This is a genomic window from Agrococcus jejuensis, from assembly GCF_007679035.1.
Classification (GTDB): Bacteria; Actinomycetota; Actinomycetes; order Actinomycetales; family Microbacteriaceae; genus Agrococcus; species Agrococcus jejuensis_A.
This window is the reverse complement of sequence record NZ_VEFR01000003.1, coordinates 1-56,708: the sequence shown is the minus strand read 5'-3', so window position 1 is coordinate 56,708 and position 56,708 is coordinate 1. Positions and strand designations below refer to the sequence as shown.

Sequence of the window (56,708 nt, the reverse complement as noted above, 5' to 3'; positions counted from 1 at the left end):
ATGAGCGCAGCTCCGACCGTACCTGAGCACGCGTGCCTCGCCCGCGTCGCACCCGGCTGCGCTCGATCGATCCCTCGACGAGCAGGTAGAGCGCGGGCAGCACGACGAGCGTCAGCAGCGTCGACGAGATGAGGCCGCCGATCACGACGATCGCGAGCGGCTGCGAGATGAACCCGCCGTGCCCCGTGATGCCGAGCGCCATCGGCACGAGCGCGAACACGGTCGCCGCCGCCGTCATGAGCACGGGCCGCATCCTGCGCTCCGCACCCTCGGCGAGCGCATCCCGCACGCTCATCCCTCGATCGCGGTACTGGTTCACGAGGTCGACGAGCACGATGGCATTCGTCACGACGATGCCGACGAGCATGAGCACGCCCACCATGGATGCGACGCCGAGCGGGAGGCCGGTGACGACCTGCAGCAGGATGGCACCCGTCGCGGCGAACGGGATCGACACGAGCAGCAGCAGCGGCTGCAGCAGGCTCTTGAACGTGGCGACCATGACGACGTACACGAGCAGGATGGCGATGAGGGCCGCGATGCCCAGCTGCGTGAACGCCTCGGCGATGTCGGCGGATGCGCCGCCGACGGTCGCGGCTGCCCCGTCCGAGAGGTCGACCCCGTCGACCGCCTGCTGCACGGCGGCGCCGACGGCGCGCACGTCGTCGGTCGACGGCGTGACGGTGACGGTGGCGGTGCGGTCGCCGTCGAGCGTCGCGATGCTCACGGGGCCGAGCGAGTCCTCGACGTCGGCGAGGTCGTCGAGCGGCACGACGCCGAGCGCGGTCGGCACGGGCACCTGGCGCAGCTCGTCGATCGTCGACACGTCGCCCGTCGGCGCGAGGTAGATGCGCACGACCGAGCCGTCGAGCTGGATGTCGCCGACCGGTTGCGGCTGCATCGCCTGCGCGACGAGGCCGGCGACGGCCACCTCGCTGAGGCCCGCGTTCGCGGCCGCCGCGCGGTCGATCGTCACCTGCACGATCGGCTGCGCCGCCTCGAGGCTGTCGCTCGTCGCGGCGACGCCGTCGAGGTCGGCGACGGCGTCGTGCACGGCCTCGGTCGCGGTCACGAGCTCGTCCTCCGTGGGCGCGGTGACGTCGACCGTCACGTCGCTGCCGCCGAAGCCGCCGCCGGCCTCGGCGACGCTCGTCTCGCCGGGCTGCTCGGCGAGCACGTCGCGCATCCGCTCGATGAGCGCCGGCATGTCCGCGCCGTCCTCGGCGGTGATCGAGTACGACACCTCGCTCGTGCCGCCGCCGCCGAAGCCGAAGCCCGCGAAGGCGCCGGCACCCTGCGACACCGTGGCCTGCACGATCTCGACGCCCTCGACGTCCTCGAGCGCCGCGCTCGTCGCCGTCGCGGCGTCGAGGCGCGTCTCGAGCGAGGCGCCGGGCTCGAGCGTCTGCGTGGCGCGCACGCTCGTCTGGCCCGTGTCGCCGAGGAAGTTCACGGCCATGAGCGGCGTCAGCGCGACGCTGCCGCCGAGCACGACGAACGCGCCGACGAGCACGAGCACGGGATGCGCGAGCGTCCAGCCGAGGATGGGGCGGAAGCCGCGGCGCAGCCGGCCGGGGGCCTCCTCGTGGTCGGCGGATGCGGGCGCGGGCGCAGCGGATGCGCTGCCGGTCGCGTCCGGCGCGGTCGCGACCGCCGCCGGGGCGGCGGTCGTCGCCGGCCTGCGCAGCACCCGCTGCACGAGCGAGCGATGCGGTGCGGCGTGGTGCGGCACGGACGCCGTGGGCGCCGCCTCGGCCTCCTCGGCATCCGCATCCCTCGCGGCGCGTGCGTCCGCTCCGACGCCCGCGAGCGCAGCGGGCGAGCCCTTGGGCGCACGCAGCACCCAGAACGCGAGCACGGGCACGATCGTGAGCGCGACGAGCAGCGACGCGAGCAGCGCGATCGTGACCGTGAGCGAGAACGGACGGAACAGCTCGCCGGTGACGTTCGTCACGAAGGCGAGCGGCAGGAACACGATGACGGTCGTGACGGTCGACGCGGTGATGGCGCCCGCCACCTCGCGCACGCCGTCGAGGATCGCCCGCAGGCGCGTCGGGGCGAACGCCAGATGTCGCTTGATGTTCTCGATGACGACGATCGAGTCGTCGACGACACGGCCGATCGCGATCGTGAGCGCGCCGAGCGTGAGGATGTTCATCGTGTAGCCGGTGGCCCACAGGCCGATGAAGGTGATGAGCACGCTCGCGGGGATCGAGATCGCCGTCACGAGCGTCGCGCGCACCGACAGCAGGAACACGAGGATGACGAGCACGGCGAACGCGAGGCCCAGCAGGCCCTCGGTCGCGAGCGCGTCGATCGACTGCTCGATGAACGGCGCCTGGTCGAAGACGACCGTCATCTCGACGCCGCCCAGGTCGCGCTCGAGGTCGGGCAGCAGCGCCTGCACGAGGTTCGACACCTCGACGGTGTTGGCCGACTGCAGCTTCGTGACCGAGATCGAGATCGACTGCTCGCCGTTCACGATCGACACCGACGACGCCGGGTCGGCGTCGAGCGTGACGGCCGCGACGTCGGCGATCGTGAGGCCGGGTGCGACGGGGACGGCGGCGAGCTGGTCGACCGACGCGAGCGTGCTGCCGATCTGCACGCTGAGGGTCTGGTCGTCCTCCGTCACGGTGCCGCCGGGCAGCAGCACGCCGTTCTGGTCGATCGCGTCGCCGATCGCCTGCCGCGTGAGGCCGGCGGACGCGAGCGCGGCGTCGTCGGGCGCGATCGTGATGCGCTGCCCCTCCGCGCCCGCGAGCTCGGCGCCGCGCACGCCCTCGACGCGCTCGAGCGCCGGGATCACGACCTGCTCGATGCGGTCGACGAGCGCCGCCTCGTCATCGCCGCGCGGCACGGCGATCTGCAGGATGGGCAGGTCGGCGATCGACCCGGTGAGCACCGTGGGCGTGATGCCCTCGGGCAGCTGGCTGGCGATGCGGTTCACGGCCTGCTGCACGCGCTGCTCGGTCGTCGGCAGGTTCGTGCCGTAGGTGAAGGAGGCGACGACCGTCGACGATCCCGTCGTCGACGTGCCCGTCGTGGTCTCGAGCCCCGGCACGATCTGCAGCGCATCCTCGATGGGCCCCGTCACGTCGGCATCGACGATCTCGGCGCTCACGCCCGGGTACTGCGACGACACGACGACCTGCGGCAGCGTGATGTCGGGCACGAGCTCCGTGCGGAGGCTCGAGAGGGCGACGCCGCCGAAGATGGCGACGCAGATCGTGACGAGCGCGACCAGCGCGCGGTTGGCGAGGCTGGCGACCGAGAGCAGATGCACGCCTCCATGATCCTCGCCTCGCGCCGCATACGGCGTCCTCCCCAGGTACCGTGCTGCCACCTCCCACGGGAGGAGTGCTCAGGCTGCCGCCAGCCGCAGACGCAAGGATGAGCCTCTCTGAGCCAAGGGGCAAGATGACGAACGACGAGGGACAATTCCCGACCGCAAGCAACGTCGGGGCCGATGCACCGATCGAAGGCCATGAGGAAGTGGACGACCTCGCGGGGAGTGGAACTCCTCGCTCAGAGCTCGAGGTCTGGCTCACCGAGGACGAATCACGACTCGGTGATGTTTATCGTCTGCACGTCATCGCGGGCCTGGCACCCGCCGACGTCGCCACCCATCTCAATATCGAGACGTTCACGTTCGTCTACCAGTACAAGACCAAGATCGACGCGATCTTGGACGGCGTCATTCCTTCGTCCGAAACGCTCCGGAGAATCGTCGCATCGACCCTGCGCGCGATCTTGAAGCGCAACGCTGCGCAGTTCAGCTCGGGAGGAGTCGAGATGCTCTCCCAGACGCTCGAACGGACGGAGCAGGCGCTCCGTCGCGACAGCACGGATGCTCGCGTGCAGGTTTCCGCTCAGGTAGAGCGCGAAGCCGAGGAACGGGCTTGGCAAAACCAATCCAATCTCAGCGGATCTACGTGTTCTCGTATGGCTGGTATCTCGAGAATCCCGTCGGCGAGGACGGCGGGAACACTCTCGTGAAGGTCGGGCGCGCGATCAACGTCAAGAGTCGACTGCTGCAGCACCTTCAGGGTTCTCGCGCCCACATTCCAGAGCCAATCTCAGTGGTCCGCATCTTCGAGTGCGAGCAGGACGACTTGGTCCGAGTCGAGGCTATGTTCCACCGACTGCTAGCCACCGCTGGCCACATGAATCCGCGAAGGGCCGCTGGCTCGCGAAGTGAGGTGGGCGTGGAATGGTTCCAAACCAACGAAGCCTTCCTCGACGCCATCGCGCAGGCGCTTGGCTTGCGCACCGCCTACATCGGCGATGCCGTCTGATCCTTGCATCGCTCGCGATCCCGAGAGGAGCCATCATGGCCGTCATCCCCGCGGATGCGATCCGCGTCGCCGAGTCGCGCACCCTGCGCTTCGTCGGCGCCGAGCACGGCTCGGGCATCTCGTTCTTCCTCGTGACGAACGACCCGGGCCAGGGGCCTAGCCTGCACCGGCATCCCTACACCGAGACCTGGACGGTGCTGGAGGGCGAGGCGACGATCCGCCTCGGCGACGACGCGATCGTGGCCCGCACCGGCGACACCGCCGTCGTGCAGCCGGACACGTGGCACGGCTTCACGAACACCGGCGACGGCGTGCTGCGCATCATGTGCGTGCACGCGTCGCCCGAGATCGTGCAGGAGTGGCAGGACCCCGCCGACGCCTGACGCGCACTGAGATGTGCACGAATCCGAGCACTCGCGGCGCTGAGCGTCGCGAAAGGCCGGATTCGCGCACATTCCGCCACGACGACAGGGCGAGATGTGCACGTGAGCGGAGGGGCAGGGCACCAGACGGGTCTGTCGGCCCGCTCACGTGTACATCTCCTCACCCGATCAGCGGCTCGCCTGTACCAGGTGGGCTCGGGCACGGAGTGGCCGAGCGCCTCGGTTCGTCCCGTCAGGCGCCGTGCACGACGGCGTGGATGCGCTCGGGCACCGTCTCGTCGGTGAGGGAGGTCGTGTCGCCCAGCGGCCGGCCGTCGAACACGTCGACGAGCAGGCGGCGCATGATCTTGCCCGATCGGGTGCGCGGCAGGTCGGGCACGACGACGACGTGCCGCGGCTTCGCGACGGGGCCGATCGCGTCGGCCACGTGGTCGCGCAGGGATGCGGCGAGCTCGTCGACGTGCGGATCGCGGCCGCCGACGCCGGGCTCGTGCCCGCGCGACGCCGTCACGAACGCGCAGATCGCGTGGCCGGTGAGCGCATCCTCCACGCCCACGACCGCGGCCTCGCCGACGGCGGGATGCGCGACGAGCGCCGACTCGATCTCGATGGTCGACAGGCGATGGCCGGACACGTTGATGACGTCGTCGACGCGGCCGAGCACCCAGATGTCGCCGTCGGCATCCCACGCGGCGCCGTCGCCCGAGAAGAACGCGCCCTGCTGCCAGAAGCGCGCCCAGTAGGCATCGCGGTAGCGCTCGGGGTCGCCCCACACCGTGCGGGCGAGGCCCGGGCCGGGGCGGTCGACCACGAGGTAGCCGCCCTTCCCGTACGGCACGGTCTCGCCGTGCTCGTCGACGATGCGCGCGGCGACGCCCGGCATCGCGCGCGTCGCCGAGCCGGGCTTGAGCGTGGATGCGCCCGGCAGCGGCGCGAGGATCGCGGCGCCCGTCTCGGACTGCCACCACGTGTCGACGATCGGCGCCGTGCCGGCCCCGACGTGCTCGCGGAACCACATCCACGCCTCGGGGTTGATGGCCTCGCCGACCGAGCCGAGCAGACGGATGGTCGACAGGTCCCACTCCCCCGCATGCGGCCCCTCGCCGAAGCCGTCGGGGAACCACGTCATGAGCGATCGCACGAGCGTCGGCGCCGTGTAGTACGTCGTGACGCCGTAGCGCTCGACGATCTCGAGGTGACGGCCCTTGTGGCCGGCGTCGGGCGTGCCCTCGTAGAGCACCTGCGTCGCGCCGTTCGACAGCGGACCGTAGATCGCGTACGTGTGCGCCGTGACCCATGCGAGGTCGGCGGTGCACCAGTGCACGTCGGTGGGCTTGTGGTCGAACGCGGCCCAGTGCGTCCACGACGCCTGCGTCAGGTAGCCGCCGGTCGTATGCACGAGGCCCTTGGGGCGGCCGGTCGTGCCCGACGTGTAGATGATGAAGAGCGGATGCTCGGCGTCGAACGCCTGCGGCTCGTGGGTGTCCGCGGCGGCGCCGAGCGCCTCGTGCCACCACACGTCGCGCCCCTCGGTCCACGGGGTGTCGGGGGTCAGATCGCCTGTGCGCCGCACGACGAGCACGTGCTCGAGGGATGCGACGCCCTCGGCGGCGCGATCCATGCGCTCCTTCACGCCCACGGCCTGCCCGCGGCGGTGCTGGCCGTCGCTCGTCACGAGCACCTTCGCGCCGGTGTCCTCGAGGCGGAACCGCACGGCGTCGGCGCTGAATCCGCCGAACACGAGCGAGTGCACGGCGCCGATGCGGGCGATCGCGAGCGTGACGACGAGCGTCTCGACGAGCGGCGGCAGCACCACGACGACGCGGTCGCCCGGCTCGACGCCGAGCGCCGTCAGCGCGTTCGCCGCGCGGGCGACCTCGCGCTGCAGCTCGCCGTACGTCACGGTGCGACGGTCGCCCGGCTCGCCCTCGAAGTACGTCGCGACGCGGTCGCCGTGCCCGGCATCCACGTGCCGGTCGACGCACTGCACGGATGCGTTGAGCGTGCCGCCGGCGAACCACGTCGCGGCCGGCACCGTGAGCTCGGGGGTGCCGTCGGCGTTCGTCGCGCCGGTCGGCTCGGCGGGCTGCCACGTGCGCACCGTGTCCCACGGGCGCACCCAGTCGAGGCGCTCGGCCGCGGCGGCCCAGAACGCGTCGGGGTCGGCGGCGGCCGCATCCCACACGTCCGGCCCGACGTTCGCCTCGGCCGCGATCGCGGCGGGCGGCGGGAACGCGCGCGTCTCGAGCCGCAGGGCGTCGAGCGCGCTCACGACCAGCGCCTCGCGGCCCAGCGCTGCACGAGCGCGAGCACCGAGTCGGTGAGCTTGCCGGCGACGGCGAGCAGGATGATCGCGAGCAGGATGTGGTCGAGGCGACCGTTCGACTGCCCGCGCGAGAGCAGGAATCCGAGGCCCATCGACGCGCCGAGCAGCTCGGCGGCGACGAGGAAGAGCCACGCCTGCACGAGCGCGAGCCGCAGGCCCGTGAAGACCGCCGGCAGCACCGACGGCAGCTGCACCGAGAGGAAGGTGCCGAGCGTGCGGCGACCGAACGCGCGCGCGACCTCGACGAGGCCCCGATCGACGTGGTGCAGCGCGAGCGAGACGGTGGTGAAGACGGGGAAGAACGCGCCGATCGCCACGAGGATGACCTTCGACTGCTCGCCGATCTGGAACCAGACGATGAGCAGCGGCACCCATGCGAGGCTCGGCACGGCGCGCACGATGCCGAGGAACGGCCCGAGCAGCGACTCGAACAGCCGCGAGAGGCCCACGAGGCCGCCGGCGACGAGACCCAGGGCGGCGCCCGCGGCGAAGCCGAGCAGCACGCGCTGCAGCGAGATCGCGGCGAAGCGGCCGAGCTCGCCGCGCTCGGCGAGGTCGACGCCCGCCTGCCAGACGGCGAGGGGGCTCGCGAAGCGGTACGGCGGCACGATCGCCGCGCCGGGGATCGTGAGCGCCCACCAGATGCCGAGCAGCACGAGCGGGATGAGGGCACCGAGCGCGACGCGCACGGCGGGGTTCGCGAGCGCGCCGCGACGCGGTCGACGCCGCCCGCGGGGGCGGGCGGCGTCGAGCTCCGCGGCGTCGGCGGCGGCCGACGTCGGGCGGAGGGTCGCGGACTCGGTCATCCGGCGTCGACCGCCTGCTCCGCGAACTGCGGTGCGAGGATCGTGTCGAGCGCCGCGTCGATCGCATCCTGCGAGGCGACGTCGCCGATCTCGACCTGGATCGCGCCGATCGGGCCGAGCACCGACAGCAGCTCGTCGCCGGGCACGCCCGACACGTCGAGCCCCTCGCGCTCGTCGATGACCACCTGGGCGACCGACAGGTCGATCGCGGCGGCGTCGGCGAGCAGCTGCGCCATCTCGTCGGGGTTCGCGAGCGCCCACTCGCGCGCCTGCTCGTAGAGGTCGGCGACGGTCTGCACGAGCTCGGGGTCCGACTCGATGATCTCCTCGGACGCGTTGAGCACCGAGTAGGAGTTGAGCGACAGGTCGGTGGCGAGGATCGTCGCTCCCGCGGCCTCGGCCGTGGCGGTGATGGGGTCGAGACCGGCCCACGCATCCACCGAGCCACCCTGCAACGCCGCCCAGCCGTCGGCGTGCGCGAGGTTCTCGACCGTGACGTCGTCGATCGACAGGCCCGCCTGCTCGAGCGACTGCACGAGGAAGAAGTACGGGTCGGTGCCGAGCGCGGCGGCGACCGTGCGGCCCTGCAGCTGCTCGACCGAGGTGATGTCGGAGCCCTCGGGCGTCACGATCGATGCCCACTCGGGCTGCGCGACCACGGTCACGATCTGCTGCGGGGCGCCGTTCGCGCGTGCGAGCAGCGCGGCCGAGCCGGCCGTCGACCCGAAGTCGATCGCGCCCGAGCGCAGCGCCTCGTTGGCGGCCGACGAGCCGAGCGACTGCACCCAGTTCACGTCGTAGCCGGCGTCCTCGAGCCATCCCTGGTCGCGGATGACGATCGACAGCGGGTTGTACGTCGCCCAGTCGATGTCGACGGTGGTGGTCGTGCCGCCGTCCGCCGAGCCGGACTCGGCGGGAGCGTCCTCGCCGGCGACGCAGCCCGTGAGGGCGAGCAGGGCTGCGGTGGCGCCTGCCGCGAGGGCGGCGAGGCGGGAGGTGGTGGTGCGCGCCATGGGGATCTCTCGGTGCTGGGTCGGGAGGGAGGACGAAGGGAGGACGGGTCTAGTGCGCGTGCCGGTCGATGCCGAGGCCCGCGAGCAGCTCGGCCCGCAGCTCGGCGAGCTCGGCGGAGCCGCGATCGCGAGGGCGTGCGCCGGGCACGGTCACGATCTGCTGGATGCGCGCACCCGCCCGATCCGGCTCGGTGCCGAGCAGCACGACGCGGTCGGCGACCTGCAGCGCCTCCTCGACATCGTGGGTCACGAGCAGCACCGTGGTCGGCGCCGTGTCGAGCACGCCGAGCAGGAGGTCCTGCATGCGCATGCGGGTGAGGGCGTCGAGCGCGCCGAACGGCTCGTCGAGCAGCAGCACGCCGGGGTCGCGAGCGAGCGCACGAGCGAGGGAGGTGCGCTGCGCCATGCCGCCCGAGATGGCACGCGGACGGTGGCCGGCGAAGTCGTCGAGGCCGACGAGCTCGAGCAGCGCCGCGACGCGGGCGCGGCCCGCGTCCTTCGCGATGCCGGACGGGAGGCCGTAGGCGACGTTGTCGGCCACGGTGCGCCACGGCAGCAGCCGCGGCTCCTGGAAGCCGATCGCGACGCGGTCGTCGATGCCGGCGACGACGTGGTCGTCGATCGTGACGGTGCCCGCCGTGGCGGCGTCGAGGCCGCCGACGATGCGCAGCAGCGTCGACTTGCCCGAGCCGGAGGCGCCGAGGATGGCGACGATCTCGCCGGGGGCGACCTCGAGGTCGACGCCCTCGAGCACGGGGCGGTCGCCGAACGCGCGGCCGAGGCCGGTGACGCGCACGGTCGCGGGAGTGGAGCGTCCGAGCGACAGGCCTGCGAGGCGGTCGCCGAGCTCGACTGCGGCCACGATGGGCTCCTCCCGACCCTGCCGACGCTACGGAGGGCGGCGGATCGTCGCATGCCGAGCCGTCACGCGTCGTAACAGTGCGGCTGCGTGACGTCGGCCGCCCGCGCGCGGCTCCTCCCGACGCTCGTCGAGGCCGGCCACCAGCTGGTCGAGGAGCGCAGGCGCGCAGCGCCTCCGCGTCACGAGACCTCGCGACGTGCCCGCTCGACGTGATCACGCGCGTGGCTGGGCGGGAGCAGCGGTCGCGCGGTCTCGTGACGCGTGCTCGCCTGGCGGCTCGCGCGCTCCTCGACCAGCTGGTGGCGGGGCTCAGCGGCCCTTCGCGTACGCCCGCATCGCGTCCCGCACATACGCCGCCGACTCGGCTCCGCCGTACGTCGTCGCGAAGCGCTCGTCGGCCGCGTACGTCTCGGCGAGGCCGACGAACGCCTCGACCTCGGGCTCGCGCTGCCAGCTCGCGGCGATCCACCGCCAGTGCCGCGCCGCGAGCGCCTGCACCGCGTCGGCGGTCGGCGGCTCGCCCGCCTCGCGCGCCGCGGCGTAGCCGGCGACGAGGTCGACGTGCTCCTGCTGGAACGCCGCGCGACCCTCGTCGCCGAGCGAGCCCCACCAGTCCTGTCCCGAGCGCCACGCCTCGGCACCCCACCGCTCGGTGACCTCCTGCTCGTACCGCGTGTGGTCGAACCCGTCGAAGGCCCGCTGCGCGTCCATGGCGCCTCCTTCTCTCGTCGTCGTGACCGTGTGCTCCACGGCGTGGATCTGCCGGTCGATGCGGTCGCGCTCCTGGCGCAGCCATCGCAGGTGGTGCTCCAGGGCGTCCGCATCCGAGCCGCCCGCGAGCGACTCCCGGATGGCGGGGATGCCGACGCCGAGCTGCCGCAGCAGCAGGATGCGCTGCAGCCGAGCCAGCGAGCGGGCGTCGTAGTAGCGGTACCCATTCGTGCCGATGCGGCTCGCCTCGAGCAGCCCGACGTCGCCGTAGTGGCGCAGGGTGCGCGAGGTCACGCCGGCGAGGCGTGCGAGCTGCTGGATCGACCACTCCATGCCGACCACGGTAGGAGTTGACGCTGCGTCAACGTCAAGCGATCGCGGGCAGGCTCGCGCAGATCCGCGGCGCGGATCGAGGGTCGAGGCGTCAGGCCGTGGGCGTCGCAGCGCCGAGCTGCGCGTCGACCCACGACACGAGCTCGCGCAGACCGGCGTCGAGCGGCACCGCGGCCGCCCACCCGAGCACCGACTCGGTGCGCGACGTGTCGGCCCAGGCATGCCGCACGTCGCCATGACGGAAGTCGCCGGAGACCTGCGGGGCCGGCGAGCCGTACGCGGCGGCGATGACGCCCGCGACGTGCTCGACGGTCGCGTACTCCCCCGAGCCGACGTCGAGCGTCTCGACGCCCGGGGTCGACGCGGCGAGCGCAGCGCGCATCGCGGCGACGACGTCGGACACGTGCACGAAGTCGCGGCGCACGAGGCCGTCCTCGTAGAGCGGGATCGCGCGACCCTCGCGTGCCATGCGGCAGAAGAGCGGCAGGATGCCCGTGTAGGAGTTCGTGAGCGACTGGCCCACGCCGTACACGTTCTGCAGGCGCAGCACGGTGAGGGGCACGTCGTGCGCGACGCACCAGGCGGCGAGCAGGTGCTCCTGCGCGAGCTTCGTGGCGCCGTAGACGCTCACGGGGTCGGGGTGCACGACGTCGGCCCGCATGGCCACGGGCTCGGCGCCCGGGAAGTCCCACTGGCCTGCGGAGAGCTGCTCGACGCCGCGCTGACCCGGGTAGCGCAGCTCGCCGGCGAACGACCAGGCGCCCTCGCCGTACACGGCGCGCGACGAGGCGAGCACGATCCGGTCCGGGCGAGCGGATGCGGCGTCGAGCGCCTCGGTGAGCCGCGTCGTGCCGACGACGTTGGCGAGCGCGTGCCGCGACGGCTCGGCGAGCGACTGCCCGGTGCCGGTCTCGGCGGCGAGGTGCACGACGTCGAGGCGACCGGCATCGCGCAGCGCGCCGACGACCTCCGCCCATGCCGACGCGTCGGCGACGTCGCCCACGACGAGCTCGACGCCCGCGGGCAGCTCGGGGGCGGTCGCGTGCACCTGCGGCAGCAGGGAGTCGAGCACGACCACGCGGTCGTACTGCCCGAGCGTCTGTCGCAGCAGCTCGGTGCCGATGAATCCGGCACCGCCCGTCACCAGGCACGTTCGCTGCACCGCAGCCACCCTCTCTCGTCTCGGCTCGCGCCGACGGCGCCAGTCGCCGTCCGTCAGGATACTGGGGCGCGGACGCGGTCGACCCGCACGCCGCGCCGCTCGCGCTATCGGGTCGCGCCGTCGAGCACGAGCACGATGTCGCCGGGGATCACGACGCCGTTGGCCGTCGTGACGAACGAGTCCTGCTCGGGGTTGAGCTGCACGAGCACCTGGCCGCCCTCGTCGTTCTCGTCGGCGGTGAGCCGCAGCGTGTACGTCTCGCCGGCCTCGAGCACGAGGTCGCCGGTGTCGAAGGGCGTCACGCCGACCTCGAGGGTGTTGACGGGCGCCGTGCCCGTGTACACGGCGGTGCCGTCGGAGGCGAGCAGCTCGACGTGCAGCGCCGAGACGTTGACCCACACCACCTCGCCCGCGTCGAAGCCGATCTCCATCCGCGTCACCGCGATGTCGTCGGCGAAGACCATCTCCTGCTCCACGACGTTGCCGGGCAGCAGCAGGTCCGTCGTGTCGGGCACGGGCTCGACCGTCGGCGACGCCGAGGAGTAGGCGACGGCACGGGCCGGCACGACGTAGGTCGCGACGATGAGCGCGAGGAACGACGCGAGCACGCCGAGGCGCACGAGCACGACCGACCGCGGGATGCGCTCGACGTTCGGCATGCCCGCCAGGAACGCGCGGCGCGGGTAGTTGAGCACGAGCGTCGCGACGAAGCACGTGATGGCGAAGGCGACGAGGAACGGCACGCGCTCCCAGGTCACGTCTCCCGGCCACATGTCCTGCACGGAGTACCAGCGCTGCGGATCGGCGCGCGGCACGAGCTGGCCGAACAGCAGGTACTCGATGATGCCGCCGTACGTCAGCCAGCCGAGCAGCGTGTACGCCGCGATCAGCGCCAGGCCCGTGAAGGTCTCGAGCAGGGTGTTGAGCACGAGGAACCGCGGGTTGAGGAAGATGATGAGCACGCTGAACGGCGCCGCGAGCATCATCCAGTACGGGTTGATCGGCACGAGCACGCAGAAGCCGAGGAACGCGACGAGCGGGATGTAGATCGCGAACGCGATGCGCTCGCGGTCGTCGGCGACGCGCTTGGCGTACGCGAAGATCACGAGGCCCACCATGAGGCCGACGAACAGCGACGCCGTGATGCCCGAGTGCCAGTCGAAGCCCACGTAGAGCAGCCGATCGAGCATGTCGTCGGTGAAGCGTCCCGTCGAGATCTCGTAGGCGAGGTCGCCGCGGTACAGCAGCTTGCAGGCCACGAGCCCCAGCATGCCGACCACGAGCTGGCCGGCTGCGGGGATGACGCGCTTCTCGCGCAGCAGGATCAGCGGGATGAACACGAACACCGCGAAGAGCTTCAGGGTGTTGGCGGCGAGGAACCACAGCAGGAACGAGCGGGTGCGCCCGCGCATGTAGGCGTGGATCCCCAGCAGCATGAAGGCGACGGAGATGACGTCGTACTGCACGACCACGAGCACGGGCACGAACGCGGCCATCGAGCTCACGAGGAAGAAGCCCACCCAGCGCGACCGCTGCCGCGTGAGACCTGCGGTGCGCGCGATGTCGACGACCGCCTTCGCCGCGACCGCGAGGAAGAACACCATCATCGCCTTCGCCCACAGCAGGGCGGGCACCGACTCCATGTAGTCGAGGCCCGTGAGCTGGACGATGATCCACGTCGGCAGGTTCCAGATGGCGAAGACGAGGTACACCGGCACGTCGTAGACGGCGGGGTGACCCGACAGCGTCTGGTCGATGGCGATCTGGTAGAAGTCCTGCACGCGTCCCGCGAAGATCGCGTCGAGCAGGTTCAGCGAGTGGTCGAACGTCGCCCGCACGTCGGCGTAGAGGAACGTGACGAACGAGAAGACGACGATCGCGCCGAGCAGCAGCCAGTCGACGAGGCCGGGCTGCTCGGTGCGCTGGAACCAGCGACCCGCGCGGCTGCCGCCGACGGCATCCATGCCACGACCGACCGCCGACCCGACGCGCTCCTGCGCTCGGTCGAGCGCGAGCCCGACGCGGCCGGGCTGGCGTCCGCGCTCGGCCGCGGGGACGGGCGCGGTCGTGGTCGCCGAGCCTGCGGATGCGACACCGGGCGTCGCTGCTGCCGCGCCGCCCGCGCCCGCGGTCGCGGCGACGCTCGTCGGCTCGACGTCGCGGGGACCGGCGGTCGACCCGTCGCCCTGGGGGTGCTCACGGTCGGCCGTGTGATCCGTCGTCATCGGTCGATGCCCTTCTTGGAGTCTGCACAGCATCCTGCCGGATGCAGCACGCTGTCTCAGACCACGCGGGGTCGCGGTCGGCGCTACCGCAGGGCGCCGTCGAGCACGAGCACGACGTCGCCGAGCACCTCGACGCCGTTCGACGTCGTCGTGAAGGTGTCCTGCTCGGGGTTGAGCTGCACGAGCAGCTGGCCGCCCGCGTCGCTCTGCCCCGCGGTGAGGCGCAGCGTGTACGTCTCCCCCGCCTCGAGCACGAGGTCGCCGGTGTCGAAGGCCGTGACGCCGACGCCGAGCGTGTTGACGGGCGCCGAGCCCGCGGAGACGGCTGCGCCGTCGGGTCCGAGCAGCTCCACGTTCACCGCTGCGGTGTTCAGCCACGAGACCTGCGCGTCGAAGCCGACCTCGAGCTGCGTCACGGCGAGGTCGTCGTCGAAGACGATCTCCTGCTCGACGACGTTGCCGGCGACGAGCAGGTCGGTGGGGTTGGGGACGGGCGTGCTCGTTGCCGACGAGTACGCGACCGGTCGCGCCGGCACGAGGTACATCGCGAACAGCAGCCCCATGAAGGCGGCGATGGCGGCGAGGCGCACGAGCACGACCGTGCGCGGCACGCGCTCGACGTTCGGCATCCCGAGCACGAACGCGCGACGCGGGTAGTTGACGACGAGCGTCACGATGAGGCAGGCCACGAGGAAGCCGACGATGAAGGGCACGAGCCCGGCGAGCCCCACGCCCGTGAGCAGCTCCTGCAGGGTCGACCACCGCGGCGACGCGGCCGGCGGCACCACCTGGCCGAGCAGGAGGTCGTCGAAGATGCCCGCGTTGTACATCGAGAAGCCGACGAGTCCGTACGTGATGAGCAGCACGAGCCCGACGGCCGTCTCGACGAGCGTGTTGAACACGAGGAAGCGCGGGTTGAGGAAGATGATGAGCACCGCGAACGGGGCGACGAGCGTGATCCAGTACGGGTTGAGCGGCACGAGCACGCAGAAGCCGAGGAACGCGACGAGCGGGATGTAGATCGCGAACGCGATCAGCTCGCGATCGCTCGTGATGCGCTTGAGGTACGCGAAGGCGACGAGGCACACCATGAGCACGACGAACGCGGGCACGGTGACGCCCGAGTGCCAGTCGAAGCCCGAGATCGTGAGCCGATCGAGCATGTCGGTCGTGAAGCCGCCGGTCGAGATCGCGTAGGCCAGGTCGCCGCGGTAGAGCAGCTTGCACGCGAGCAGGCCGAGCATGCCGACGACGAGCTGACCCGCCGCGTGCGCGAGGCGCTTCTCGCGCAGCAGGATCAGCGGGATGAACACGAACACCGCGAAGAGCTTCATGGTGTTGGCGGCGAGGAACCACAGCAGGAACGAGCGGGTGCGGCCGCGCATGTAGGCGTGGATGCCCAGCAGCATGAGCGCGACCGACACGATGTCGTACTGCACGATCACGAGCACGGGCACGAACGCGGCCATCGAGCTCACGAGGAAGAAGCCGACCCAGCGCGACCGCTGCCGCGTGAGGCCCGCGGTGCGCGCGATGTCGATGACCTTCTTCGCCGCGAGGGCGAGGAAGAACACCATCATCGCCTTGAGCCACAGCTGGCCGGGCACCGAGCTCAGGTAGTCGAAGCCCGTGACCTGGTGGATGAGGTAGGTCGGGAGGTTCCAGATGCCGAAGACGAGGTAGACGGGCACGTCGTAGACGGCGGGATGGCCGAACGTGTTGTTGTCGATCGCGATCTGGTAGAAGTCCTGCAGACGTCCCGTGAACAGGGCGTCGAGGAAGTTCATCGAGTGCTCGTACGTCGCGCGCACGTCGCCGTAGAGGAAGGTGACGAACGCGAGGATCGCGAGGGCGCCGAGCAGCAGCCAGTCGACGACGCCGGGCTGCTCGGTGCGCTGGAACCAGCGCCCGACGACGCTGCGGCGCAGGGCGTCGGAGCCGCGGCCCAGCGTCCCGCCGACGCGCGCCTGAGCGCGGTCGAGCGCGAGGCCGACGCGGCCGGGCTGCCAGCCGTCGACGGTCGTGCTGGCGGAGGCGGAGGCGGTGGCGGCCGCAGCGGCCGTCGCCGGCACGACGGACTCGGTCGCGGGGTCGTGCGACGGCTCGGGCGCGACCGCGGTGTCCTCGACGCCGTCGGCGCCGCTCGTCGCGTGCTCGCGGCCAGCCGCGTCGTCCCTCGTCATCCCTCGATGCCCTTCCCGGTGGTCTGCGCAGCATCCTGCCCCGTCGACGCGACCTGCCTGCGGAGGCCGGGCCGCTCGATGAGCATCTTGCGAGCGATGAAGTTGTAGACGAGCACGATGGCCGTCGCGATGAGCTTGCCCACCTCCGGCCACACGCCGAGCAGCTCGACGGACAGGAAGAGGATGAGCTGGTTGAGGCCGAGCGCCACGATGTTGAGCCCGACGTAGATCGCGAACTCCTTGGCCACCGAGCGGCCCGGCTGCGCCACGAACACGAACTTGAGCGTGAGCACGTAGTTGAGGACGAGCGACAGCGAGAACGAGATCGTGCTCGCGACGACGTACGGCACGCCCAGCACGGTGTGCAGCAGCAGGAACAGGCCGTAGTCGACCGTGAACGAGATGCCGCCGACGATGAGGAACTTGCCGAACTGGATGGCGAGCCTGCGCATGCGCACGCTGCGCGCGTCGGGCACGTCGGCAGCCGCGGCCGCCGCCCCGGCTGCCTCGGGCATCAGGCCGGCTCGGGGCGCGGGTGCTCGGCCTCGCCCGTCGACGCGTCGGGCAGGCGACCGGTGCGTCCGCCGCGCAGGTTGACCCACTCGCCGACGACGACGCGCGGCTTGCGCGTGATGCGGCCGTTGATGCTGAGGATGTACTCGCCCAGCACGCCGATGAAGAACAGCTGGACGGCGCCCAGCAGGAAGATGCCGACCGTGACCGATGCCTCGCCCGCCGAGTAGCGCTCCCAGTCGACGAGCTTGTTGATGAGCACGAACACGGCGACGCCGAGGCACACGACGCCGACGATGCCGGCGAAGAACGTCGCGAAGCGCATCATGAGCTTCGTCGAGGCCGTGAGGCCCTGCATCGCGAAGTCGTAGTTCTTCAGGAAGTTGAAGTTCGACTTGCCTCGGGCGCTCTTCGCCTGGTCGTACTGCACGATCGCGATGTCGAGCCCGTACTCGGCGACGATGGCCTTGAAGAACGGCTGCACGTCGTCGATGTCCTTGAGCGTCTCGACGAACTCGCGGTCGTAGAGGCCGTAGCCCGTGAAGCGCGCGATCTGCGTCGTGTCCGACAGGTGGTGGATCGTCGTGTAGTAGACGCGGCGCAGGATGGTCATGAACCAGCCCTCGTCGCTGGAGCGGCGCTGGCCGACGACGACCTTGTCGCCCTGCTCCCAGCGCTCGACGAACTCGGGGAGGTTCTCGGGCGGGTCCTGCAGGTCGCCGAACAGCATGAAGGTGGCGTCGCCGCTGCCGTAGGTGAGCGCCGAGAAGATGTTGCGGTGGAAGCCGAAGTTCTTGGCGTTGAAGACGCCCTTGACGTGGCTGTCCTGCTTCGCGAGGCGTCGGATGGTGCCGCGCGTGCCGTCGGTCGAGAAGTCGTCGACGAAGATGATCTCGTAGTCGTACGCGGGCAGGCGATCGCGGAACACCGCGGTCACGCGGTCGACCATCTCCTCGACGCTACGTTCCTCGTTGTAGCTGGGGATGACGACGCTGATCGTCTTCCTGGTCAAGGGCGCTCCTCGTTCACGTCCTGCAGATGCTCCCGCAGATGGAGCCAGGGAAGCGTACCGCACCGCCGGTCGTCGACCGCTGGCCGCGGCGGCGGACCGACGGCGTCGCGCAGCGCATCCGGTCGCGTCTCGCACCCGCGCGTCACGGCGCTGCCCCGGGGCCGCATCCAGGAGTAGCATCACGCGCTGTGACACTGGACGAGCGCTCCCCGAAGCGCTGGATCATCGGCAAGCCGCTCCCCACCGAGCAGCTCGAGGGCGAGCTGCTGCCGAAGAAGGTCGCGCTGCCGATCTTCGCGTCCGACGCGCTGTCGTCGGTGGCGTACGGCCCGCAGGAGATGTTCCTCATCCTCACGATCGGCGGCCTCGCGATGCTCGCGAACGCGCCGTACGTGGCGCTCGGCGTCATGCTGCTCATCGCGATCGTCGTGGCGGGCAACCTGCAGACGGTGAAGGCGTACCCGTCGGGCGGCGGCGACTACGAGGTCGCGCACCGCAACCTCGGTCCGCGTGCGGGCCTCGTCGTCGCGAGCGCGCTCCTCATCGACTACGTGCTGACGGTCGCGGTGTCGGTCGCGTCGGGCGTCGACAACATCATCTCCGCCTTCCCGCAGCTCGACCCCTTCCGGGTCGAGCTCGCCGTGGGCTTCATCGTGCTGCTCGCCGCCGTGAACCTGCGCGGCGTGCGCGAGTCGGGGCGCGCGTTCGCGATCCCCACCTACCTCTTCATCGCATCCGTCGTCGTCCTGGTCGTGACGGGACTCGTGCAGACGCTCACGGGCGACGCCCCCGTGGCCACGTCGGCGCAGTACTCGGTCGACACGGATGCGCTGAGCCAGGCGGCCATCATGCTCCTGCTGCTGCGCGCCTTCGCCTCCGGCTGCTCGGCGCTCACGGGCATCGAGGCGATCTCGAACGGCGTGCCCGCGTTCCGCAGGCCCAAGGTGCGCAACGCGCGGATCACGCTCGTGCTGCTGGGCGTCGTGTCGATGTCGATGTTCGCCGGCATCACGTTCCTCGGCCTCGTCTCGCAGGTGCACTACGCGGAGGATCCGTGCGACCTCGTCGGGTTCACGGCATGCGAGACGACGCCGCAGCAGTCGGTGATCGGCCAGCTGGGCGCGGCGGTGTTCGGCGACGGGTCGCCGCTGTTCTTCGTGCTGCTCGTCGCGACGGCGCTCGTGCTGCTGCTCGCCGCCAACACCGCGTTCAACGGGTTCCCGCTGCTCGGCAGCGTGCTCGCCGATCACGGCTTCGCCCCCAAGGCGCTGCGCACGCGCGGCGACCGCCTCGTGTACTCCAACGGCGTCGTCGTGCTGGCGCTCGGCGCCGTGCTGCTCATCGTGCTGACGCAGGCGAACCTCAACCAGCTCATCCAGATGTACATCATCGGCGTCTTCGTGTCGTTCTCGTTCGGGCAGACCGGCATGGTCGTGCACTGGCTGCGGCTGAAGCGCGACCCCAGGCGGCGCAGCGAGTTCAACCCCGCCGCCTTCACGATCAACGTCGTCGGCGCCATCGCGACGGCGACGGTGCTCGTGGTCGTCACCATCACCAAGTTCACGCACGGCGCGTACCTCGTCTTCCTCATCGGTCCCGTGCTGTGGGTGCTCATGTGGGCGATCCAGCGCTACTACGGCCGCGTGCGTCGCGAGATCGAGCCCGACGTCGACACCGTGTTCGGCGCGCGCGGCGACCACGCGATCGTGCTCGTCGGCGACCTCACGAAGCCCGTGCTCAAGGCGCTCGACTACGCCATCGCGGCGAAGCACGAATCGCTCGAGGCCGTGCACTCCGCGATCGACATGGATGCGGCGAAGCGCTTGAAGAAGGCGTGGATCCGACAGGGCATCCGCGTGCCGCTGCGGCTGCTGCCGAGCCCGTACCGCGACGTGTCGCAGCCCGTGATCGAGCACATCGAGGAGCGCCGGGCCGAGCACGGGCCCGAGGTCGTGACCGTCTACATGCCGACCTACGTCGTCGGGCACTGGTGGGAGCGGGTGCTGCACGGCCACAAGTCGCGGCGGGTGCGGCAGCGGCTCGCGCTCACGCACGGCGTCACCGTCGCGCTCGTGCCGTGGCGGCTGCAGTCGGCGCGGCTGCTCGAGGAGCGGGAGTCGCGCCCGCTGCCCGGCGACGCACGCCGCGGCACGGCGCGTCGCCCGCGCCCCGTCACGAGACAGCACCACTCGGGCCATCGCCGGTGAGCCGACTGCTCCCCTGGCTCGCCGTGCTCGTGGGCGGCGCGCTCGGCACGGGGCTGCGCACGTCGATCGATCTCGCGACGCTCGACGCGCATCCGTGGCAGACCCTCGGCATCAACGTCGTCGGCGCCTTCGTGCTCGGGCTGCTCGTCGCCCGCGTCTGGCCCGTCGCGCCCGACTGGGTGCGCGCGGGCCTCGGCACGGGCGTCCTCGGCGGCTTCACGACGTTCAGCGCGCTCGCGCTCGTGGTGGCGCAGCATCCGGATGCCGTGACGCTCGGGTACCTGGTCGCGTCGATCGCGCTCGGCATCGCGGCCGCGTGGGCGGGGCTGCGGCTCGGCAGCCGACCGCGCGCGGCGATGGAGGTCGACGAGTGATCGCGGGGCTCGGCATCGTGCTCGTGGCGCTCGCCGGCGGGGTCGGCGCCGTCGTGCGCTTCGCCCTCGCACGCCTGGGGCATCCCGACCGCCTGCCGTGGCCGATCCTCGTCGCCAACCTCGCGGGCGCCTTCGTGGCCGGCCTCGCGACGAGCGTGCTCGGTGGCGAGCCGCTGCTGCTGCTCGTCGTCGTGACGGGCTTCTGCGGCGGCCTCACGACGTTCTCGACGTGGATGGTCGAGACGGTGCAGCTCGCCGACCGGCGCCGCATGCGCGCGGCGGTCGCGAACGTCGCGGTGACGCTCGTCGCGGGCGTCGCCCTCGCCGCCGTCGGCCTCTGGCTCGGCGCGCTGCTCGCCGCCTGAGCGCTCGCGCTCGCTCCCACCAGCTGGATGGGGTGACGAGCGCCCGATGGACGCGACCCGCCACCAGCTGGTCGAGGAGGCCGCAGCCGCAGGCTGCAGCCGTCACGAGACCACGCGACGAGCCCGCCCGACGCGACCATGCGCACGATCGGGCAGGAGCGGCGGTCCCGTGGTCTCGTGACGCGTGCTCGCCCTTCGGGCTCGCGCGCTCCTCGACCAGCGGGTGGGCGACGCCTTCGTGTGCGGCGCTAGGAGGCGAGGAGGCGGCGCACGAGGCCCGCGACGAGGGCCGTGCGCGGCGCGAACGCCGCCCGCACCGCATGCTCGTGGTCGGCGTGGGCACCGCCGCCCCACGGGCCGAGGCCGTCGAGGGTCGGGATGCCCGCGCCGGCCGTGAAGTTGCCGTCCGACCCTCCGCCCACGGCCGTCTCGCGCAGCGGCTCGAAGCCGAGCTCCACCGCGACCGCGGCGGCCTGCGTGTAGAGGTCGACCGCCATCGCGCGCTCGAGCGGCGGGCGGTTGATGCCGCCGTGCACGACGATCGCGGCGCCCTCGAGCGGCGAGACGAGGGCGCGGATCGCGTCGTCGACGCGCTGCTGCTCGGCGACGGTCCACGCGCGCACGTCGACGGCGATCCATGCCGACGCCGGCACCGTGTTCGTGGTCGTGCCCGCCTGCAGCACCGTGGGCGTCACGCTCGTGCCGGCCGCGGCGTCGCCCAGCCCGGTCATGGCGAGCACGGCGTGCGCGAGCGCGACGGCGGCGTTGACGCCCAGCTCGGGCTCGACGCCGGCGTGCGCGGCTCGGCCCACGATCTCGAGGCGGTAGATCGACACGCCCTTGCGGCCCGTCTTCACCTCGCCGCCGTGCGCGGCGGCCTCGAGCACGAGCGCCGCCTGCGCCGTCGACGCCTCGATGATGGGGCGCGAGGTCGGCGACCCGACCTCCTCGTCGCCCGTGACGAGCAGGTCAACGCCCTCGAGCGCCGCATCCCCTCCCGCCTCGCGCAGCATCGCGAGGGCGTGCACGGCGATGGCGATGCCGCCCTTCATGTCGACGGTGCCGGGCCCCGAGACGAGGTCGCCGTCGGTCAGCGGGATGCGGTCGACGGTGCCGAGCGGCCACACGGTGTCGTGGTGGCACAGCAGCAGCACGCGGGGCTCGCCCCACGTGGCGCGCACGTGCACATGCCCGTCGACCGTCTGCTCCGTCACGGTCGCGCCGAGCCGCTCGACGAGCAGGTCGCGCACGGCGTCGGCGCTGCGACGCGACGCCGCGGCGTCGCGCGAGGGCGACTCGACGGCGCAGAGCGCGAGCGTGTCTGCGACGATCGCGTCGACCCGGTCGTTCGCGGCGGCGGCCAGGTCGTGCATGCGTGCTCCATCCATCCATGGCGCTCCACGATCGGGATGCGCCGCCGTGCTATTCTGCCGGTTGGCTTGCAAAGCGCGGTGGCGCGCGCATACCGCCCGCAGTATGGATGCGGGCGTTCTCTGTTGGGGGTGCAGCATGGGTCGTGGTCGTCAGAAGGCCAAGCACACGAAGATCGCTCGTGAGCTGAAGGCATACAGCCCGAACGTGAACTACTCGGCGCTCGAGCGCGAGATCGGTACTCCGCACGAGAGCGACGAGTACGTCGACAAGTGGGCGGACTACGCCGACGACGACTCCGACCAGGACGACGAGTACCAGGGCCGCAGCGCCTGACGTGACCTCCGTCTTCCGGCCGCTGCGCGACGATGCGCCTGCGGCTGCCCTCGGGTCGCACGCGACCGAGACCGCGCCGGTCTTCGAGTCGCTGTCCGTGCTCGACCTCTTCCGCGTGGGCATCGGGCCGTCGTCGTCGCACACCGTCGGTCCCATGCGCGCCGCGTGGGACTTCGTGCGCCTGCTCGACGCCGCCGACGCTCGCGCAGCGACGACGCGACTGCGCATCGACCTGTTCGGATCGCTCGGCGCGACCGGCTCGGGCCACGGCACCGACACGGCGGTGATGCTGGGCCTGTCGGGTCTCGCGCCCGACACCGTGACGACCGACGAGATCGCCCAGACGCTCGCCGCGATCCGCGCCGACCGATCGCTGCTGCTCGGCGGCGAGCACGCCGTGCCGTTCGATGCCGCGACCGCCGTGGTCTTCCGCCCGCTGACGCTGCGCCCGGAGCATCCGAACGCGCTGCGCATCACGGCGTACGACGCCGACGGCGAGACGCTGCAGTCGCACGGCTACTACTCGATCGGCGGCGGCTTCGTCATGCGCCACGACGAGGGCGACGTGCTGGCGCCCGTGCCCGAGCCCGCGGAGGCCGCCGGGCCGCTGCCCATGCCCTTCACGACGGGCGACCAGCTGCTCGCGCACTGCCGCGCGACCGGACTCTCGATCGCCGACGTCATGCTCGCGAACGAGGCCGCGTGGCGTTCGGAGGCCGAGACCGTCGCAGCCCTCGAGCACATCTGGCAGGTCATGCAGGACTGCGTGGATGCGGGCATCCGCACCGACGGCATCCTGCCGGGCGGCCTCGACGTGAAGCGACGCGCGAAGGGCTGGCACGACAAGCTGCTCGCGCGCGACGCGGCGGGCGCCGACGCTCGCGACCTGCTCGAGGGCATGGAGTGGGTCAACCTCTTCGCCCTCGCCGTCAACGAGGAGAACGCCGCAGGCAACCGCGTCGTCACCGCGCCGACGAACGGCGCGGCCGGCATCATCCCCGCCGTCATGCACTACGCCGACCGCTTCGTGCAGCTCGACGATCGGCGCCTGCCATGGGCGGTGGAGTTCCTGCTCGTCGCGGGCGCGATCGGCATCATCATCAAGGCGAACGCGTCGATCTCGGGCGCCGAGGTCGGCTGCCAGGGTGAGGTCGGCTCGGCGTGCGCGATGGCGGCGGCGGGCTTCGCGTCGGTGATCGGCGCGACGCCCGAGCAGATCGAGAACGCCGCCGAGATCGGCATCGAGCACAACCTCGGGCTCACGTGCGACCCCATCAAGGGCCTCGTGCAGATCCCCTGCATCGAGCGCAACGCCATGGCGTCGGTCAAGGCGATCAACGCCGCGCGCATGGCCTGCCACGGCGACGGCACGCACTACGTGACGCTCGACACCGCCGTCGAGACGATGCGACGCACGGGTGCCGACATGAGCGACAAGTACAAGGAGACCGCCATGGGCGGCCTCGCCGTCACCTACGTCGAGTGCTGAGCGCGCGGACGCATCCGTCCGCGCATCCGGCCGTCAGCACAGGAACGGCAGCGACGCCGAACGTGGTCTTGGGGCTGCGCGGCGCGGCGTAGGCGGCCGCGTACGCGTACGGCTGCTGGGCGAGGTGCTGCGGCGACCCGTAGGGCGCCGGCTGCAGGTACGCCGACGGCTGGTGCTGCGTCGGCTGGCCGTAGGGGGTGCCGGAGAGACTGGTCACGATGCTGCTCCTCGGATGCGCGTGAGGGCCCCGCGGTCGCGGGGCCCTCATGCGGTGCTGACCTCGGTCAGGACATGTAGTACGCGCCACCAGCGGCGAAGAAGACGATGAGACCGAAGGCGATCGTCCACGCGAACGGTGCCCAGATCAGCCCGATGGCGCCGGACACGATCGCCGTGATCGACATGCCCTTCGAGTTCTCCTTGATGAGCCCCACGATGCCGAGCGCGATGGCGGCGATGTTGTTGATGAAGAGCGGGAGGAGCAGACCCGAGAGGCCGAGGATCATGCCCCACAGGCCGAACGTCTTCTTGTCGCTCTTGGGCTTGGGCGCGCCGTACCCGGCGTACTGGTTCTGGCCGTACTGGGGCGTCGCGTACGACGACTGCGGCGCGGAGTAGGCGGGCTGTGCGGGCGTCGAGTACGACGGCTGCTGCGGCTCCTGGCCGGGAGGGGTGTAGGTCATGGTTCGCCTTCTCGATGGTGCGGGCGGTGCGGCCCGGGGCGTGGCCGATCCTACGCGCGGGCTGTGGGCGTTTCCTAGGAGCGCGATCAGCCCAGCGACGCGTGCGCCGCGAGGGCGAGCGCCGACATGCCTGCGAAGGCTGCGGACGCACCGACGCCCGCGAGCAGGCCGATCGTGACGCGGTCGACGCGTCGAGCGCGCGACTGCATGGGAGGCACGACCTGCGGGGCGGGAGCCGCGAGACGCGGCGGGAGCTGCACGGTTCCGGTCGTCATCGTCATGGCATCGACGATGCCCGACGCCACTGACGCTGGTCCGAAGGTCTCCTGGACGTCGCTTGGACGTCCTCCGGACGATGCTTGGACGCAGGCGCGGGTCAGGCGTGCGTGCCCGTGAGCCGCACGGCGCCGCCGTCGACGCCCTTGGCGCCCTGCACCCAGCCCTCGGACTCGGGGGTCGCATCCGCCGCCTGCACCTCGCCCGCGACCCACGCGGGGATGCCGGCGGCCTCGGAGTCGGCGACGACCGCGGCCGCATCGGCCCGATCGACGATCGCGATCATGCCGAGGCCGAGGTTCCACGTGCCCTCGGTCGCGACGAGGTCGTGGCCGCCGATCGACGCGAGCGCGCGGAACACCTCCGGCACGGCCCAGCCGCGCTGCAGCTCGACGGCGAGGCCCGTGGGGAGCACGCGCGCGAGGTTCGCGGCGATGCCGCCGCCCGTCACGTGGCTGATGGCGTGGATGGCGCGGCCCTCGGCGAGCATCGCGACGAGCGGGCTCGTGTAGAGGCGCGTCGGCTCGAGCAGCACCTCGGCGGCCACGCCGCCCAGCTCGTCGACGTGGCTCGTCAACGCGATGCCCTTGTCGGCGAGGATGTGGCGCACGAGCGAGAAGCCGTTGGAGTGCAGGCCGCTCGACGCCATCGCCACGACGGCGTCGCCCGCGCGCACGCGGTCGGGGCCGAGCAGCGCATCCGCCTCGACGATGCCCACGGCCGCGCCGGCCACGTCGTAGTCGTCGGGGCCGAGGAGTCCGGGGTGCTCGGCGGTCTCGCCGCCGACGAGCGCCGTGCCGGTGGCCTCGCACGCCGCGGCGATGCCGCGCACGATGTCGGCGATGCGCACGGGCTCGATGCGGCCGCACGCGATGTAGTCGGTCATGGCGAGGGGCTTCGCGCCCACGACGACGATGTCGTCGACGACCATGCCCACGAGGTCCTGGCCGATGGTGTCGTGCTTGTCGATCGCCTGCGCGAGCGCGACCTTCGTGCCCACGCCGTCGGTCGACGAGGCGAGCAGCGGCCGGCGGTAGTCGCCTGCGGCAGAGAGGTCGAAGAGGCCGGCGAAGCCGCCGACGCCGCCCACGACGCCTGCGCCGTGCGTGCGGGCCACGGCCGCCTTCATGAGCTCGACGGCGCGGTCGCCCGCTGCCGTGTCGACGCCTGCTGCCGCGTAGAGATCCGTCACGGCTCCAGGGTACCGGCGGGACGCATGCGGATCCGTCGGGGAGGGCGGCGCCACCGCACGGTGCTCGAGGATCGCGACGGCGGGGTGCGGCGCAGGTGGCCGCACGCCGCGGGGCTGCCGCCGGCCCGGCATCCGTGAGAGCGTCGAGCATGGTCCCGACGCCCGACGACCCGGCGACGCCCGAGCCCGCATGGCTGGCACGGCTGCCACCCGCGGCGCAGCGCAGCGTGCGCGAGGGTCGCAGCCGCCTCGATCCGCGGCGCGTCGGCGCCCTCGTGGGCATCGCCGGCGGGCTCGTCTTCGTGCTCGCGAACCTGGCCTGGGCGCCGATGCCGATCACGCTCCTCGTCTGCGGGCTCGCGATCGCGCTCGCAGCCGCCACGCTCTGGGCGCTCTTCGGCGCGCCTCGCGCGCTCGGCGCACCCGCATCCGTCGGGGTCGGCGCATGGTGGGCGTACCTCGCATCCGTCGCGGGGATGCTGGCGCTCATCGCCGGCGCGCGGCTGCTGCTCACGAGCACGGGGCATGCCGCCGCGATCCCCATCGCGATCGCCGTCGCCGTGGGGCTGCACTTCCTGCCGTTCGCTCGCGCCTTCCACGAGCGCCACTTCGTCGACCTCGCGGTCGCCCTCGTCGCGATCGGCGCCGTCGGGCTCGTGACCGCGATCGTGGGGGGCGAGCCTGCGGGCGAGGCGTCCGCGGTGGTCGCCGGCCTCGCGATGCTCGCCCTCATGCTCGCCTACGCCGTGCGGGGGCGAGCCCTCTCGGCCCGCTGACGCCGACGCGGGCTGCGCTCCGGCTCGTCGCGCAGGGCACGTCACATGCCCATCGAGCGTGGAAGGATCGGTGACGACCCGAATGACGTCGATGGAGACCCCATGCGAGCACTCGTCACGGCGGGCGAGCCCGGACTGCGTCTGACCGACGTGCCCGAGCCGACCGTCCCACCCGGCCATGTCGCGCTGCTCGTGCTGCGCGCAGGCATCTGCGGCACCGACCTGCACATCGACGCCTGGGATGCGTGGGCGCAGGCCGCGGTGCGCCCCGGCCTCGTCGTGGGGCACGAGCTCGTCGGCGAGATCGTCGAGGTCGCCGACGGCGTCGTCGACCTCGCGGTCGGGCAGATCGCATCGGTCGAGGGGCACGTCGTGTGCGGCACGTGCCGCAACTGCCGCGCCGGCCGCCGTCACCTGTGCATCCGCACGTCGAACCTGGGCGTGCAGCGCGACGGCGCCTTCGCCGAGCGCGTCGTCGTGCCGGCCACGAACGTGTGGGTGCATCCGGGTCGCACGATCGGCACGGTGAGCGACGCCGAGCTCGACGTCTTCGGCATCTTCGACCCGTTCGGCAACGCCGTGCACACCGCGCTGAAGTTCCCCGTGGTCGGCGAAGACGTGCTCGTGACCGGCGCGGGACCGATCGGCCTCATGGCCGCGGCCGTCGCCCGCCACGTCGGCGCCCGCCACATCCTCGTGACCGACGTCGCGCCCGCGCGCCTCGAGCTCGCGCGGTCGATGGGCTTCGAGGCCATCGACGTGCGGACCGAGCGGATCGAGGACGCGCAGGTGCGGTTCGGCATGCGCGAGGGCTTCGACGTGGCGCTCGAGATGTCGGGGGCGCCGAGCGCGCTGCCCGCGATCATCGACAACCTGAACTTCGGCGGCCGCATCGCGATGCTCGGGCTGCCGTCGCAGTCGATCGACATCGACTGGGCGAAGGTCGTGAGCCACATGCTCACGATCCAGGGCATCTACGGCCGCGAGATGTACGAGACCTGGTACGCCATGTCGTCGCTCGCCGAGACGGGCCTCGACGTGTCGCCCGTCATCACGCACCGGTTCGCGTTCGCGGACTGGGCGGAGGCGTTCGAGGTCGCCCGTTCGGGCGCGGCCGGCAAGGTCGTGCTCGACATGACGAAGGAGGCGTGATGTACGGCATCAAGGATGCGCTGGCGCAGGAGCTGGCGGAGATCGACGAGGCGGGGCTGACGAAGCGCGAGCGGGCGATCGCGGGACCGCAGGGCGCGACGGTGAGGGTGCGCGACGCGTCGGTGCTGAACCTCTGCTCGAACAACTACCTGGGGCTCGCCGACCATCCGGCGATCGTGTCGGCGGCGAAGACGGCGCTCGACGACTGGGGCTTCGGCATGGCGTCGGTGCGGTTCATCTGCGGCACGCAGGAGCAGCACCTCGAGCTCGAGCGGCGCCTGTCGTCGTTCCTCGGGCAGGAGGACACCATCCTCTACTCGTCGTGCTTCGACGCGAACGGCGGCTTGTTCGAGACGTTGCTGGGCGCCGAGGATGCCGTGATCTCGGATGCGCTCAACCACGCGTCGATCATCGACGGGGTGCGCCTGTCGAAGGCGGCCAGGTACCGGTACGCGAACCGCGACATGGGCGAGCTCGAGGCGCGGCTGCAGGAGGCGGCGGGCGCGCGGCGCCGGCTCATCGTGACCGACGGCGTGTTCTCGATGGACGGCTACCTCGCCCCGCTCGGGGCGATCTGCGACCTCGCCGAGCGGTACGACGCCATGGTGATGGTCGACGACTCCCACGCCGTGGGCTTCACCGGCGACACCGGCGCCGGCACCCCCGAGCTCGCGGGCGTCTCGGACCGCGTCGACATCATCTCCGGCACGCTCGGCAAGGCGCTCGGCGGCGCATCCGGCGGCTACATCGCCGCCCGAGCGGAGATCGTGGCGCTGCTGCGCCAGCGATCGCGGCCGTACCTCTTCTCGAACGCGCTCGCGCCGTCGGTCGTGGCCGGGTCGATCGCCGCGCTCGACCTCGTGGAGGGCGCCGGCGAGCTGCGCGAGCGGCTGCAGCGGTCGACGGCTCGGTTCAAGAGGGGCATGGAGGAGGCGGGCTTCGAGCTGCTGCCGGGCACGCATCCCATCACCGCCGTGATGTTCCACGACGCACGGCTCGCGTCGCAGATCGCCGACGCGATGCTCGAGGAGGGCGTCTACGTGACGGCCTTCTCGTTCCCCGTCGTGCCGCGCGGCGAGGCGCGCATCCGCGTGCAGATCTCGGCCGCGCACTCCGACGACGACGTCGACCGCGCGATCGCGGCCTTCGTGGCGTCGCGCGCTCGCGTGCAGGGATGACCGAGCCCGAGCGGTCGCTGCCTCGCGCCCGCTGGCGCGGCCGCTCGAGACTGGTCCGCCTCGCGCGCCTCTGGCGCACGAGGCGGCCGCGACGGTTCACCGAGAAGGTGTGCTACAAGATGCTGCGCGACCGTCGCGAGCTGCTCGTGACGTTCGCCGACAAGGCGGCCGTGCGCGGACACGTCATCCAGGCCGGGTACGGGCATCTGCTGCCCGAGGCGCTCGCGGTGCTCGACGACGCCGACGCGCTGCTCGCCCTCGACCTGCCCGAGTCGTACGTCGTGAAGCCGACGCACGGCAGCGGCGCCGCGATCGTCGTCTCGCCCGCGGCGCCGGTCGACGCGACGCTGCCTCGCCCCGAGTGGGGCTGGGTCTACGCCCACGTGCGACCCGAGGCCGTCGAGCGCGGCGCGCTGCGCGACATCGCCGACCGGTGGTGCGAGCAGCTCTACGGGCGCGGTCCGAACGAGGAGTGGGCGTACAGCCGCATCCGGCCGCGCATCATCGTCGAGGAGCGGCTCGTCGGCGCCGACGGTGGCATCCCCGACGACTGCAAGCTCTTCGTGTTCCACGGTCGCGTCCGCTACGTCGAGATGGACTCGGGACGCTTCGGCACCCGCACGCAGGACTTCTTCGACGTCGACTGGCAGCACCTGCCGCTCAGCGGCGGCCCGGCGTGGGCCGACCCGCCGCATCCCAGGCCCGATCGCCTCGACGAGATGATCACGATCGCCGAGCGCCTCGGCGCCGACACCGACTTCGTGCGGGTCGACCTCTACCTGCTGCCCGACCGGATCGTGTTCGGCGAGCTCACGAGCTACCCCGCCGGCGGGCACAGCCCGTTCGATCCCGACGCGTACGACGTCGAGTTCGGCAGCCATTGGACGGTGCCGCGGCGATACCGCTGAGGCCGGGAGCATGGTGGCGGTGCCGCTCCCGTGCGCCTACCGTGGCCCCATGCTGGCCAACAGGTCCGTCGAGGTCGACGCGTTCATGGATGCCCTCGACCATCCGATGGCCGGACACGTGCAGCGGATCCGTCTCGCGATCCTCGACCGCGAGCCGCAGCTCGTGGAGCGCATCAAGTGGAGGGCGCCGAGCCTCGCCGTCGACGACGTCGATCGCGTGACCTTCCACTTGCGTCCGACGGACCGCGTCTCGCTCATCCTGCACCGGGGCGTGCGGCCGGTCGACGACGCGACGCCCTTCCGGTTCGACGACCCCAGCGGGCTGCTGTCCATGATCACCGACGAGCGCGGACAGGTCGTGCTGGCGGCGCCGGACGTCGACGAGCGCCTCGACGACCTGCTGCGCCTCGTGCACGACTGGGTGCGCGCCTGACCCGATCGCTGACGAGGACGGCGTCGGCGTGCCACGCGCGTCCAGGCACGGCCGGTACCGTGCGCGGACGACGACGAAGGAGCCGCGCATGCGACCTCGCACCATCGCCATCGTCGGCGCCGCGATCATCGCCGCCGGCCTCATCCTGCAGCAGCTCCTCATGCTCGGCGTCAGCGCCGGGACCCGGGCGAGCGGCACGCAGCTCGACCGATCGCTGCTCGGCGTGGTCTTCGCCGTCGGCGACCTCGTCGCGCGCGTGGCCGTGCCGCTCGGCTCGGCCGTGGTCGGCGGCGGACTCGTGCTCTCGTTCGTTGCGCGACGCCCCGCGGGTGACGCCGCATCCGCATCCTCCGCGCAGGTCGCCCCCGCTCGGCAACCCGACCCGATGCCACCGGCCGACGCGCGCTGACCGGCGCGTCGGCGGGTGCACCTAGCCTCGAGGCATGAGCGGGGCGCAGACGACGGGTGAGCGGGAGAGCGAGCAGGCGGTCGCGCAGCGCGTGATCGAGGCGCTCGCCGGGCCGGGCGCGCGGCTGCGCGACGACCAGCAGCGGGCCGTGGACGCGCTCGTCGCCGGCGACGGCGCACGCGTGCTCGTCGTGCAGCGCACGGGATGGGGCAAGTCGGCCGTCTACTGGGTCGCCACCGCCATCCGGCGCGCGCAGGGGCACGGGCCGACGCTCGTGGTGAGCCCGCTGCTGTCGCTCATGCGCGACCAGGTCGCCGCCGCCCAGCGCGGTGGGCTGCGCGCCGCCGCGATCAACTCGTCGAACGTCGGCGAGTGGCGCGAGATCGAGCGGGCGCTCGCCGACGACGAGATCGACGTCGTGCTCGTGTCGCCCGAGCGGCTCGCGAACCCCGGCTTCGGCGCGCGCGTGCTCGACGCCATCGGCCACCGCCTGGGCCTGCTCGTGATCGACGAGGCGCACGCCGTCTCCGACTGGGGCCACGACTTCCGCCCCGACTACCGCCGCGTGTCCGACGTGCTGCAGCGTCTCTCCCCCTCGACGCCCGTGCTCGCCACGACCGCGACCGCCAACGAGCGCGTGACGGCCGACGTCGCCGCCCAGCTCGGCGCGACCGCGGGTGGCGGCACCGCATCCGAGACCCTCGTGCTGCGCGGTCCGCTGTCGCGCGCGTCGCTCGAGCTGGGCGTCGTGCCGGCGCTCAGCCCCATCGAGCGGTACGCATGGGTCGTCGACCACCTGCCGACCCTGCCGGGCTCGGGCATCGTCTACGCGCTGACGGTCGCGGACGCCGAACGGCTCGCGACCGCAGTGCGGGCCGTGCACGGCGACGACCTGCGCGTCGAGGCGTACACGGGGCAGCTCGAGCCTGCCGCTCGCGAGCGGCTCGAGGACGACCTGCTGCACAACCGCGTGAAGGCGCTCGTCGCGACGAGCGCGCTCGGCATGGGCTACGACAAGCCCGACCTCGGCTTCGTCGTGCACGTCGGCGCCCCGCCCTCGCCTGTGTCCTACTACCAGCAGGTCGGCCGTGCCGGTCGTGGCATCGAGCATGCCGAGGTCGTGCTGCTGCACTCGGAGTCGGATGCGGGCGTGTGGGACTACTTCGCGACCGCCACGATCCCGAATGAGCAGCAGATGCACACGCTGCTCGGCGAGCTGAGCGGCGACCCGGCATCGGTCGTCGACCTCGAGGCGCGCACGGGACTGCGGCGCACGCGCGTCGAGCTCATGCTCAAGCAGCTCGCCGTCGACGGCGTCGTCGAGCGCTCGGCCGAGGGCTGGGCCTCGACGGGCACGCCGTGGCACTACGACCAGGCGCACTACGACGGCGTCGTCGCCGTGCGACGCCGCGAGGCCGACATCATGCGCGACTACGCGCGCGCCCGCCGCTGCCTCATGCAGCTGCTGCAGGAGTCGCTCGACGACCCCACCGCAGCACCGTGCGGGCGATGCTCGGTGTGCACCGGGTCGCTGCCGGACGGCCTGGCCGGGGCGCCGCGCACCGAGACCGTGCGCGCCATCAGCACGGCGCTGCGCGGCAACGCGCACGAGCTCGAGCCGCGCAAGATGTGGCCGGGCGGTGCGCTGGGCCGCGGCCGCATCCCCGAGGGGCGCCGCGCGGAGACGGGGCGCGTGATCGTGCACGCCGACGCTCCCGAGTGGGCGGATGCGCTGCGCGCCGCGATCGCCGGCGACCAGGCTGCGCTCGACGAGCTCGGGCAGGCCGCAGTCGCGACGCTCGGCGCGTGGCGCACGACGTGGCCCGCCCGCCCCGACGTCGCCGTCGTGCTGCGCGCCGCATCCGATGCGGGCTCGCTCGCGCAGGGCGTCGCCGAGCGCGTCGCCGCAGCCGGAAGGCTCGACCTCGCGACGGCGACGGTCGGCAGCATCCCGAGCCGCGACCTGACGTCGGCCGACGAGGCGGCCGCGTGGCAGCAGTCGATCCAGGTGCCGGCCGAGGTCGCGGGTCGCACGGTGCTGCTCGTCGTCGACGCCTCGGCATCGCAGTGGCCCGTGACGATCGCCGCGGCGCAGCTGCGCGACGCGGGCGCCGCGCACGTGCTGCCCCTGCTCGTGCACCGGCGGGTCTGACGCGGCACCACACCGTCGCGCGCTCGTCAAGGCCGCGCACGACGATTGCGGCTCCGGCACTCTTTCCGGTGAGGGCCGATGGACGGGGTGAGCATGGATGCGACGACGCTGGACGACCTGGAGCGCCGCGTCGCCGGTGGCGACCGCGAGGCGTTCGCCGACCTGTACGACCTCATCGCCCCGCGCGTGTACGGAGCCCTGACGCGCGCGATGGATGCCGATCGCGCGGCCGCGCTCATGCACTCGCTGCTCGTCGAGGCGTGGCAGCGCGCCCCGCGTCTGCGCAGCCGCGGGGCCTCCATCGCTGCATGGCTGCTCGCCGAGGCCCGACGACGGTGCGACGCAGTGCGCGCGGAGCGCCCCTCCGGGGTCGCGCCCGCCACGGGCGCGGGCGGCAGCGCCCTGCCCGCCGTCGCCTGACGCGTCGCCGGACGGCACGGGCCGAGGAGTAGGCTCGACCCGCCCCTTCTCCGCTCTGAACCGTCAGGAGCCACCCACCCGTGTGCGGCATCGTCGGTCTGGTCTCGACCAGCCCCGTCAACCAGCAGGTCTACGACGCGCTGGCACTGCTCCAGCATCGGGGCCAGGACTCCTGCGGCATCGCCACCATCGATGGTCGGCATGCCCACATCCGCAAGGCGCAGGGGCAGGTGCGCGAGGCGTTCCGCACCCGCGACATGCGCACGCTGCTCGGCAACGCCGGCCTCGGCCACGTGCGCTACGCCACGAAGGGCGAGGCGTCGAACGAGCTCGAGGCGCAGCCGTTCTACGTGAACGCGCCCTACGGCATCGTGCTCGTGCACAACGGCAACCTCACGAACACGCGCGAGCTCGCCGCACAGCTCGAGACGCTCGACATGCGCCACGTGAACTCGGGCTCCGACACCGAGATGCTCGTCAACGTGCTCGGCTCCGAGCTGCAGCAGCTCGTGAACGGCTCGGGCCTCGACGCCGACCAGCTCTTCACCGCCGTGCGTCGCGTGCACGAGCGCGTCGAGGGCTCGTACGCCGCGATCGCGCTCATCGCCGGCCACGGCCTCCTCGGCTTCCGCGACCCGTACGGCATCCGCCCCCTCATCCTCGGTCGTCGTCCGGCGGGCAACCGGATGGAGTGGGTGCTCGCGTCGGAGTCGCTCGTGCTCGAGGCGTCGGGCTATGAGGTCGTGCGCGACGTCGCGCCCGGCGAGGCCGTGTTCATCACGCTCGACGGCGAGATGGTGTCGGCCCAGTGCCACCCGAACCCCGTGCTCATGCCGTGCTCGTTCGAGTACGTGTACCTCGCGCGTCCCGACTCGACGATGAACGGCATCGGCGTCTACGACGCGCGCCTGCGCCTCGGCGACCAGCTCGCGAAGACGATCGAGCAGTACACGCCGAGCGGCGACATCGACGTGGTCATGCCCATCCCCGACTCCGCCCGCCCGGCGGCGATGCAGGTCGCGCGGCGTCTCGGCATCGAGTACCGCGAGGGCTACTACAAGAACCGCTACGTCGGTCGAACGTTCATCATGCCGGGGCAGGAGCAGCGCAAGAAGTCGGTGCGCCAGAAGCTCAACGCGATGCCGAGCGAGTTCCGAGGCAAGAACGTGCTCATCGTCGACGACTCGATCGTGCGCGGCACGACGAGCCGCGAGATCGTGGAGATGACGCGCCAGGCGGGCGCGAACAAGGTCACGTTCACGTCGGCAGCGCCGCCCGTGCGCTACCCGCACGTGTACGGCATCAACATGCCCTCGCGCGCCGAGCTCATCGCGGCGGGCAAGACGATCCCCGAGGTCAACACCGCCCTCGGCGCCGACTACACGGTGTTCCAGGAGGTCGCCGACATGCAGGCGGCGATCCTCGAGGGCACCGACATCCCCGGCCTCGACATGTCGTGCTTCACGGGCGAGTACGTCACGGGCACCGTCACCGACGAGTACCTCTCGTGGGTCGAGCGGACGCAGCTGAGCTGACGCGCGTGGCCACCGCTCGCCAGATCGGCGCCGCCGTCGGCATCGACGTCGCGTCGGTGGTGCTGTTCGCCGCCGTCGGGCGGGCGAGCCACGAGTCGTTCACGGTCGGCGGCGTCGCGCTGACGGCGCTGCCGTTCCTCGTGGCGCTCGCCGTCGGATGGGTCGGGTCGCTCGCGTGGCGGGCACCGCATGCGCCGGTGCGCGCGGGGCTGCCCATCTGGATCGTGACGCTCGTCGGCGGGATGCTGGGGCGGATGCTGCTCGGCGAGGGCACCGCGCTGGCGTTCGTGATCGTCGCGGCGCTCACGCTGCTGCTGCTCCTCGTGGGCTGGCGCGTCGTCGCGCACCTGCTCGGCGTGCTGCGCCGCACCGCCGACGAGGCAGCCGGGCGGCGATAGCCTCGAAGGACCCGCCACCGATGGAGGTCCTCCCCGTGCCCGCAGCAGCCGATCCGATCGCCCACGCCGAGGATCTCGCCGACCTCGTCGCGGCATCCCCGTCGGCGCTGCACGCCGCGGCCGAGGTCGCGCGCCGGCTCGAGTCGGTCGGCTTCGCTCGGCTGGCCGAGGGCGATGCCTGGCCGACGGCGCCCGGCGCCTACCTCGTGGTGCGCGACGGCGCGGCGATCGCGTGGATCGTGCCCGCCTCCGCGACGGCGACGACGCCCGTGCGCATCCTCGGCGCGCACACCGACTCCCCCGGCTTCGTGCTCAAGCCGCAGCCGACGACCGGGCGACTCGGCTGGCTGCAGGCGGGCGTGGAGATCTACGGCGGACCGCTGCTGAACTCGTGGCTCGACCGCGAGCTGCGCCTCGCCGGCCGTCTCGTGCTCGACGACGGCGCCGAGGTGCTCGTCGACTCCGGCCCCCTGCTGCGCCTGCCGCAGCTCGCCATCCACCTCGACCGCTCGGCGAACGATGGGCTCACGCTCGACCGCCAGGCGCACACGCAGCCCGTGTGGGGGCTCGGCTCGCCCGAGTCCGCCGACCTCCTCGGCGAGCTCGCGGGCATCGCCGGCGTCGACCTCGACCGCGTGCGCGGCTACGACCTGTCGGTCGCGGATGCGGCGCGCGGCGCCGTGTTCGGCAAGGACGACGCGTTCTTCGCCTCCGGCCGCCTCGACGACCTCGCGAGCGTGCACGCGGGCGTCGTCGCGCTGTCGACGATCGCCGACGGCTTCGACGCCGACCACGTCCCGGTGCTCGCGATCTTCGACCACGAGGAGATCGGCTCGGAGACCCGCACGGGTGCCGCAGGCCCGTTCCTCGACGAGGTGCTCGAGCGCATCGGCATCGCCCTCGGCGCGACGCGCGAGGAGCGGATGCGGGCGATGGCGGCGTCGTGGCACGTGTCGAGCGACGTCGGCCACTCGGTGCATCCGAACTACCCCGAGAAGCACGACCCCGTCGTGCGACCGCTGCTCGGCTCGGGACCCATCCTCAAGATCAACGCGAACCAGCGATACGCGACCGACGGTGCCGGCGAGGCTGCGTGGCGCGGCTGGAGCGAGTCGGCCGGCGTGCCCGTGCAGGAGTTCGTCTCGAACAACACCGTGCCGTGCGGCTCGACCATCGGGCCGATCACGGCCACGCGACTCGGCATCCGCACCGTCGACGTGGGCATCCCGATCCTGTCGATGCATTCCGCGCGCGAGCTCGCGGGCGTCGCCGACCTCGCGGGGCTCGCGCGCGTCGCGGAGGCGTTCTACCGCGGCTGAGGCTGCGTCGGAGGGTGCGGCTAGCCTCGCGGCATGACCAGCACGTCGCCGGCCCGCACGGGTGCGCTCGCATGGCGTCTCGCGCGGCAGGGACTGCACGAGCCGTCCGAGGCGGATGCCGTGGCCGTCGTGCGGCGGATGCTCGCCGTGCGCGCGTGGCCGGGCACCATCGCGACCACGGCGGCCCGCATCCGATCGACCACGGCACCCGACGTCCAGGAGGCGGTGGCGCGCCGCGACCTCGTGGTCGTGTACGCGTTCGGCGGCGGCTCGTACGTGACCACGCCGCAGGTCGCGGCGCTGCTGCACGCGGCTCGACTCGTGACGGGCATCTGGCGCACCGGCCGGTGGCAGCGCCAGGGCGACTTCGCGCTCGACGACTGGGAGCCGTTGCGCGCGGCCGTGCGCGAGCGCGTCGCCGACGGCCCGGCGACGCGGGCTGAGATCGGCGCGCTGCTCGAGGGCATCCCCTCCCTGCGTCACCTCGCGACGGCCGCGAGGGAGGGCAGCGGTGCGGACAGCCTGCTCAAGCCGCTGCACTGGTTCGGGGACCTGCGGTTCGGTCCTGCGCGCGACGGCGAGACGACGTTCGCGCTGCACGAGCCGGAGCCTCGCGCGATCGACGACCTCGACCTCGACGAGGCGGGGCGACGACTCGTGGCCCTGGCGCTCGCATCGTTCGCGCCGCTCACCGTCGCGAACCTCGAGCAGTGGATCGGCGAGGGTCTGGGCGTGCCACGACGGCGCCTCGCCGGCTGGGTCGACGGCCTCGGCGACGAGATCGCGCGCGTCGACGTGCTCGGCACTCCGGCCCTGTGCCTCGCGGAGGACCACGACGGCCTCCTCGCGTCGCAGCCGTCGGGCGACGTGCACCTGATCCCCGGCTACGACCCCTGGATCACCGTGCCTGGCACGTCGGACGCGTCGCTCGTCGCCAGCCACCGGCGCCCACTCGCGACGCGCGGCGCCAGCCTCGTGCTGCACGGCGGCGTCGTGGCCGGCACATGGCGGCGGAAGGGCGGTGCGCTCGCCGTGACGTGGTTCGACGAGGCGGTCACGGTGCCGCGCGCCGCGATGGACGCGGCGGTCACGCGGCTGGGCGACGCGCTCGACCTCGCGCTCGACGTCACCGTCGAGCGCGACTGACGCTCGCTACGACGAGCGCGTGAGCAGCAGCACGGGGATGACGCGCTCGGTCTTCTGCTGGTAGTCGGCATAGGGCGGGAACGCCTCGACGGCGCGCGCCCACCACTCCTCGCGCTCGGTGCCCTCGAGCTCTCGCACGTCGTAGTCGTGCCGCTCGGCGCCGTCCTGCAGCTCGACGTGCGGGTGCTTCGTGATGTTCCAGTACCAGACGGGGTGCTTCGGAGCACCTCCGAGCGACGCGACGACGAGGTACTCGCCCTCGTGCTCCACGCGCATGAGCGCGGTCTTGCGCAGCTTGCCGGACTTCGCGCCGACGCTCGTCAGCACGATCACGGGCAGCCCGCTGTCGCGCAGCGTGCCGGCCTCCTGGCCGTTCGTCGCCTCGTACGTCTCGGCCTGCGTGCGCGCCCAGTCGGACGTGCTCGGCGCGTACTCTCCCTGCAGCGGCATCCCATGCTCCTTCGCGTCGTGATTCCTCGGCTGCAACGCTCGCGGATGCGGGCGGATTCCGCCAGCCGTCGAGATGCTCCCCCACCAGCTGGTCGAGGAGCGCAGGCGCGCAGCGCCTCCGCGTCACGAGACCCGAGTCATCGCGAGTGCTTCTCGCACCGGAGCGTCCCGCAGCGACGGCGGGTCTCGTGACGCGTGCTCGCCTGGCGGCTCGCGCGCTCCTCGACCAGCTGGTGCGGAGGCGTGCTCGACGGGGCCTAGAGCCGCCCCACCCTCGTCACGCGCAGCACGACCTCGTCGGCCTCCGCCGACGCCTCGAGGTCGATGGTCGCCCAGATGCGCCAGTCGTGGTCGCCGGCCGGGTCGGCGAGGATCTGCTGCACCTCCCACGAGGTCGCACCCTCGTCGACGTCGAGCATGCGCGCCGACCGCGCATCGGCCCCGACGCCGATCGCGTCGTGCTCGGCGTAGTAGGCGTCGAGCGCATCGCCCCATGCATCGACGCCGAACGCGGGGTCGAGCTCGCCGAGCGCATCCACGCGGTCGAGCGCCGCGAGCTGCACGCGCTGGAAGAGCGCGTTGCGCACGAGGATGCGGAACGCGCGCGGGTTCGCGACGATCGTCGGCGGAGGCGGGGGCGCGATGGGTGCGCCGTCGGCGTCGGCGGTGGGATGCATGAGCTCCTCCCACTCGTCGAGCAGGCTCGAGTCGACCTGCCGCACGACCGAGCCGAGCCACTCGATGACGTCGGCGAGCTCCTCGCCCTTCGCCTCCTCCGGCACCGTCTGTCGGATCGCGCGGTACGCATCCGACAGGTACCGCAGCACGAGGCCCTCCGAGCGCGCGAGCCCGTAGTGCTGGACGTACTCGGCGAACGTCATCGCCCGCTCCCACATGTCGCGCACGACCGACTTCGGCGACAGCGCGGCATCCTCGACCCACGGCTGCGACGACGCGAAGACGCGCAGCGCCTCGGTGAGCAGCTCCTCGAGGGGCTTGGGATGCGTGACGTCCTCGAGCAGCTCCATGCGCTCGTCGTACTCGATGCCCTCGGCCTTCATCGCCGCGACGGCCTCGCCGCGAGCGAGGAACTGCTGCTGCGACAGGATGGGCCGCGGGTCGTCGAGCGTCGCCTCGATCACCGAGACGACGTCGAGGTGGTGCGTGGGCGACTCGGGATCGAGCACGTCGATGACCTCGAGCGCGAAGGGCGACAGCGGCTGGTTGAGCGCGAACTGCGGGGGCAGGTCGACGGTGAGGCGGATGACCTGCCGCGTCGGGTCGGCGGGGTCGGGATGCTGCTCGACGACGCCGGCCAGCCGCAGCGTGCGGTAGATCGCGAGCGCGCGCCGCTCGAGGGCGAGCTGCTGCCGGCGCGTGCCGTGGGAGGCGCGGATGAGGTCGCGCATGTCGCCGAACGCGTCGCCGCCGCGCCCGATGACGTTCAGCAGCATCGCGTGGCTCACCTGCATCTGCGACTGCAACGGCTCGGGCTCGGCGTCGATGAGCCTCAGGAACGACGGCTCGCCCCACGACACGAACCCCTCGGGCGCCTTCTTCTTCACGAGCTTGCGACGCTTCTTCGGGTCGTCGCCGACCTTCGCGAGCTGCTTGGCGTTCTCGGCCTCGTGCTCGGGCGCCTGCGCGACGACGTCGCCGGCGGTGTCGAACCCGGCACGTCCTGCGCGTCCCGCGATCTGGTGGAACTCGCGCGCCGTGAGGTGCCGCATCCGCTGCCCGTCGAACTTCGTCAGCGCCGTGAGGAGCACGGTGCGGATGGGCACGTTGATGCCGACGCCGAGCGTGTCGGTGCCGCAGATGACGCGCAGCAGACCCTGCTGCGCGAGCTGCTCGACGAGGCGGCGGTACTTCGGCAGCATGCCCGCGTGGTGCACGCCGATGCCCGCGCGCACGAGCCGCGAGAGGGTCTGCCCGAACCGCGTGGTGAAGCGGAACTCGCCGATCGCCTCCGCGATGCGATCCCGGTGCTCGCGGCTCACGACCTTCGTCGAGGTGAGCGCCTGCGCCCGCTCGAGCGCGGCCGCCTGCGAGAAGTGCACGATGTAGACGGGCGCGCGCTGCGTCGCGAGCAGCTCGTCGATCGTCTCGTGCACCGGCGTCATCGCGTACTGGAAGTGCAGCGGCACGGGGCGCTCGACGCCCGTGACCTGCGCCGTCTCACGCCCCGTGCGCGCGCTGAGGTCGTCGGCGATCCGGTCGACGTCGCCGAGCGTCGCCGACATCAGCACGAACTGCGCCTGCGGCAGCGTGAGCAGCGGCACCTGCCACGCCCAGCCGCGCTGCGGGTCGGCGTAGAAGTGGAACTCGTCCATCACGACCTGGCCGACGTTCGCATCCGCGCCCTGGCGCAGGGCGATGTTGGCGAGGATCTCGGCCGTGCAGCACACGATCGGCGCGTCGGGGTTCACCGACGAGTCGCCCGTGACCATGCCGACCTGCTCGGCGCCGAAGATCGCGACGAGGTCGAAGAACTTCTCGCTCACGAGCGCCTTGATCGGCGCGGTGTAGAAGGTGCGACGCCCCTGTGCGACGGCGGCGAAGTGCGCGCCGATCGCGACGAGCGACTTGCCCGTGCCCGTGGGCGTCGCGAGGATGACGTTCGCGCCGCTCACGATCTCCATGAGCGCCTCCTCCTGCGCCGGGTAGAGGCTCAGGCCGCGCTCGTCGAACGCCCACCCTGCGAACGCGTCGAACGCCTCGTCGGCGTTCCAGGGCGTGGGGGCGTGATCGAGGAGGGGCATCCCCACGATCCTCCCGCACTCGCGCGGTGGCGCGGCGTCAGTCGTCGAGGTCGCCGCGGTGGTGGCGCGTGCGCTCGGCCGTGAGGGTGCGGCGGCGGCGGCCGACGAGGCGGTCGAGCACGATCGCGACGACCGCGCCGAGCACGATGCCGGCGAGCGCGCCGACGGCGACGAGGAAGGGCACGATCGCCGACGTGTCGATGACGGGGCCCGACCCGAGCCACGGGCCCGACGACCCCAGGCGCGACCACAGCCATCCGCCGATCGCGCCGACGATGGCGCCGAGCACCATGAAGCGCCCGTAGCGGGGCACGAGACGCGCCCGCACCTCCACGTCGTCGCGGTCGATCGCGACCGGCTCGAGCTCGGGCTCGGGCTCGGTCAGGGGCTCGGCGACGGCATCCGCGCGCGCATCGGCGTCGTTCGACGCGTCGGCTGCCGGCTCCGACGCGGCGTCGGCGGGCTGCTCGGCGGCGTCGTCGGGGCGGGAGGTCACGGCTCCAGCATCCCACCCGCCAGGTGCGGCGAGCGAATCAGCGGCGCAGACGCAGCGAGTCGAGCGACAGCGACGTGCGGCTCAGGGACGTCGATCGCAGCGACGACGACGCGAGGATGCTCGACGAGCGACGGCCGCTCACGAGCGCGGGCGAGCCGAACGAGACGCCGGGCTCCGCATACTGCGGGGCGACGTGCTCGCCCCAGCGCTCGGCGCGCTCGCGCAGCGCGGCCGCCTGCTGCTCGTGCTTCGCCATCGCGGAGTCGCGAGCGCGGTCGGCTGCCGTCGCGGCGTCGGCGGCGCGCTGCTGCATGCGCTCGAGCGCCGACGGCTGGCGCTGCGGCTGCTGCGGCGCCGGGCGCCGCTGGCTCGGCTGCGGCGGCGGGGGCTGCTGACCGGTCGGCTGCCCGGGCCACGGCGCGCGCTGACCCGAGCCCTGCGGCTGCCCCGGCCATCCGGGGCGCTGCTGCTGCTGCGCCCACTGCGGCGTCTGCTGCTGCGCGCGCTGCTGAGCCTGCTGCCACATGCCACCGCCCTGCTGCTGCAGCTGCTGCCGCGCCGACTGCACGCGCTGCTGCACCTGCGGCTGCTGCTCCTGCCACTCCGAACGCGCCCACTGCGCACCCTGGCGGCCCTGCTTGCGCAGCATCCCGAAGCCACCGCGCACCATGAGCAGACCCGCGATCGACATGAGCACGGGGAAGATCAGGTACGGGATGACGGTCTCGACCGCGCTCTCGAAGCCCAGCACGGCGGTCCACTGCGCGAGGCTGCCGATGCCGCTGACCAGGCCGGGCACGCCGTTGAACAGCAGGATGGCGCCGACGACCAGCAGCACGAGCCCGGTGATCGCGGCCTGCGCATTGGGGCGACGCTGCTGCTGCACGGTGCTCATGCGACCACTGAAGCACAGCGAGCCGCACGTCGCCTAGGAGTGGCGCCCCGCGGATGCGCGTGCACGGCACCGCGGCCGATGCGTGCGCCGCTAGCATCGCCGAGGCGCCAGCACCGCGCCGCCCCTCCACCACGAAGGACCGCGCATGCCCCTGCCCTGGACCGCCCGCGAGGAGCGCGGCATCCACGACCTCGTCCTCCCCGAGCAGCGGCTGTCGTGGCCGCGCACGATCGGCATCGGCATGCAGCACGTGGTCGCCATGTTCGGTGCGACGTTCCTGGTGCCGACGCTGACGGACTTCCCCCCGTCCACCACGATGCTGTTCTCGGGGCTCGGCACGATCCTGTTCCTGCTCGTGACGGGCAATCGCCTGCCCAGCTACCTCGGCTCGTCGTTCGCGTTCATCGCGCCGGTCGTGGCCGCATCCACGGCGGGCGGGCCCGGGCTCGCGCTCGCGGGCGTCGTGCTCACGGGCGCGCTGCTCGCGCTCGTGGGCCTCGTGGTGCAGGTCGCCGGCACGCGGTGGCTCAGCGTGCTCATGCCGCCCGTCGTGTCGGGCACGATCGTGGCGCTCATCGGCTTCAACCTCGCGCCGGCCGCACGTGACGCGTTCCTCGAGGCGCCGGGCATCGCCACCTTGACCCTCGGCGTCATCGTGGTCGTCACCGTGCTGTTCCGCGGCATCGTCGCCCGTCTGTCGATCCTGCTGGGCGTCGTCGTCGGCTACGTCGCCTCCGCCCTCGTCGGCGTCGTCGACTGGTCGGACGTCGACGAGGCGGCCTGGGTGGGCCTGCCCACGTTCCAGACCCCGTCGATCGACCTCGCGCAATGGCCGCTGCTGCTCATGTTCGTGCCGATCGTGCTGCCCCTCATCGCCGAGAACGTCGGCCACGTGCGCGGCGTGGGCCAGCTCATCCACCGCGACCTCGACCCCGTCGCCGGGCGCGCGCTCATCGCCGACGGGGCCGCGACGGTGCTCGCGGGACTCTTCGGCGGCTCGGCCACGACGACGTACGGCGAGAACATCGGCGTCATGAGCGCGACGCGAGTCTTCTCGACCGCCGCGTACTGGATCGCCGCGATCACGGCGATCCTGCTGTCGCTGTCGCCGAAGGTCGGCGCCATCATCGCCGCGACGCCAGACGGCGTCATCGGCGGCGTCACGACGGCGCTGTACGGCCTCATCGGCATCATCGGCGTGCGGATCTGGATCGAGCATCGCGTCGACTTCTCACGCCCCCGCAACCAGTTCTCGGCGGGCGTGGGCCTCATCGTCGCGATCGCCGACTTCACGCTCAACGCGGGCTCGGTGACGCTGGGCGGCATCCTGCTGGGCACGGTCGCGACGCTCGTGATCTACCACCTCATGTCGGGCCTCGAGCGGCTGCGCGGCGGCGACGAGATCGCCGACGGCCTGCAGCCCCCGCCGGCGACGTCGGTGTCGGATGCGAGCCCCCGCGAGCGCTGACCCGCCCCCGATCGGTCGCTCGATGCGTCTGAGTGGTCACTCGGTGTCGTGATTCGGGCCGATTCGCAGCATCGAGCGACCACTCCAGCGGTCTCGCATCGTGGATGCGCGCCGCGCGACGCGTCAGACGCGGACGAGCGGCAGCCAGGCCTCGATCGTCGCGCGGGTGCCGGATGCGCGCACGGTGCCGGCCGCGACCGCATCGGCCCACGACATCGCACCGGTCGCGAGCGCGAGCCACGTCGGGGTGTCGGTCTCGATGACGTTCGGCGGGGTGCCGCGCGTGTGGCCAGGACCCTCGACGGCTTGCACGGCGCCGAAGGGCGGCACGCGCACCTCGACGCTCTTGCCCGGCGCTCGATCGGCGAGGCACTGCAGCGTGTAGCGCACGGCGGTCGCGCGATCCTCGCGGCTCGCGCCCTCGACGAGCGCGGCGCGCACGGCGTCGATCCCGACGAGGTCCTGGATGCGCTTCGCGGCCACGCGACGACGCTACCGCCCGCCTCCCCCGCCCAAGGAACTGAGGTCTTCGGCCTCTTGTGATGTCAAGAGAGGCCGAAGACCTCGATGCTGTGGCGCGAGCGCACGCGGCAGGCGGCGGATGCCGGCGCTCGTAGGATGGGCGGGTGCGCATCCTCGTCCTCGGCTCCGGCGCGCGAGAGCACGCCATCATCACCGCGCTGCTGCGCGACGGCGACCACTCGGTGATCGCCGCGCCAGGCAACGCCGGCATCGCGCAGGTCGTCGAGACCGTGCGCGTCGACCAGAACGACGGCGACCTCGTCGCGCGTCTCGCGACCGACGTCGGCGCGGAGCTCGTCGTCATCGGCCCCGAGGCGCCGCTCGTCGCGGGCGTCGCCGACGCCGTGCGCGCCGCGGGGATCCCGGTGTTCGGCCCGTCGAAGCAGGCCGCGCAGCTCGAGGGCTCGAAGGCGTTCGCGAAGCGCATCATGGATGCCGCGCACGTGCCCACGGGGTCCGTCACGCGTGCCGAGACCGTCGAGCAGGCCGCAGCGGCCCTCGACGCCGTCGGCGCCCCGTACGTCGTGAAGGCCGACGGCCTCGCCGCCGGCAAGGGCGTCATCGTGACGAGCGATCGCGCCGCCGCCGACGACCACGCGCACTACTGGCTGCAGCAGGGCCCCGTGCTCGTCGAGGAGTTCCTCGCCGGCCCCGAGGTCAGCCTCTTCCTGCTCTCCGACGGCACGACCGTGCGCCCGCTCGCGCCCGCGCAGGACTTCAAGCGCCTGCGCGACGGCGACGAGGGCCCCAACACGGGCGGCATGGGCGCCTACTCGCCCCTCCCCTGGCTCGACGCGCGCTTCGGCGGCGAGCAGGCGTTCGTCGACGAGGTCGTCGCCACGATCGCCCAGCCCACGATCGACGCGCTGCGCGCGGAGGGCACGCCGTTCGTCGGCCTGCTCTACTGCGGCCTCATCGTGACGGATGCGGGCATCAAGGTCATCGAGTTCAACGCGCGCTTCGGCGACCCCGAGACGCAGGTCGTGCTGCCGCGCCTCTCGTCGCCGTTCGGCGCCGCGCTCCTCGCCGCCGCCACGGGCACGCTCGCCGACGTCGCACCGCTCGAGTTCGGCGGCGCTGCCGCCGTCACGGTGGTCGTCGCGAGCGAGGGCTACCCCGACGACCCGCAGACCGGCCGCGCCATCACGGGCATCGCCGATGCGGATGCGCTCGAGGGCGTGCAGGTGATGCACGCGGCGACCGTCATCTCCGAGGAGCACGGCTTCGTCGCCACCGGCGGCCGCGTGCTGTCGGTCGTCGGCTCGGGCACGACGCTCGCCGAGGCTCGTGCCCGCGCGTACGCGGGCGTCGAGGAGATCCGCCTCGAGGGCTCGCAGGCGCGCACCGACATCGCGCGCACCGCTGCGGAGGCGTGACCGTGACCGACGGCGCCGTGCACGACGGGACCTCGCCCGCGCTGCCGGGCTACGACCTCGCGTATCAGGGCAAGGTCCGCGACCTCTACGTGCCGGAGGGCTCCGACCTCGCGTCGGCCGACGCCATCCTCATGGTCGCCTCCGACCGCGTCTCGGCCTTCGACCACGCGCTCGAGCCGCCCATCCCGGGCAAGGGCACGACCCTCACGTCGATGACGACGTGGTGGCTGCGCACGCTCGGCGACGAGGCGCAGCTCGCCGGCGACCACGGCCCCGGCGGCGACGCGCTCGCGCGCATCCCCGATGGCGTCGCGGGCCGCGCGCTGCTGGTGCAGAACCTCGACATGCTGCCCGTCGAGTGCGTCGTGCGCGGCCGCATCACGGGCTCCGGACTGGTGGAGTACCGCGAGACGGGTGCGATCTCGGGCGTGGTGCTGCCCGAGGGCCTGCAGGATGGCGACCTGCTGCCCGAGCCGATCTTCACGCCCGCGTGGAAGGCGCCGAAGGGCCAGCACGACGAGAACATCCCGTTCTCGCGCGTCGTCGAGCTCGTCGGCGCGGACGCGGCCGAGACGCTGCGCTCGCGCTCGCTCGAGGTGTTCGCGCAGGGTGCCGCGACCGCGGCGTCGAAGGGCCTCGTGCTCGCCGACACGAAGCTCGAGTTCGGCCGCGACGCGTCGGGCGCCATCGTGCTCGCCGACGAGGTGCTGACGTCGGACTCGTCGCGCTACTGGGATGCGGATGCGCTCGACGCCGGCCGCGTCGAGTCGTTCGACAAGCAGATCGTGCGCAACTGGCTGCTGGCCGAGGCCGAAGCGGGCCGTTGGGACAGGCAGGGCGTGCCGCCCGTGCTGCCGGCGTCGATCGTCGAGCAGACGGCCGCCCGCTACGCGGAGCTGCTGGAGCGCCTGGTCGGCTGACCTCCGCGCGTCTCCTCCGTCGCGGGAAGCGGCGCGCGGAGCCACGGCCGTGCGCTGAGACCCGCTACGGCGTCGGCACCTGCCACACGTTCGCGCACGCCGCGACTCCCTGCTGGTAGCCGTTCGCGAACCACGTCTGGCGCTGCTGGCTCGAGCCGTGCGTCCACGTCTCGGGGTTCACGCCACCGCCCGAGGACGACTGGATGCTGTCGTCGCCGATCGCCGCTGCCGCGTCGAGCGCATCCTGCAGCTCGGCCTGCGTCGGCTGCACGAGCACCGGGTCGCCGCCGTCCTGGTCCGGGGTCTGCGACGCCGCCGCGATCCAGGCGCCGGCGTAGCAGTCGGCCTGCAGCTCGCTGCGCACGGCCGAGCCGGATGGCCCGGTGTCCTGCGGGTTCACGCGCTGCAGGTCGCCGGTGAGCTGCTGCACATGGTGCCCCCACTCGTGACCCAGCACGTAGAGCTGCGACAGGGAGCCGCCGGATGCGCCGAAGCGTTCGCGCATGAGGTCGAAGAACGTGGTGTCGATGTAGATCTGCTCGTCACCGGGGCAGTAGAACGGGCCGACCTCGCTCGAGGCGTTGCCGCACGCGGTCGAGACCTGCCCCGAGTAGAGCATGACCGACGGCTCGCGGTACTCGAGGGAGTTCTGCGCGAAGACGCCGGACCAGTAGGCCGAGAGCGAATCGGCCCCGCCCTCCATGCGGCAGTCGTAGTTCGCGGGGTCGTTGGCGTCGTCGCCCGAGCAGCCCACCACCTCCGTGCCGCCTCCGGAGCCCTGCGACGGATCCTGCTGGATCGCGCTGCCGAGGCCCGTGAGGTCGATGCCGAGGAACGACGAGACGACGAACAGCAGCACGGTGATGAGGCCGCCGCCTCCGAGCGCGATCGCGCCGCCGCGGGCACCACCGCCGCCGCGGCGCACCCGGGTCGTGTCGAACTGCGCATCGCCGCGGAACGTCATGGCCGAAGCGTAGCCCGCGCCGATGGAGGCCGGCAGGTGGATGCGGGCGGCTGGCACGAGGTGACGCCGAGGAGCGGTCGGCGTGCACCGCGCAGGCGAACCGCGTCGCAGCGTCACCTCGTGCCACGCGCAGCCCGGCACCCGCATCCGAGGGCATCCGACGTCGGTAGACTGGTCGCATCCCACCCCGCGAGGAGTCGAAGCCCATGCCCCTCATCGTCGTCGACGTCATGCCGAAGGCCGAGATCCTCGACCCTCAGGGCAAGGCGGTCACCCGCGCGCTCACCCGTCTCGGCCACGAGGCCGTCGGCCAGGTGCGCATCGGCAAGCGCTTCGAGCTCACGGTCGACGGCGAGGTGACCGACGAGCTGCTCGGCCGGATCCGCACCGTCGCCGAGGACGTGCTCGCGAACACCGTCATCGAGGACGTCGTGGGCATCCACGTGGAGGAGCAGGCGTGAAGGTCGGCGTCGTCACCTTCCCGGGGACGCTCGACGATCGCGACGCGCAGCGCGCCGTGCGCCTCGCCGGCCACGAGCCCGTGGCGCTGTGGCACCGCGACCACGACCTCCAGGGCGTCGACGCCATCGTGCTGCCCGGCGGCTTCTCGTACGGCGACTACCTGCGCGCCGGCGCCATCGCGGCGCTCTCGCCGATCATGACCGAGGTCGTCGATGCAGCGAAGCGCGGCGTGCCCGTGCTCGGCATCTGCAACGGCTTCCAGATGCTCGCCGAGGCGAAGCTGCTGCCCGGCGGTCTCGTGCGCAACGCGACGGGCCTCTTCGTGCGCCGCGACCAGCGCCTCACGGTCGAGCGCACCTCGACCCCCTGGACGAACGGCTTCGAGCCCGGCCAGGAGATCGTCATCCCGCTGAAGAACGGCGAGGGCCGCTTCGTGTCGACGAAGACCGAGCTCGAGCGCATCGAGGGCGAGGGCCTCGTCGCCTTCCGCTACGCCGGTCGCAACCCGAACGGCTCGATGGACGACATCGCCGGCGTCTCGAACGCCGCGGGCAACGTCGTGGGCCTCATGCCGCATCCCGAGCACGCCGTCGAGCTGGGCTTCGGCCCCGACACGTCGGCCCGCATGCGCTCGGGCCTCGACGGCCTCACGATCTTCGCGCTCGCGCTGGAGTCGGTCGCGGCCTGACCCCGCGCCCGCTGCATCCGTGTGGATGCGGTGCGCTTCGCCTCCTCGGCCGTCGCGAGGTGCAGTTGCTGCAGTGAGGTGCGGTTCGGGGTTCCGAGGTGCGCATGCTGCACTCAGGTGCGGTTGCAACCGCACCTCGTCGCAGGAAGCGCACCTCGGAACCGTGGTCGCTGCAGGAAGCGCACCTCGCTGCGGCAACCGCACCTCGCAACGGCTACCCGCCGAGCGGCCGCGCGCATAGGCTGCCGCCACGGGTCGACGACGACGTCGGCCGCTGAGGAGACGCCATGCGCAGCACCCGCCCCGAGCCCGTCATCGCCGATGCCAGCGTGTTCTCGGCGCTGTTCGACGATCTGACCGACGAGGATCGCGCCCTGCCGGCGCTCATCGACGGCGCATCCGGCGCGGTCATGACCTACGGCGAGCTCGTGGGCCGCGCCGAGGCGTTCGCGGGAGCGCTCGCGGCGATGGGCATCCGCCCGGGCGACGTCGTGGGCCTGCACTGCCCCAACGTGCCGGCGTTCGCGATCGCGTTCCACGGCATCCTGCGCGCCGGGGCGACCGCGACCACCGTCAACGCGCTGTACACGCCGCACGAGATCGAGGTGCAGCTGCGTGCCTCCGGCGCCGTCGCGCACGTCACGGTGTCGCCGCTCGCGCCGCAGTCGCTCGAAGCGGCGCACGCGGTCGGCATCGGCGACGACCGCATCATCGTGCTCGACGGGCTGGAGGGCCACCCGAGCCTCGCCGAGCTGCTCGCGGCCGGGCACGCGGCGCCCGACGTGAGGATCGACCCCGCGACGCACGTGGCCGTCATGCCGTACTCGTCGGGCACGACCGGCACGCCGAAGGGCGTCATGCTGTCGCACCGCAACCTCGTCGCGAACGTCGCGCAGTGCGAGCCCATCATCCGCGTCGAGCGGGGCGAGCGCGTGCTGGCCGTGCTGCCGTTCTTCCACATCTACGGCATGACCGTGCTGCTGAACCTCGCGCTGCGCGTCCGCGCGACGCTCGTGACGATGCCCCGCTTCGACCTCGCCGAGTTCCTGCGCGTCATCCAGGACCATCGCGTGACGTTCGCCTTCATCGCCCCGCCGATCGCCGTGGCGCTCGCGAAGCATCCGCTCGTCGCCGAGTACGACCTGTCGTCGCTGCGCACCGCGTTCTCGGGTGCCGCGCCGCTCGACGAGCAGCTCGGCCACGCGGTCGCAGACCGCATCGACATCGAGATGCTGCAGGGCTACGGCATGACCGAGCTGAGCCCGGTGAGCCACGCGTTCATCCGCGGCGAGGGAGCCACGACGCCGCTCGGGTCCGTCGGCACGGTCATCGGAGGCACCGAGGACCGCATCGTCGACATCGAGACCGGCGAGTCCATCGAGCCGCCCGAGCACGACGGGCTGTCGGAGGCGGGCGAGCTGTGGGTGCGCGGACCGCAGGTCATGCTCGGCTACCTCGACAACCCCGAGGCGACGGCCGAGACGCTGCGCGACGACGGATTCCTGCGCACGGGCGACATGGCCTCGTACGACGCCGACGGCAACGTGCACATCGTCGACCGGCTCAAGGAGCTCATCAAGCACAAGGGCTACCAGGTGGCGCCGGCCGAGCTCGAGGCGCTGCTGCTCACGCATCCCGCGGTCGCCGACGTCGCCGTGATCGGCGTGCGCACCGACGACGGCGACGAGGACCCCATGGCGTTCGTCGTGCCGGCGACGGCGGGCGAGGAGGATGCGGACGCGCTCATGGCGTGGGTCGCCGAGCGCGTCGCGCCGTACAAGAAGGTGCGCCGCGTCGCCTACGTCGAGGCCATCCCGAAGTCGGCGTCGGGCAAGATCCTGCGCAAGGACCTCAAGGCGTCCATCTGACGCGCAGGGCCAGCCCGCTCCCATCCGCGCCTGCGAGCATGCGGACATGGATGCCTCCACCGATCCCGGCTGGCCGCGACTCGTCGACGAGGTGCAGCGCGCGTTCGCCGGCTCCCCGTACCGCGTCGTCGTGGAGGCCGACGCGATCGCGGTGATCGCCGACCTCGCCGACGCCCGCTTCCTCGGGGTCGCGAGCGTGCGCCGCTTCCGCTCCGTCTACCGCACGCGGCTGACGTGGAAGGCGCCCGGGCGCGTGACGTGGGAGGACGCCGAGGAGGTGCTCGAGTGGACCGCGGGCGTCGGCGGCTCGCTCGTGCCGAGGCTCACGGGCCGCATCTCGGGCATGCGCGGGCGCGTCGCGAAGGTCGAGTTCCGCAAGGAGCTCGGCGTCGACGAGCGAGGCCCCGGCTTCCCCGTCGACTACGTGTTCTCGACGGCGGAGATCGCGCGGCCGCTGAAGGCAGCCGTCGAGCGCGCCGGCTACCGATCGGGGCTCGCCACCACGACGATCGTGGGGATCGTGGCAGCGGCGGTCGGCGGGGGCGGCGCGCTCGTCGCGGGCGTCGTCATCGCCGTGCTCGCCGCGACGGGCAGCCTGCCGGGCTGACCACCTGCCGCGACGAACGGATGCGCGCATCCGGGCCGCGGCGATAGCGTCGGGGCATGCGCCTCGCAGCAGCCCTCAGCCACCGCGCCGACCTCGCGACGCGCGCCGACGCGCTCGCGCAGCGCGCCATCCGCGCCGCCGTCACGCAGGAGGGCACGACGCCCGTCGACGACCCGACGCAGCTGATCGCCGAGCACGACGCCGTGCTCGCCGAGCTCGAGCAGCTCGTCGTGCGCATCAACCTCACGAACGCCGCGACCGACGTCGACGGCGTGCCGCTCACGGCCGCGCTCGCGCGCCGCGACACCCTGCGTCGGCGGCACCGCACGCTCACGACGCTCGCCGACGCATCGACGCCGTTCGCCGACCGCATGCGCGGCGCCGAGCTGCGCCTGCTGCCGACGAGCGACGTCGCGAGCCTGCGCAGCGCCGCCGACGACACGGCGAAGGCCCTGCGCGAGCTGGACCTGCGCATCCAGGAGGTGAACTGGTCGACGGAGCTGCGCTGACGAGTCGGTAGCCGCCAGGGAGCGGGCACTAACCCCACGCCTGCCGGGGTGATGGCAGGCACGCAGCGTCGACGGGCCGGCGCATCCGCTTCGGATCCTTCGCCCGGCACGCAGCACACGCGCACCGCGGGAGACCGCATCCATCGCGCACGCATCATCACCACGTGCCGGCCCTCGCGGCGAGGGTGGGATCGGGGACCAACGTCAGCCCGCGTCGGGCGCTGCGCCATCCGCTGCGCCGCGTGCGCGAGCCGGCCCGGCGGCGAGACGCTCGATGGGCCGGTGCAGCGCCATGCTCACGAAGCGCGTCGCGAACGTGATGAGCAGCGCGAGGTAGCCGACGTCCGGCAGCAGCAGCGCGATCGCGAGCGCGACGCCCAGCACGAGCACGAGCGAGACGTTGGCCGCGAGCCCGCGATGGTCGATCGTCATGCCCTCGCGCACGAGCGCGGGGTGTCGCAGGACGTGCAGGTGGATGATCGCGCTGACGAACGGGATCGCCGCGATCGACGCGACGTAGACGATGACGTTCGACGCGTCGCCGCCATCGGCGGTCGAGAGGGCGGTGGCGACCGGCAGCCAGACGATCGCGAGCATCCACAGGAAGTTCAGCCGCATGAGGGCGGGCGTGTAGCGCTCGACGCGCTCGTAGAGCGCATGGTGCCATCGCCAGAAGGTGCCCACGAGCGCGAACGAGATGAGGAAGGCCAGCAGCTGGTCGGCGTGCTCGGCAGCCCAACCGGCTGCGCTGCGCTCGCCGCCCTCGGACACGCTCTCCATGAGCGGCAGGATGAGCAGGGTCATCGCGATCGCGACGACCGCGTCGGTGAAGAACACCATCCGCTCGGCCGACGGCCGAGCGTCGTCGACGGGCATCGCGGGCTGCTGCACGGTTGCAGCGTGCCACCGATGCTCGACGGACGGAAGCGCTGCGGACGACGCGTCAGGCGGGCGGCGCAGCGACGTCGTCGCGGAGCGCCGGGATCTCGGGCACGGGCCTGCGGGGCCGCGGCGCGAACGGACGGCCCGCGAGCCAGCCGATCGCGACGCCGAGCACGTCGGCGACCGCATCCTGCACGTCTCCGGCGCGCGTCGAGATGAGCGCAGCCTGCGCCACCTCCGACGCGACGGCATGCAGCACGAGCACGACCGCCAGCGGCCGCACCGGCACGCCGGCCCCGACGCCCGCCGCCATCACGAGCGCGAACATCGCGACGTGCGCGACCTTGTCGGCGCCGGGGAGGTCGCCGCCGCCCGGCACGTCGGGTGCGTACAGGCCCCAGACCTGGAGGCCGATGGCCACGACGAGCACGACGCGGGCGACGAGCAGGCGACGCCGGTCGCGTGCACCGCGGTCGAGGCGATCGGGCATGCAGCCACGGTAGCCACGGCACGGTGCACGCCGGTGCGACCGCGGGAGGACGTCCCCCATCGGACGGGCGCGGGCGCACCCCGCGACCGCGCGCACCGGCGTCGCCGCCCACGCGGGAGCGCATGCGCCCCGCGGGTAGACTCGGACGCGCCGCATCCACTCCCGCCGTGAGGTCTACGCCCGTGCCCGATGCCCCCGCCCGCCCCGTCGCCGACACCGTCGAGCACGCGATCGCGACTCCGGAGAAGGAGCAGCCGTACGCGGCGCTCGGCCTCAAGCCCGACGAGTACGACCGCATCCGCGAGATCCTCGGCCGCCGCCCCACGTCGGGCGAGCTGGCGATGTACTCCGTCATGTGGTCGGAGCACTGCTCGTACAAGTCGTCCAAGCGGCACCTGAAGGTGTTCGGCCAGAAGGTCACCGACCAGATGCGCGAGCGTCTCATGGTCGGCATGGGCGAGAACGCCGGCGTGCTGGATGCCGGCGAGGGCTGGGCGGTCACGTTCAAGATCGAGAGCCACAACCACCCGTCGTTCGTCGAGCCCTTCCAGGGCGCCGCGACGGGCGTCGGCGGCATCGTGCGCGACATCATCTCGATGGGCGCGCGCCCCGTCGCCGTCATGGACGCGCTGCGCTTCGGCGCCATCGACCACCCCGACACGGCGCGCGTCGTGCACGGCGTCGTCGGCGGCATCTCGTTCTACGGCAACTGCCTCGGCCTGCCGAACATCGGCGGCGAGACGGTCTTCGACGCCGTCTACCAGGGCAACCCGCTCGTCAACGCCCTCGCGGTCGGCGTGCTGCGCCACGAGGACCTGCACCTCGCGAACGCACGCGGCGCGGGCAACAAGGTCGTGCTCTTCGGCGCCCGCACCGGTGGCGACGGCATCGGCGGCGCGTCCATCCTCGCCTCCGACTCGTTCGACGCCGACGGCCCCGCCAAGCGCCCCGCGGTGCAGGTGGGCGACCCGTTCGCCGAGAAGGTGCTCATCGAGTGCTGCCTCGAGCTGTTCCAGGGCGGCCTCGTCGAGGGCATCCAGGACCTCGGCGCCGCCGGCATCTCGTGCGCGACGAGCGAGCTCGCGTCGAACGGCGACGGCGGCATGCAGGTCGAGCTCGACCACGTGCTGCTGCGCGACCCCACGCTCACGGCCGAGGAGATCCTCATGTCGGAGTCGCAGGAGCGCATGATGGCCGTCGTGACGCCCGAGAAGCTGGACGCGTTCCTCGCGGTCACCGAGAAGTGGGACGTCGAGACGAGCGTGCTCGGCGAGGTCACCGGCACCGGCCGCCTCGTCATCACGCACGGCGGCGAGACGATCGTCGACGTCGACCCGCGCACCGTCGCGATCGACTCGCCCGTCTACGACCGGCCGATGGAGCGTCCCGAGTGGCTCGACGCCCTCAACGCCGACACGACCGCGCGCCTGCCGCGCTCGGAGGCCGCGGGCCTGCGCTCGGAGCTGCTCGCGCTCGCAGGCAGCCCGAACCTCGCCGACACGTCGTGGATCACCGAGCAGTACGACTCGTACGTGCTCGGCAACACGGCGCTGTCGATGCCCGACGACGCCGGCATGGTGCGCATCGACGAGGAGTCCGGCCTCGGCTTCGCCGTCTCGGTCGACGCCAACGGCCGCTACTGCCAGCTCGACCCCCGCGAGGGTGCGAAGGCCGCGCTCGCCGAGGCGTACCGCAACGTCGCCGCGACGGGTGCGCAGCCGCTGGGCGTCTCGGACTGCCTCAACTTCGGCAACCCCGAGGTGCCGTTCGTGATGTGGCAGTTCGCGGAGGCCGTCGACGGCCTCGCCGACGCGTGCGTGGAGCTGGGCATCCCGGTGACCGGCGGCAACGTGTCGTTCTACAACCAGACGGGCGAGACGCAGATCCACCCGACCCCCGTGGTCGGCGTGCTCGGCGTCATCGACGACGTCGCCCGCCGCGTGCCCGCCGGCTGGCAGGACGACGGCCTGCACCTCTACCTGCTCGGCACGACCCGCGACGAGCTCGACGGCTCCGCGTGGGCCGGCGTCGTGCACGACCACCTCGGCGGCATCCCGCCGCTCGTCGACCTCGCCGCCGAGCAGGCCGTCGCCTCGCTCGTGCAGGCTGCCGCGCACGACGGCCTCCTCGCCGCCGCGCACGACCTGTCGGAGGGCGGCCTCGGCGTCACGCTCGCGGAGGGCGCGATGCGCTTCGGCATCGGCGCCCGCATCTGGCTCGAGGAGCTGTGCGAGCGCGACGGCGTCGACCTCACCGCGGCCCTGTTCTCGGAGTCGGGCGCGCGGATGCTCGTTGCCGTGCCGCGCGAGGACGACGTGCGATTCCAGGGCATGTGCGCCGCCCGCGGCGTGCCGTCGCTGCGCATCGGCGCGACCGACTCGACGACGGGCTCGATCGAGGTGCAGGACGTCTTCACGATCGGCCTCGACGAGCTGCGCCAGCGCAACGGCTCGACGCTGTACGACACGTTCGCCTGAGACCCGCTTCGTCCGAGACCCGCCGCGCCCTCGGGTGCGGCGGGTCTCGTCGTCTGGAGTGCCGCCTCATGGACGGCCCTGTCCACCAGCTGGTCGAGGAGCGCGCGAGCCGCCAGGCGAGCACGCGTCACGAGACCCGCCGTCCCTGCGAGCCGCATCGCGGCGAGACGCGCTAGCGATGGCTCGGGTCTCGTGACGCGAAGGCGCTGCGCGCCTGCGCTCCTCGACCAGCCGGTGGGTACCGTGAGCGGATGGACCACGACGACCTCGACGCGCTCGTCGACCGCGTGCCGCTCGGCTGGAGTCGGCACGACGTCGGCGGACGCGCATGGGGCCTCACGCGCGTCGACCACGCCGACGGCCGCTCGTCGACGATCGAGGGCGAGGAGCTCGGCGGCACCGGCCGCATGAGCGACAACGTGTGGCGCACCGCATCCGGCACCCACCTCAAGCCGTGCGAGATGCCCGCCGAGCAGGTGCTGACGGTGCTGCGGGCCTTGCCTGCCGTCGACTGAGCGTCGGCCGGCGTGCCATCCTGCACGCCTCGCGTCGAACGATGCTCGACCCCGCACACGGGACGAGGATCTGTCAATGCCGGACATGGATGCAGATCGTTCGACAGGCTAGCGAAATGCCCGGGACGTCGATCACCACCGCGAGGATGCTGCACGGCGCCCCGCGCGTCGACGTCGTCGCCGAGCTCGCGGGCGCCGTGCCGCAGCGCATCGACGTCATCGAGGACACCCCACCGACGCGCGTCTGACGGAGCGCAAGCCGATGTCGGCGAGCGCTCCGAACACGTGTCAGCACACGATCCCGCACCACACAGAACAGGAACTGCCATGAAGATCATGAACAGCACGCTCGGCAAGACCACCCTGGGCGTGCTCGCCGCAGGCGCTCTCGCCTTCTCCCTCGCAGCCTGC

At 72.4% G+C, this 56,708-nt stretch carries 55 protein-coding genes (1 of these 55 running past the window's edge); 31 read left to right on the top strand and 24 right to left on the bottom strand.

Annotated elements, in window-relative coordinates; all coding sequences use genetic code 11:
- Positions 1-3,286: the 5' portion of an efflux RND transporter permease subunit gene (locus FS793_RS16255; RefSeq protein WP_186329457.1), read on the bottom strand. 11 nt of this gene lie to the left of the window's left edge; the window shows 3,286 of its 3,297 coding nt (coding positions 1-3,286); the start codon lies at positions 3,284-3,286; the stop codon falls past the left edge of the window.
- A 134-nt stretch (positions 3,287-3,420) separates the two neighbouring features.
- Between FS793_RS16255 and FS793_RS16250 the strand changes: the two genes are divergently transcribed.
- The 3 genes from FS793_RS16250 to FS793_RS10670 are packed head-to-tail and all read left to right on the top strand — an operon-like array spanning position 3,421 to position 4,681.
- Positions 3,421-3,999, top strand: a complete 579-nt coding sequence (locus FS793_RS16250; RefSeq protein WP_186329456.1) for a hypothetical protein — start codon at positions 3,421-3,423, stop codon at positions 3,997-3,999.
- Entirely contained in the window at positions 3,996-4,298 is a 303-nt protein-coding gene (locus FS793_RS16245; protein WP_369008505.1) for a GIY-YIG nuclease family protein, read from the top strand. The genes FS793_RS16250 and FS793_RS16245 overlap by 4 nt, the downstream gene beginning before the upstream one ends.
- Positions 4,299-4,333: 35 nt before the next feature.
- The gene (locus FS793_RS10670; protein WP_144720504.1) at positions 4,334-4,681 is read left to right on the top strand and encodes a cupin domain-containing protein; all 348 of its coding nucleotides are present in this window, start codon (positions 4,334-4,336) and stop codon (positions 4,679-4,681) included.
- Between the two features lie 232 nt (positions 4,682-4,913).
- Here FS793_RS10670 and acs read toward each other — a convergent pair whose 3' ends face one another.
- The 10 genes from acs to FS793_RS10625 all read right to left on the bottom strand — a co-directional run bounded on the left by acs (position 4,914) and on the right by FS793_RS10625 (position 17,827).
- Positions 4,914-6,959 (bottom strand): acetate--CoA ligase, encoded by a 2,046-nt coding sequence (gene acs, locus FS793_RS10665; RefSeq protein WP_440130466.1) that lies wholly within the window; start codon positions 6,957-6,959, stop codon positions 4,914-4,916.
- On the bottom strand, positions 6,950-7,813 hold the full coding sequence (locus FS793_RS16615; RefSeq protein WP_260980123.1) for an ABC transporter permease: 864 nt from the start codon (positions 7,811-7,813) through the stop codon (positions 6,950-6,952). The genes acs and FS793_RS16615 overlap by 10 nt, the downstream gene beginning before the upstream one ends.
- Entirely contained in the window at positions 7,810-8,826 is a 1,017-nt protein-coding gene (locus FS793_RS10660) for an aliphatic sulfonate ABC transporter substrate-binding protein (protein ID WP_144720502.1), read from the bottom strand. The genes FS793_RS16615 and FS793_RS10660 overlap by 4 nt, the downstream gene beginning before the upstream one ends.
- A 49-nt stretch (positions 8,827-8,875) precedes the next feature.
- The gene (locus FS793_RS10655) at positions 8,876-9,688 is read right to left on the bottom strand and encodes an ABC transporter ATP-binding protein (RefSeq protein ID WP_222123742.1); all 813 of its coding nucleotides are present in this window, start codon (positions 9,686-9,688) and stop codon (positions 8,876-8,878) included.
- A 309-nt stretch (positions 9,689-9,997) separates the two neighbouring features.
- On the bottom strand, positions 9,998-10,732 hold the full coding sequence (locus FS793_RS10650; RefSeq protein ID WP_144720501.1) for a MerR family transcriptional regulator: 735 nt from the start codon (positions 10,730-10,732) through the stop codon (positions 9,998-10,000).
- 91 nt (positions 10,733-10,823) lie between these two features.
- Positions 10,824-11,894: an NAD-dependent epimerase/dehydratase family protein gene (locus FS793_RS10645; protein ID WP_144720500.1), complete on the bottom strand. Its 1,071-nt coding sequence runs from the start codon at positions 11,892-11,894 to the stop codon at positions 10,824-10,826.
- A 104-nt stretch (positions 11,895-11,998) separates the two neighbouring features.
- Positions 11,999-14,119: a YfhO family protein gene (locus FS793_RS10640; RefSeq protein ID WP_144720499.1), complete on the bottom strand. Its 2,121-nt coding sequence runs from the start codon at positions 14,117-14,119 to the stop codon at positions 11,999-12,001.
- Positions 14,120-14,202: 83 nt separating this feature from the next.
- On the bottom strand, positions 14,203-16,302 hold the full coding sequence (locus FS793_RS10635) for a hypothetical protein (RefSeq protein ID WP_144720498.1): 2,100 nt from the start codon (positions 16,300-16,302) through the stop codon (positions 14,203-14,205).
- Positions 16,299-16,817 (bottom strand): GtrA family protein, encoded by a 519-nt coding sequence (locus tag FS793_RS10630; RefSeq protein WP_144720497.1) that lies wholly within the window; start codon positions 16,815-16,817, stop codon positions 16,299-16,301. The genes FS793_RS10635 and FS793_RS10630 overlap by 4 nt, the downstream gene beginning before the upstream one ends.
- Entirely contained in the window at positions 16,817-17,827 is a 1,011-nt protein-coding gene (locus FS793_RS10625) for a glycosyltransferase family 2 protein (RefSeq protein WP_222123740.1), read from the bottom strand. Before FS793_RS10625 ends, FS793_RS10630 begins: the two co-directional genes overlap by 1 nt.
- A 188-nt stretch (positions 17,828-18,015) precedes the next feature.
- On the opposite strand from FS793_RS10625, the gene FS793_RS10620 reads away from it, so the two are divergent.
- From FS793_RS10620 to FS793_RS10610, 3 genes are read left to right on the top strand one after another with little or no spacing between them, the layout of a single operon-like run.
- Entirely contained in the window at positions 18,016-20,034 is a 2,019-nt protein-coding gene (locus FS793_RS10620) for an APC family permease (protein ID WP_186329494.1), read from the top strand.
- Positions 20,031-20,408: a fluoride efflux transporter FluC gene (locus FS793_RS10615; RefSeq protein WP_144720495.1), complete on the top strand. Its 378-nt coding sequence runs from the start codon at positions 20,031-20,033 to the stop codon at positions 20,406-20,408. The genes FS793_RS10620 and FS793_RS10615 overlap by 4 nt, the downstream gene beginning before the upstream one ends.
- Complete coding sequence (locus FS793_RS10610) at positions 20,405-20,773, top strand: fluoride efflux transporter FluC (protein WP_144720494.1); 369 nt, start codon at positions 20,405-20,407, stop codon at positions 20,771-20,773. Before FS793_RS10615 ends, FS793_RS10610 begins: the two co-directional genes overlap by 4 nt.
- A 248-nt stretch (positions 20,774-21,021) precedes the next feature.
- Here the strand turns inward: FS793_RS10610 and FS793_RS10605 are convergent, their stop codons facing one another.
- On the bottom strand, positions 21,022-22,146 hold the full coding sequence (locus FS793_RS10605) for a M20/M25/M40 family metallo-hydrolase (RefSeq protein WP_144720493.1): 1,125 nt from the start codon (positions 22,144-22,146) through the stop codon (positions 21,022-21,024).
- A 136-nt stretch (positions 22,147-22,282) separates the two neighbouring features.
- Here FS793_RS10605 and FS793_RS10600 point away from each other — a divergent pair, with 136 nt between their 5' ends.
- Both FS793_RS10600 and FS793_RS10595 read left to right on the top strand, forming a co-directional pair.
- Complete coding sequence (locus FS793_RS10600) at positions 22,283-22,480, top strand: DUF3073 domain-containing protein (protein WP_144720492.1); 198 nt, start codon at positions 22,283-22,285, stop codon at positions 22,478-22,480.
- A gap of 91 nt (positions 22,481-22,571) precedes the next feature.
- The gene (locus FS793_RS10595; protein WP_186329491.1) at positions 22,572-23,969 is read left to right on the top strand and encodes an L-serine ammonia-lyase; all 1,398 of its coding nucleotides are present in this window, start codon (positions 22,572-22,574) and stop codon (positions 23,967-23,969) included.
- Here the strand turns inward: FS793_RS10595 and FS793_RS10590 are convergent.
- The 4 genes from FS793_RS10590 to purM form a co-directional block, all read right to left on the bottom strand.
- A complete protein-coding gene (locus tag FS793_RS10590; RefSeq protein ID WP_144720491.1) occupies positions 23,950-24,186 on the bottom strand; it encodes a hypothetical protein in 237 nt (78 codons plus the stop codon). The two genes, FS793_RS10595 and FS793_RS10590, sit on opposite strands and share 20 nt — an antisense overlap.
- A 67-nt stretch (positions 24,187-24,253) precedes the next feature.
- Positions 24,254-24,652 carry a hypothetical protein gene (locus tag FS793_RS10585; protein WP_144720490.1) on the bottom strand — a complete coding sequence of 133 codons (399 nt, stop codon included), beginning with the start codon at positions 24,650-24,652 and terminating at the stop codon, positions 24,254-24,256.
- 86 nt (positions 24,653-24,738) lie between these two features.
- Positions 24,739-24,933 (bottom strand): hypothetical protein, encoded by a 195-nt coding sequence (locus FS793_RS10580; RefSeq protein WP_144720489.1) that lies wholly within the window; start codon positions 24,931-24,933, stop codon positions 24,739-24,741.
- Positions 24,934-25,028: 95 nt separating this feature from the next.
- Entirely contained in the window at positions 25,029-26,120 is a 1,092-nt protein-coding gene (gene purM, locus FS793_RS10575; RefSeq protein ID WP_260980122.1) for a phosphoribosylformylglycinamidine cyclo-ligase, read from the bottom strand.
- A 149-nt stretch (positions 26,121-26,269) separates the two neighbouring features.
- On the opposite strand from purM, the gene FS793_RS10570 reads away from it, so the two are divergent.
- The 12 genes from FS793_RS10570 to FS793_RS10515 all read left to right on the top strand — a co-directional run bounded on the left by FS793_RS10570 (position 26,270) and on the right by FS793_RS10515 (position 37,946).
- Positions 26,270-26,896, top strand: a complete 627-nt coding sequence (locus tag FS793_RS10570) for a hypothetical protein (RefSeq protein WP_144720487.1) — start codon at positions 26,270-26,272, stop codon at positions 26,894-26,896.
- A 102-nt stretch (positions 26,897-26,998) separates the two neighbouring features.
- The gene (gene tdh / locus FS793_RS10565) at positions 26,999-28,048 is read left to right on the top strand and encodes an L-threonine 3-dehydrogenase (RefSeq protein WP_144720486.1); all 1,050 of its coding nucleotides are present in this window, start codon (positions 26,999-27,001) and stop codon (positions 28,046-28,048) included.
- Positions 28,048-29,226: a glycine C-acetyltransferase gene (locus FS793_RS10560; protein ID WP_144720485.1), complete on the top strand. Its 1,179-nt coding sequence runs from the start codon at positions 28,048-28,050 to the stop codon at positions 29,224-29,226. Before tdh ends, FS793_RS10560 begins: the two co-directional genes overlap by 1 nt.
- Positions 29,223-30,134 carry an ATP-grasp fold amidoligase family protein gene (locus FS793_RS10555; RefSeq protein WP_144720484.1) on the top strand — a complete coding sequence of 304 codons (912 nt, stop codon included), beginning with the start codon at positions 29,223-29,225 and terminating at the stop codon, positions 30,132-30,134. The genes FS793_RS10560 and FS793_RS10555 overlap by 4 nt, the downstream gene beginning before the upstream one ends.
- Before the next feature lie 49 nt (positions 30,135-30,183).
- Complete coding sequence (locus FS793_RS10550; protein WP_144720483.1) at positions 30,184-30,567, top strand: DUF1801 domain-containing protein; 384 nt, start codon at positions 30,184-30,186, stop codon at positions 30,565-30,567.
- A gap of 88 nt (positions 30,568-30,655) precedes the next feature.
- The gene (locus FS793_RS10545) at positions 30,656-30,976 is read left to right on the top strand and encodes a hypothetical protein (RefSeq protein ID WP_144720482.1); all 321 of its coding nucleotides are present in this window, start codon (positions 30,656-30,658) and stop codon (positions 30,974-30,976) included.
- Between the two features lie 34 nt (positions 30,977-31,010).
- Positions 31,011-33,128, top strand: a complete 2,118-nt coding sequence (locus FS793_RS10540; protein WP_144720481.1) for a RecQ family ATP-dependent DNA helicase — start codon at positions 31,011-31,013, stop codon at positions 33,126-33,128.
- Positions 33,129-33,221: 93 nt separating this feature from the next.
- Complete coding sequence (locus FS793_RS10535) at positions 33,222-33,548, top strand: hypothetical protein (protein WP_186329454.1); 327 nt, start codon at positions 33,222-33,224, stop codon at positions 33,546-33,548.
- A gap of 80 nt (positions 33,549-33,628) precedes the next feature.
- Complete coding sequence (purF, locus tag FS793_RS10530) at positions 33,629-35,083, top strand: amidophosphoribosyltransferase (RefSeq protein ID WP_144720479.1); 1,455 nt, start codon at positions 33,629-33,631, stop codon at positions 35,081-35,083.
- A gap of 5 nt (positions 35,084-35,088) precedes the next feature.
- On the top strand, positions 35,089-35,481 hold the full coding sequence (locus FS793_RS10525; protein ID WP_260980121.1) for a DUF3054 domain-containing protein: 393 nt from the start codon (positions 35,089-35,091) through the stop codon (positions 35,479-35,481).
- A gap of 20 nt (positions 35,482-35,501) precedes the next feature.
- Positions 35,502-36,800 carry a M18 family aminopeptidase gene (locus FS793_RS10520; protein WP_144720478.1) on the top strand — a complete coding sequence of 433 codons (1,299 nt, stop codon included), beginning with the start codon at positions 35,502-35,504 and terminating at the stop codon, positions 36,798-36,800.
- 33 nt (positions 36,801-36,833) lie between these two features.
- The gene (locus tag FS793_RS10515) at positions 36,834-37,946 is read left to right on the top strand and encodes a DNA glycosylase AlkZ-like family protein (RefSeq protein WP_144720477.1); all 1,113 of its coding nucleotides are present in this window, start codon (positions 36,834-36,836) and stop codon (positions 37,944-37,946) included.
- Positions 37,947-37,952: 6 nt separating this feature from the next.
- Here the strand turns inward: FS793_RS10515 and FS793_RS10510 are convergent, their stop codons facing one another.
- The 4 genes from FS793_RS10510 to FS793_RS10495 form a co-directional block, all read right to left on the bottom strand.
- A complete protein-coding gene (locus FS793_RS10510) occupies positions 37,953-38,396 on the bottom strand; it encodes a nitroreductase family deazaflavin-dependent oxidoreductase (RefSeq protein ID WP_144720476.1) in 444 nt (147 codons plus the stop codon).
- Positions 38,397-38,653: 257 nt separating this feature from the next.
- Positions 38,654-41,158 carry a DEAD/DEAH box helicase gene (locus tag FS793_RS10505; RefSeq protein WP_144720475.1) on the bottom strand — a complete coding sequence of 835 codons (2,505 nt, stop codon included), beginning with the start codon at positions 41,156-41,158 and terminating at the stop codon, positions 38,654-38,656.
- A gap of 37 nt (positions 41,159-41,195) precedes the next feature.
- The gene (locus FS793_RS10500) at positions 41,196-41,654 is read right to left on the bottom strand and encodes a GlsB/YeaQ/YmgE family stress response membrane protein (protein WP_144720474.1); all 459 of its coding nucleotides are present in this window, start codon (positions 41,652-41,654) and stop codon (positions 41,196-41,198) included.
- A 37-nt stretch (positions 41,655-41,691) separates the two neighbouring features.
- Positions 41,692-42,549: a hypothetical protein gene (locus FS793_RS10495; protein ID WP_144720473.1), complete on the bottom strand. Its 858-nt coding sequence runs from the start codon at positions 42,547-42,549 to the stop codon at positions 41,692-41,694.
- 145 nt (positions 42,550-42,694) lie between these two features.
- On the opposite strand from FS793_RS10495, the gene FS793_RS10490 reads away from it, so the two are divergent.
- Positions 42,695-44,017 carry a uracil-xanthine permease family protein gene (locus tag FS793_RS10490; protein WP_144720472.1) on the top strand — a complete coding sequence of 441 codons (1,323 nt, stop codon included), beginning with the start codon at positions 42,695-42,697 and terminating at the stop codon, positions 44,015-44,017.
- A 123-nt stretch (positions 44,018-44,140) separates the two neighbouring features.
- On the opposite strand, the gene FS793_RS10485 is transcribed toward FS793_RS10490, so the two are convergent.
- Positions 44,141-44,500, bottom strand: coding sequence for a sterol carrier family protein (locus FS793_RS10485; RefSeq protein WP_186329453.1), 360 nt, complete (start codon positions 44,498-44,500; stop codon positions 44,141-44,143).
- 143 nt (positions 44,501-44,643) lie between these two features.
- On the opposite strand from FS793_RS10485, the gene purD reads away from it, so the two are divergent.
- Entirely contained in the window at positions 44,644-45,915 is a 1,272-nt protein-coding gene (gene purD, locus FS793_RS10480) for a phosphoribosylamine--glycine ligase (protein WP_144720471.1), read from the top strand.
- Between the two features lie 2 nt (positions 45,916-45,917).
- Positions 45,918-46,835, top strand: coding sequence for a phosphoribosylaminoimidazolesuccinocarboxamide synthase (locus FS793_RS10475; RefSeq protein WP_260980120.1), 918 nt, complete (start codon positions 45,918-45,920; stop codon positions 46,833-46,835).
- 64 nt (positions 46,836-46,899) lie between these two features.
- Here FS793_RS10475 and ypfJ read toward each other — a convergent pair whose 3' ends face one another.
- Positions 46,900-47,799 (bottom strand): KPN_02809 family neutral zinc metallopeptidase, encoded by a 900-nt coding sequence (ypfJ, locus tag FS793_RS10470; RefSeq protein WP_144720470.1) that lies wholly within the window; start codon positions 47,797-47,799, stop codon positions 46,900-46,902.
- A 206-nt stretch (positions 47,800-48,005) separates the two neighbouring features.
- Between ypfJ and purS the strand changes: the two genes are divergently transcribed.
- The 5 genes from purS (at position 48,006) to FS793_RS10445 (ending at position 51,933) form a co-directional block, all read left to right on the top strand.
- Positions 48,006-48,260 carry a phosphoribosylformylglycinamidine synthase subunit PurS gene (purS, locus tag FS793_RS10465; RefSeq protein ID WP_144720469.1) on the top strand — a complete coding sequence of 85 codons (255 nt, stop codon included), beginning with the start codon at positions 48,006-48,008 and terminating at the stop codon, positions 48,258-48,260.
- The gene (purQ, locus tag FS793_RS10460) at positions 48,257-48,949 is read left to right on the top strand and encodes a phosphoribosylformylglycinamidine synthase subunit PurQ (protein ID WP_144720468.1); all 693 of its coding nucleotides are present in this window, start codon (positions 48,257-48,259) and stop codon (positions 48,947-48,949) included. The genes purS and purQ overlap by 4 nt, the downstream gene beginning before the upstream one ends.
- Positions 48,950-49,236: 287 nt before the next feature.
- On the top strand, positions 49,237-50,817 hold the full coding sequence (locus tag FS793_RS10455; RefSeq protein ID WP_144720467.1) for an AMP-binding protein: 1,581 nt from the start codon (positions 49,237-49,239) through the stop codon (positions 50,815-50,817).
- Positions 50,818-50,863: 46 nt separating this feature from the next.
- The gene (locus tag FS793_RS10450) at positions 50,864-51,424 is read left to right on the top strand and encodes a hypothetical protein (protein ID WP_144720466.1); all 561 of its coding nucleotides are present in this window, start codon (positions 50,864-50,866) and stop codon (positions 51,422-51,424) included.
- 56 nt (positions 51,425-51,480) lie between these two features.
- Positions 51,481-51,933, top strand: a complete 453-nt coding sequence (locus tag FS793_RS10445; RefSeq protein ID WP_144720465.1) for a DIP1984 family protein — start codon at positions 51,481-51,483, stop codon at positions 51,931-51,933.
- 204 nt (positions 51,934-52,137) lie between these two features.
- Here FS793_RS10445 and FS793_RS10440 read toward each other — a convergent pair whose 3' ends face one another.
- Complete coding sequence (locus FS793_RS10440) at positions 52,138-52,824, bottom strand: TMEM175 family protein (protein ID WP_144720464.1); 687 nt, start codon at positions 52,822-52,824, stop codon at positions 52,138-52,140.
- 52 nt (positions 52,825-52,876) lie between these two features.
- Positions 52,877-53,305, bottom strand: coding sequence for a VanZ family protein (locus FS793_RS10435; protein WP_186329452.1), 429 nt, complete (start codon positions 53,303-53,305; stop codon positions 52,877-52,879).
- 122 nt (positions 53,306-53,427) lie between these two features.
- Between FS793_RS10435 and purL the strand changes: the two genes are divergently transcribed.
- From purL to FS793_RS16610, 3 genes are all read left to right on the top strand, one after another.
- Positions 53,428-55,782: a phosphoribosylformylglycinamidine synthase subunit PurL gene (gene purL / locus FS793_RS10430; protein WP_144720463.1), complete on the top strand. Its 2,355-nt coding sequence runs from the start codon at positions 53,428-53,430 to the stop codon at positions 55,780-55,782.
- A 251-nt stretch (positions 55,783-56,033) separates the two neighbouring features.
- Positions 56,034-56,297, top strand: coding sequence for a peptide methionine sulfoxide reductase (locus FS793_RS10425; protein WP_144720462.1), 264 nt, complete (start codon positions 56,034-56,036; stop codon positions 56,295-56,297).
- Positions 56,298-56,413: 116 nt separating this feature from the next.
- Positions 56,414-56,545 carry a hypothetical protein gene (locus FS793_RS16610; RefSeq protein WP_260980119.1) on the top strand — a complete coding sequence of 44 codons (132 nt, stop codon included), beginning with the start codon at positions 56,414-56,416 and terminating at the stop codon, positions 56,543-56,545.
- Positions 56,546-56,708: the final 163 nt, after the last annotated feature.

Excerpts from the sequence above, each read along its gene's own strand:
- FS793_RS10560 (WP_144720485.1), top strand. The coding sequence starts at position 28,048 with ATGTACGGCATCAAGGATGCGCTGGCGCAGGAGCTGGCGGAGATCGAC.
- FS793_RS10535 (WP_186329454.1), top strand. The coding sequence starts at position 33,222 with ATGGATGCGACGACGCTGGACGACCTGGAGCGCCGCGTCGCCGGTGGC.
- FS793_RS10520 (WP_144720478.1), top strand. The coding sequence starts at position 35,502 with ATGGAGGTCCTCCCCGTGCCCGCAGCAGCCGATCCGATCGCCCACGCC.
- FS793_RS10515 (WP_144720477.1), top strand. The coding sequence starts at position 36,834 with ATGACCAGCACGTCGCCGGCCCGCACGGGTGCGCTCGCATGGCGTCTC.
- FS793_RS16250 (WP_186329456.1), top strand. The coding sequence starts at position 3,421 with ATGACGAACGACGAGGGACAATTCCCGACCGCAAGCAACGTCGGGGCC.
- FS793_RS16615 (WP_260980123.1), bottom strand. The coding sequence starts at position 7,813 with ATGACCGAGTCCGCGACCCTCCGCCCGACGTCGGCCGCCGCCGACGCC.
- FS793_RS10660 (WP_144720502.1), bottom strand. The coding sequence starts at position 8,826 with ATGGCGCGCACCACCACCTCCCGCCTCGCCGCCCTCGCGGCAGGCGCC.
- tdh (WP_144720486.1), top strand. The coding sequence starts at position 26,999 with ATGCGAGCACTCGTCACGGCGGGCGAGCCCGGACTGCGTCTGACCGAC.
- FS793_RS10435 (WP_186329452.1), bottom strand. The coding sequence starts at position 53,305 with ATGCCCGATCGCCTCGACCGCGGTGCACGCGACCGGCGTCGCCTGCTC.
- FS793_RS10640 (WP_144720499.1), bottom strand. The coding sequence starts at position 14,119 with ATGACGACGGATCACACGGCCGACCGTGAGCACCCCCAGGGCGACGGG.
- FS793_RS10495 (WP_144720473.1), bottom strand. The coding sequence starts at position 42,549 with ATGAGCACCGTGCAGCAGCAGCGTCGCCCCAATGCGCAGGCCGCGATC.
- FS793_RS10555 (WP_144720484.1), top strand. The coding sequence starts at position 29,223 with ATGACCGAGCCCGAGCGGTCGCTGCCTCGCGCCCGCTGGCGCGGCCGC.
- FS793_RS10580 (WP_144720489.1), bottom strand. The coding sequence starts at position 24,933 with ATGACGATGACGACCGGAACCGTGCAGCTCCCGCCGCGTCTCGCGGCT.
- FS793_RS10455 (WP_144720467.1), top strand. The coding sequence starts at position 49,237 with ATGCGCAGCACCCGCCCCGAGCCCGTCATCGCCGATGCCAGCGTGTTC.
- FS793_RS10670 (WP_144720504.1), top strand. The coding sequence starts at position 4,334 with ATGGCCGTCATCCCCGCGGATGCGATCCGCGTCGCCGAGTCGCGCACC.
- FS793_RS10545 (WP_144720482.1), top strand. The coding sequence starts at position 30,656 with ATGCGACCTCGCACCATCGCCATCGTCGGCGCCGCGATCATCGCCGCC.
- purL (WP_144720463.1), top strand. The coding sequence starts at position 53,428 with ATGCGCCCCGCGGGTAGACTCGGACGCGCCGCATCCACTCCCGCCGTG.
- FS793_RS10600 (WP_144720492.1), top strand. The coding sequence starts at position 22,283 with ATGGGTCGTGGTCGTCAGAAGGCCAAGCACACGAAGATCGCTCGTGAG.
- FS793_RS10630 (WP_144720497.1), bottom strand. The coding sequence starts at position 16,817 with ATGCCCGAGGCAGCCGGGGCGGCGGCCGCGGCTGCCGACGTGCCCGAC.
- FS793_RS10650 (WP_144720501.1), bottom strand. The coding sequence starts at position 10,732 with ATGGAGTGGTCGATCCAGCAGCTCGCACGCCTCGCCGGCGTGACCTCG.
- FS793_RS10585 (WP_144720490.1), bottom strand. The coding sequence starts at position 24,652 with ATGACCTACACCCCTCCCGGCCAGGAGCCGCAGCAGCCGTCGTACTCG.
- FS793_RS10570 (WP_144720487.1), top strand. The coding sequence starts at position 26,270 with ATGGTCCCGACGCCCGACGACCCGGCGACGCCCGAGCCCGCATGGCTG.
- FS793_RS10425 (WP_144720462.1), top strand. The coding sequence starts at position 56,034 with ATGGACCACGACGACCTCGACGCGCTCGTCGACCGCGTGCCGCTCGGC.
- ypfJ (WP_144720470.1), bottom strand. The coding sequence starts at position 47,799 with ATGACGTTCCGCGGCGATGCGCAGTTCGACACGACCCGGGTGCGCCGC.
- FS793_RS10550 (WP_144720483.1), top strand. The coding sequence starts at position 30,184 with ATGCTGGCCAACAGGTCCGTCGAGGTCGACGCGTTCATGGATGCCCTC.
- FS793_RS10635 (WP_144720498.1), bottom strand. The coding sequence starts at position 16,302 with ATGACGAGGGACGACGCGGCTGGCCGCGAGCACGCGACGAGCGGCGCC.
- FS793_RS10505 (WP_144720475.1), bottom strand. The coding sequence starts at position 41,158 with ATGCCCCTCCTCGATCACGCCCCCACGCCCTGGAACGCCGACGAGGCG.
- FS793_RS10540 (WP_144720481.1), top strand. The coding sequence starts at position 31,011 with ATGAGCGGGGCGCAGACGACGGGTGAGCGGGAGAGCGAGCAGGCGGTC.
- FS793_RS10490 (WP_144720472.1), top strand. The coding sequence starts at position 42,695 with ATGCCCCTGCCCTGGACCGCCCGCGAGGAGCGCGGCATCCACGACCTC.
- FS793_RS10510 (WP_144720476.1), bottom strand. The coding sequence starts at position 38,396 with ATGCCGCTGCAGGGAGAGTACGCGCCGAGCACGTCCGACTGGGCGCGC.
- FS793_RS10605 (WP_144720493.1), bottom strand. The coding sequence starts at position 22,146 with ATGCACGACCTGGCCGCCGCCGCGAACGACCGGGTCGACGCGATCGTC.
- FS793_RS10445 (WP_144720465.1), top strand. The coding sequence starts at position 51,481 with ATGCGCCTCGCAGCAGCCCTCAGCCACCGCGCCGACCTCGCGACGCGC.
- FS793_RS10450 (WP_144720466.1), top strand. The coding sequence starts at position 50,864 with ATGGATGCCTCCACCGATCCCGGCTGGCCGCGACTCGTCGACGAGGTG.
- purS (WP_144720469.1), top strand. The coding sequence starts at position 48,006 with ATGCCCCTCATCGTCGTCGACGTCATGCCGAAGGCCGAGATCCTCGAC.
- FS793_RS16610 (WP_260980119.1), top strand. The coding sequence starts at position 56,414 with ATGCCCGGGACGTCGATCACCACCGCGAGGATGCTGCACGGCGCCCCG.